The organism is Actinophytocola sp., from assembly GCF_035634895.1.
Taxonomy (GTDB): domain Bacteria; phylum Actinomycetota; class Actinomycetes; order Mycobacteriales; family Pseudonocardiaceae; genus Actinophytocola.
The window spans coordinates 1-57671 of record NZ_DASQCC010000247.1 but is presented as its reverse complement, the minus strand read 5'-3'; the positions used below and the strand labels follow the sequence as shown (position 1 = coordinate 57671).

The following is a 57671-nucleotide window of genomic DNA, read 5'->3' as shown; positions in this document are numbered from 1 at the left end:
TGGCGCGCCTACCCACCAGCTCGACCACGCGCTCACGCATCTCGGCGGCGGCCTTGTTGGTGAACGTGATGGCCATGATCTGGCCGGGGTGCACGTCCCGCTCGGCCAGCAGGTACGCGATTCGCCTGGTCAGCACCCGCGTCTTGCCCGAGCCGGCGCCTGCGACGACGAGCAGCGGCGAGCCGGCGTGCTGGACCGCGCGGCTCTGCTGGTCGTTGAGGCCGTCGAGCAGCAGCGCCCCGGCCTTGCGGCGGGGCGCAGGGGACGTCTGGGCTGGCAATTCGAACAGAGTGCTCATTGTAGGTCCACGTTACCGGGAGGGTCCGACAGCGAGTGGGAGGACAGGCCGGGTGGACAGGCTCCGCCACGCAATGCCAGAATCGATGGCGTGCGCGACCGCCACTTCGAGTTTTTCTACGGGATCCGGACTCCGGCTCCCGTTGTCGCGTAGCGCGCGAACGTCCAACGAAGCCCCGGAGTCTGACGACCCGGGGCTTTTCGCACGGGGCCGAAGAACTCCACAGACCTCAGACCGAGGAGACGTCATGCCCCCCACCGCCAAGGACGAGAAGACCGCCGACACGGAGATCGACGAGCTGCGCAAGGAGATCGACTGGCTCGACGCCGAGATAGTGCGGCTGGTGAAACGCCGCGCGGAGGTGTCGCAGACGATCGGCGCGGCCCGGATGGCCGCCGGCGGACCCCGGATCGTGGTCAACCGCGAGATGGACGTGCTGGCCCGCTACCGGGACCTCGGCGCGGAGGGTCGCAAGATCGCCATGGCGCTGCTGGAGCTGGGTCGCGGCAAGCTCGGGAGGTAACCGTTCGGGGTTCTCAGGGTTCTCACCGATCCCCGGCAGACAGAAAGGCAGGCACACTGGAGTCATGGTCCTCAACCTGATCGCCGTCCTTGCCGCCGTCGTCGCGCTGCTGGCGGCACTCGGGCACGCCGGCTACCTCGCGATGCTCAACTCGGCCGCCAACAAGCGCGCGGGCGGCGCGCCGATCGCCCAGTACGTGCGCAGCCGGTGGGTGATCGCCGGCGTCACGACCGCGGGCGGCCTGCTCGCGCTGCTGCTGACCAACGGTTCGGGGTTCGCCGACTTCCTGGCGATCCTCGTCGCCGCCGGCTCCGGCGGCACCGCGGTGAAGGCGCTGGAGTCGACGCAGAAGCGCTACCGCACCGGTGAGTAGACAGCGGAGTGTGTGCACGTGTCACACCATGAGGTGACATGTGCACTCGCCCGGTCGAACGGTGGGCAACCAAAACGGTGGGCAACCAAATACGCTGCCTGAGTGAGTTCCGTTCGGTCAGCTCTGGTGGTCACGGCCCACCCCGACGACGTCGACTTCGGCGCCGCGGGCACGGTCGCGGTGTGGACGGCGGCCGGGATCGAGGTGTCCTACTGCGTCTGCACGTCCGGCGAGGCCAGTGGTGACGGCTCGCCGGGCATGGGCGCGGTGCGCGAGGCCGAGCAGCGGGCGGCCGCCGCTCACGTCGGCGTCCAGGACGTCACCTTTCTGGGATACCCGGACGGGGCGGTCACGCCGTCCCTGGAGCTACGCCGGGACATCACCCGGGTGATCCGCCGCGTGCGCCCCGATCGGGTGCTCACCTGGTCACCGGAGATCAACTGGGACTTCGTGCCCACCACCCACCCGGACCACCGCGCGGTCGGCGAGGCCACGTTCGCCGCGGTGTACCCGGACTCCCGCAACCCCCATGCGCACCGGTCGCTGCTCGCCGAGGAGGGGCTCGAGCCGTGGACCGTGCGTGAGCTGTGGCTGGCCGACGGGCCGGCGGGGCTGCGCAACCACGCCGTGGACGTGACGGACGCGTTCGACAGGAAGATGGCCGCGCTGCGGTCGCACGCCTCGCAGGCCGGCGCGAGCTCGGCGGAGATCGAAGGGTTGCTGCGGCAGGGGCTGGCGGGCACCGCCACCCGGTTCGGGCTGGGTGAGGGGCGGCTCGCGGAGAGCTTCCAGGTCGTCGACACAAGCCGTTAGATCCCGCAACCGGTCCGTCGCGTGGCGACATCGACCGGAGGGTGGGAGTCTCAGAGCGATGACAATCGGGGGCTGGTACCAGCAACGTAACGGACGGCATCGGCATGGTGCGACCGGTGCGGCGTGGACGCCGACGGTGCGCCCCACGGATACCGAGCCGGCCCACGCAGGGTGGGAGGCGGCGGTGCCGGTGCGACGGCCCCGAGACAGCCCGCCGCCGGTCAGTGAGGTGTTGACGCGGCGGCCCGGGTGGCCGGACGAGGACCTGGTCCCGGCGGCCAGGCGGGCGGCGGACATCGACTGGGCCTGGCCCGGTCGGCAGCAGTGGACCGAGCAGGCGCCTTCCGACACCGCGCGGGCCGGCCGGCGAGAACACGACCAGGACGCGCCGCGACGGGTACGCGGCGGACCGGTGTGGCCGGGCGGCACGAGTGCCGGGCCGACGCGGTCCGGTCACGACAGGCATGGTTCGGCATGCCCGCGCCGGACGGGGTCACGGTCGACGGACCCCGGGGCGGACGAGCCCGTCTGGCCCACGGAAGAGCCCCCAGCGTCCGAGGAGGAACACCGAGTCGCCCTGCCGCGGGCCCGGCAGGCCATCCCGCCCCCACGGAAGTCGATCTCCACCGACATGGGCGGCGCCGCCCCCACGGGGCGGGCCAGGAACGACGCCGTACTCCACGCCCTCCCCGACACGCAGGCCACCGGGCTGCGGAAGTTCGACCTGGGCAACGTCCCCGCCTCCGTCACACCGCCCCGCAGCTGGCGTCGCGCCGCGTGGTTCGCCGTCGGCACCTCCGCCGCCGTCGTCCTCGGGCTCGCCTTCGCCGCCGCCGAGCTCATCGGGCGCCCCGTCAGCGACAACACGGTCATCGACGCCCTCCCCGAGTACCCGACGGGCCCGATCACCCTCGAGAAGCTGCCCGACAACAAACCCGTCACCGAGGCCCCCCTCAGCGGCAAGCCCGCCCCGTCCAGCCACGGCCGCTCACCCGCCGCCGGCCCCGGACCCGCCAGCCAGCGGGTCCCGCCGCCGCAGGACGTCGTCCCCGTCGACACCACCGCGGGCGCGGCTCCGGACGTCCACACCGACGCCGGTCCACCCAGCAACACCACGCTGAGCGGGCCCACCCGCACCACCGTCGGCCCGGCGCCGATCACACCGACCGACCCGCAGGCCATGGGCGACCGCACCGAGGCGTACTTCCGGCTGGTCACCGACAACCCCGAGGCGGCGCACGCCATGACCGCCGGCGGCATGGCCGCCGAGGGCGTCGAGGGCATCAGGGCCCGTTACGGGAACGTCAGGCGGATCGAGGTCCAGGACATCGTCATCGACCGGAACCTGGCGATCACGACGTCGACCGTCAGGATCGTCCGCGCGGACGGCTCGGAAACGGTCGAGCACCGCCGCCTGACCTACACCTGGGGCGGCAATCCCAAGATCACGGATGACTCCGTCGCACAGTGATCCACGTCATACTCCATTCGAGTGAAGATGCCTGAACGAGATTTGCCCGTTCGGGTGATCCACTCGGATTGACTACCGCCTCCGGAACAACGGGAGTATGAGTGGCTAACTAACGCTACGCACGGAGGCCATCACACAGTGGACCGTCTCGCGACCGGGCGGCGCCATACGCGCGCCGGCTCGGTCACCGTCACGGAGCTGCTCACCAGACAGACGTCACCAACGCGCTGTACCGAGAGCACTCCCACGGAGGACGCGCCGGGCGACCAGGTCACGGACATCATTCCGGCGATCGTCCAGGCCGCGCACCGCCGTGCGCCCACCAGGGGCGCCCAGCTGGCCAAGCTGGCGACCCTCGGCGTGGCCGGCGCGGTGCTGTGCGGCGCGGTGACGATCGCCTCGGTGATCGCCCAGCAGCGGCGCGACCCCGGGCAGGGGCTGAGACCGTCGCTGCAGATCACCGGCGAGCAGGCCCTGCTGCCCGACAGGCTGGACACCTCCCTGCCGCGGTTCCCGGCCCCCGCGCCGAGCACGCCCACGGCGGTCGAGGAAACCCCGGTGCCCAGTACGCCGCCGGCCACGCCGGGTGCCGACACCGGCACGACGGCCAGCGGCAGTGCGATGACGGTCGGCCCGGCGAACGACATGGAGCTGGTTCGCGAGTTCTACGAGAACCTGCCCGAGTCCCCGGCCTCGGCGTTCGAGCTGCTCTCGCCGGACCTGCTGAACGCGGACCTCACCGAGTTCCTCTCGTCCTGGTCGACCGTCGCCGCGATCGACTCCGTGGACGTCGCCCAGCAGGCCGACGGGGTGCTCGCCACCGTGCGTATGCGGCTCGACGACGGCGGCACCCTGCGCGTCCAGCAACTGCTCACCGTGGCTCGCAGCCCCCGGCGGATCGTCGGGGTACAGCTGCTGTCAGCGCAACGCAACTGAGCCGGTAACCTGCGGTACCCCCTGTTTTCGTCGTCAGCATTACCAAGCCGGCCGCCACGCGCACGGTATGGTCCCCGTCCGTGTGCGCAGCGTGAACGCCTAGCCTGGTGCCAGTTGGCAACGTTGGGGCCAGTCAGCCGTTCCCAAATTGACCCCTGGAGTCGGGATGATCACCGCTCACCTGCAGGTAGAGGGGGACTCGGCGCGATGACCGATGGAGGTCGCCTGGTCGCCGGCCGGTACCGCCTTGTCCACCGCATCGGAACCGGTGCGATGGGTGTGGTCTGGACGGCGCACGACGAGCGACTGAATCGCACCGTTGCCGTCAAGCGCCTCCTGCTCCAGCCCGGCCTTCCGCCGGAGGAGCAGGCCGAGGCCGTGGCGAGATGTATGCGAGAAGGCCGCATCGCCGCCCGACTGCAGCACCCCAACGCGATCTCCGTGTTCGACGTGGTCGACGAGGACGGCGCGCCGTGCCTGATCATGGAGTACCTGCCGTCCAAGAGCCTGGCCATGGTCATGGCCGAGCAGGGATCGCTGCCGCCGCGTGAGGTGGCGCGGATCGGCGCCCAGTCGGCGGCGGCGCTGGCCGCCGCGCACGCGGCGGGCATCGTGCACCGGGACATCAAGCCGGGCAACATCCTGCTCGGCGACGACGGCACGGTGAAGATCACCGACTTCGGCATCTCGCGGGCGACCGACGACGTGACCGTCACCAAGACCGGCATGATCGCGGGCACCCCGGCCTACCTGGCCCCCGAGTCCGCGGTCGGCCAGGAGCCGACGCCCGCGTCGGACGTGTTCTCGCTCGGCTCGACCCTGTACGCGGCGGTCGAGGGCGAGCCGCCGTTCGGGCTGACGGAGAACACGCTGCAGCTGCTGCACGCGGTGGCGGCCGGACGGATCAACCCGCCGCAGATGTCCGGGCCACTCACCAACGTGCTGATCGCGATGCTGGCGGCCAACCCGGACCAGCGGCCGACGACCTCCCGCGCGCGGGACCTGCTGTACGCGGTCGCCGTGGGCGAGACGCCGGACGTCATGCTGCCGATGGCCGCCGGCACCCGCCGGACCGAGCTGATCGACGACTACGACGACTACGACGACGGCTACTACGACGACCAGGCCACGCAGATGGTCGGCGCGGACGACCGGACGCGGGCCGTGCGGCCGGCTCCCCGGCCGACGGCACCGCCGCCGCGCCGCAAGTCCAGGGCGCCGATCGTGGTGGGCGCCGGGCTCGCGCTGGTGGCCGTGCTCGCGACGGTGGCGTTCCTGCTGTCCACCCGGGACAGGAACAAGCCGGACGACAACAACAACCAGCCGGCCGAGAACTCGCCGACGAGCGAGGTCACGCTGACGACGACCCTTCCCCCGACGACGACGCCGTCGCAGACGTCGGAGGAAGAGACCACGACCACCACCACGACGACCACGACCACCACCACGACGACGACCACGAAGACGACCACCACGAAGACGACCACCACGACCACCGAGCCGCCGCCGTCCTCGGTCCCGCCGAGCAGTGCCTCCGACGGCGCCCGCCCCGGTGGTGACGTCCAGTAATGGGAGCCTCCGAGGACATGGCATGACGGCGGAGGGGGCGCTCGTCGCCGGGCGCTACCGGCTGGGCCGGCAGATCGGCAGCGGCGCGATGGGCATCGTGTGGCAGGCGCATGACGAGCGCCTGCACCGCACGGTGGCCGTCAAGCAGCTGCTGCTGCAGCCCGGCCTGTCCGCGGCGCAGGCGGAAGAGGCGCGGCGAAGATGCATGCGGGAAGGGCGGATCGCGGCTCGCCTGACGCATCCCAACGCCATCACGGTGTACGACGTCGCCGAACACGACGGCGACCCGTGGCTGATCATGGAGTACCTGCCGTCCAAGAGTCTCGCGGGACTGCTGAGCGAACAGGGCACCATCCCGCCCACCGAGGCGGCGCGGATCGGCGCCCAGGTGGCGTCCGCGCTGGTCGCGGCGCACGCGGCGGGCATCGTGCACCGGGACATCAAGCCGGCGAACGTGCTGCTCGGCGACGACGGCACGGTCAAGATCACCGACTTCGGCATCTCCCGCGCGACCGGCGACGTCACGGTCACCGCGACCGGCATGCTGGCCGGCACGCCCGCGTACCTGGCGCCGGAGGTCGCGAAGGGTGAGGACCCCAAGCCAGCGGCGGACGTCTTCTCGCTCGGGTCGACGCTGTACACGGCCGTCGAGGGGCACTCACCCTTCGGGTTGAGCGAGAACACCCTCGCACTGCTGTACGCCGTCGCGGCCGGCAAGATCACCCCGCCGCGGCAGGCGGGCCCGCTGACCGCGCTGCTGATGCAGCTGCTGCGGGTGGAGCCGTCCGAGCGCCCCTCGCTGGCCTCGACGCGGGACAACCTGCTGGCGGTGGCGGAGGGGCGGCAGCCCGCCGCGCCGGTGAACAGCGCGCTGAGCGCTGCGGCCGCGCCGACCGACCGGATCGCCGGCAACCAGCTGCCCCGGCAGAACACGCCGCCGCCGATGCAGTCGCCGCAGCAGCGGCCGTGGGGACCGCCGTCGCCACCGGGCGGTACGACCCGGTTGGACGTGCACCCCTTCGCCGAGCCGACCCCCAGTGGGCCGGTGCGTGAGCCAATGCCGGCCGCGCCGCCGGGCCGCACCCCCCGCAAGAACGACCGGGTGCGGTCGATCGTGCTGACCGTGCTGGCCATCGTGGCGGCCGCGCTCGTGGGGATCCTGGTCGCGAGCCTGCTGTCGAGCAGTGGCGACAACAACAGCCAGGGTGGTGGCGGCGCGACGACGACGTCGAAGACGACGACCGCCGCCGAGACGTCGACGACGCCGGAGACCACGCCGACGACCTCCACCACGGAGACGACGACCACCACGACCGAAACGCAGGCCGGCGCGTCGGCGGCGCAGTACGAGCAGGCCGTGCGGGACTACTACGGGCTGCTGCCCGGCAACCCGGACGCGGCCTGGGCGTACATGACGCCCAGCGCGCAGAGCCGATCCGGCAGCCAGGACAACTACCGGAACTTCTGGGCCACCATCGCGGCGGTGACGGTCACCTCGGCGACCGCGCAGAACGGTCAGGTGGCGACGTCCCTCCAGTTCCAGACCAAGTCCGGCGCCACCACGAACGAGAACTACGTGATCATGCTGGTCCCCCAGAACGGCCAGCTGCTGATCGACAACTTCCAGAAGGTCTAGACGTCCCGCTAGCGGACCGTTCAGTTCCGCTAACAGGTCCTTGTCGGACTATTTGATTGTGCTACCACGTCCACTGGGGCACCGTGGCGAACGTGATGCGCGGTGGTGGGGCGACGTTGGTTCGCATGGGGTTCCTGGCGTTGTTCTGGGGATCCAGTTTTCTCTGGATCAAGATCGGCCTGGCCAGCTTCGCGCCCGTCCAGATGACCTTCATCCGCCTCGTCCTCGGCGCGTCCGTGCTGGTCATCCTCTGTTACGCCGGCCGGAACCGGCTGCCGCGCGACCACAAGCTGTGGGGACACCTCGCCGTCGCCGCGTTCTTCGGGAACGCCGTGCCCTTCACCCTGTTCGCCCTCGGGGAGCGCAGTGTCGACTCCGGGGTGGCCGGTGTGCTCAACGCCACCACGCCCCTCTGGGTGCTCGTCATCGCGATCGTGCTGCGGACCGAGCGGGGCCTGCCCGCCACCAAGGTCGGCGGGCTCGTCCTCGGGTTCGCCGGCACGCTGCTGATCTTCTCGCCGTGGGAGGTCTCGTTCGCCAGCTGGGACGCGCTCGTCATCCTGCTCGCGGCCATCATGTACGCGGTCAGCTTCGCGTACATCGGACGGTTCATCGCGCCGCGGAGCTCCCGGCGCGGTGAGCGCGACGGCCGCGGGGTCGCACCCATCGCGCTCTCGGCGGCGCAGATCATCGCGGCCACCGGGCTCACCGCCGTGGCGGTGCCCGTCTACGGCCTCACGCCCATCCACCTGCACTGGGGCGCCGCGGTGGCCACGACCGTCCTCGGGGTCTTCGGCACCGGACTGGCCTTCGCGCTCAACTACCGGATCATCACCGACGAGGGTCCCACCAGCGCGGCGACCGTCGGTTACCTGCTGCCGGTCGTGTCCGTGCTGCTCGGGGCGCTGTTCCTGGACGAGACGCTCACCCCGCACGTCATCGCCGGCATGGTCGTCGTGCTCGGCGGGGTCGCGTTGACCAGGGTGCGCCGGCGGCCCATCGAGCCGCCGGCACTACCCGTCACCGCAGCGGTTCCTGCAGCTCGGTGACCCACTCCGACTTGTCCGGCGCCCACTTCAGGGTCACCTCGCGGTTGTAGCCCGCCGAGACCCGGCCGTTCTCCTCGATCCACCTGGCCAGCGTCTGGACGGTCGACAGCACGTTGTCCATGTCGCCGTGGTGCATGATCGTGGCCGCCTGCTCGATGCCCGGCAGGTCCACCACGTCGACGCCCTCGATCTCGGCCGCGTGCACCGGGAAGCACGCGTGCACCAGCACACCGCCCTCCGGCGCGTCCTCGTAGTAGGCGATGGCCGGGCCGGCCGGTGTCACGCCGGCCGCCTCCAGTCGCGGGCGCAGCTCGTCGAACAGCGGGCCGATCACCGGGGTGACCGACACCGGCTCGAAGCTCGCGGCGACTCCGCTCACCTCGGCGACCCGGATCGGGTCGATCTTCTTGACCTGCACGTCGTTGGTCGGCATGGCGCCCTCCACCTCGATCGAACGGAGCCTCGCCTCGATGGCCACCAGCCTGGCCCGGTCGGCTGCCAGCTGGTTCGCCAGCTCGGCCCGCCGCAGCCGCAGCATGCCGCGCAGCTCGTCGATCCCGACCTTCTCGTCGATGATCGACGCGACCTGCTCCAGCGTGAAGCCCAGGTCCTTCAGCGCGACGATCCTGTTCAGGCGGGACAGCTGCGCCACGTCGTACCCGCGGTACCCCGTGAAGGGGTCCACGCGGGCCGGCCGCAGCAGGCCGATGGCGTCGTAGTGCCTCAGCATCCGGACCGTCACGCGGCCGGTCCTGGCGAAGTCTCCGATGTTCATCATGACGACCCAGGTCTATGGCCTCACACCGTGTGAGAGTCAACGGACCGGCGCGCGGGCTCCGCGTCAGACCAGCCGGCGGTCCGACGCCCAGCGGGACAGCTCGTAGCGGTTCGACAGCTGTGTCTTGCGCAGGACACTCGACACGTGCGTCTCGACCGTCTTCACCGAGATGAACAGCTCCGCCGCGATCTCCTTGTACGCGTAACCCCGCGCGAGCAGCCGCAGGACGTCGCGCTCACGGGGCGTCAGCAGGTCCAGCTCGGGGTCGGAGATCGGCGCGGCGCCCGGCCGGTCCGCGAACGCGTCCAGCACGAACCCCGCCAGCCGCGGCGAGAACACCGCGTCGCCCTCGGACACCCGCACGACCGCGCGGACCAGCTCGTGGCTGGAGATCGTCTTGGTGACGTACCCGCGCGCGCCGGCGCGGATGACCGCGATGACATCCTCCGCCGCGTCGGAGACCGACAGCGCGAGGAACACCACCTCCGGGTTGTCCGGCCGGGCCCGGCGCAGCACCTCCGCGCCGCCGCCGTCGGGCATGTGCACGTCGAGCAGCACGACGTCCGGCTTCTTGTGGCCGATGCCGGCGACCGCCTCGCCGACCGTGCCGGCCTCACCCACCACCTCGACCTCGTCGGTGATGGAGTCCAGCTCCGCCCGCACCCCGGCCCGGAACAGGCCGTGGTCGTCCACCAGGAACACCTTCACGGGCTTCTCGGCCATCAGTTCCCCTTCTTCGACGTGACCGGCTCACGCGGCATGCGCAGGTGCACCTCGGTCCCCTCACCGAGTCCGGTACGCAGCCGCAGCTCGCCGCCGTTGCGCTCCATCCTGCCCCGGATGGAGTCCGCGAGGCCATGCCGGTCCTCCGGCACCGCCGCGGGGTCGAAGCCCTTCCCCCGGTCCCGCACGAAGATCTCCACCGAGTCGGGCTCGACCTCGGCGTACACGCTGACCTCGCCGACCCCGGCGTGCTTGGCCGCGTTCACGGTCGCCTCGCGGGCCGCGTAGACCAGCCCGGTGAGCCGCTCGTCGAGCGGGCAGTCGCCGACCACCACGTGCTGGACCTTGATCGCGAACTGGTCCTCGACCTCGCCGCATGCCCAGGCGATGGCCTCGGACACCGCGGTCGGCGCGTCGGCCTGCCCCTCGGGCTTGCCGCCGCCGTAGCCGGACGGCCCGTACAGCCAGCCACGCAGCTGCCGCTCCTGACCACGCGCGAGGCGCAGCACCTCGCGGGGCGCCTCGGCCTGCTTCTGGATGAGCGCGAGCGTCTGCAGCACGGAGTCGTGCAGGTGGGCGGCGATCTCGGCACGTTCCGCGGTGCGGATGAGCTCCTTGCGCTCCTCGCCGAGGTCGCGGACCAGCCGCAGCCAGAACGGGACGGTCAGCACGGCCACGCCACCCAGCGCCGCGATCACCGCGAGAAGCGCGAACTGCGCCTGGTCCAGGTTGACGCTGCGGGCCAGGAACACCGCGATGCCGGTCATGACCAGCACCGCGCCGGTCAGGATGCGGAACACCGCCGAGCGACCGCCCTGGCCGATGACCGCGCCGACGACGCCGGAGCCCTTCCAGCGGCGGCGCTGCTGCTCGTCCGCCTCCCGCCAGACCAACGCGGCGCCGACGAGGGTCACGGCGATGCCGCTCGCGACCCAGCCGTTGAGCAGCCCCGACAGCGAGCCGACCGCGATCGCGAGGCCGATGCCCAGCGCGAGCAGGCCGCGGGCCTGCTGCCTCTCCTTGCTGGAGACCTCCGGCTGCTTCCGCTCGACGCGGGACTGCGGGACGAACACCCAGAGCAGGCCGTACGCCATCACCCCGGCCCCGCCGAACGCCGCGAGCACCGCGAACGCCACCCGCACCCAGAGCACGGCAATGCCGAGGTGGTCCGCGAGTCCACCGGCGACCCCCGCGACGGCGCGACCGGACCGCCGGCGACGCATCCTGACCTCTTCGGCCTCGTCGACGGCTGTGTCCCGCACCCTGTCCAGGTCCGCTTCGACCACCGGCTCTCGCGTCTCGACGCTCACTGGTACATCGTCACATCTACCCGCTGAGTACTCATCAGGGAAATACCCGGAAGCATCGGCTCAGGGTGTTTCCCGGATGTGCGGTCCCCCGGTGCCGGCGCATGCTCTTCGACGTGAGTGGGACACAGTCTGGCGCGACGCGCATCGAGGACACGGTCAGGGACTTCTGGACAACCCGTCCGCGGCGCCCGCGGCGTGGTCGCAAGATCGCGGGTGTGGCGTCCGGCATCGCCAACCGGTACCGGATCGACCCGGTGCTGGTGCGGGTGGGGTTCGTGGTCGCCGCCATCTACGGCGGCGCCGGCGTCGTGGCGTACCTGCTGGGCTGGCTGTTCCTGCCCGAGCAGGACGACCAGGCCTCGCCCATCGAGTCGCTGTTCGGCAAGGGCCGCAGCTCGACCTCGTCCGGGTTCACCGTGCTGCTCTGTCTGATCATGGTGCCGGTGGGCGGGTGGTTCTTCAGCGGCGCGTTCACGGGGGAGTTCTCGAGCTGGGCAGGCCTGCTCGTGGTGGGCGGGCTGTTGTTCCTGCTGCACCAGAGAAGGGGGAATGTCGTGCCGGTGAACCCGTCGGAGCAGGCAGCGCCGGCCACGGCGCAGCCGACGATGCCGGTGTACCCGCCTGCGCCGCAGGCCGCGCCGCAGCCGACCATGCCGTTCACGCCGCCGTCCGGGCCGCCGGTCGACACGCCCGCGCCCTATCCGTGGGCGCACGTGCCGCAGGAGGAGCCGCGGACGACGCCGCCCGCGTGGGACCCGCTTGGCGCGGCCCCGTTCGCGTGGGACCTGCCCGAGCCGGCGACGCCGGAGCCGGAGGAACCGGAGCCACCGACGAAGCGGCGCAAGCCGAAGGTCGGCACGGCGACGCTGGGGATCGCGCTGGTGACCGTGGCCGGCCTGGCACTCGCGGCGAACGCGTCGTGGGCCCCGGGCGGGTGGATCACCCCGCAGCACGCCGTGGGCGTGGTGCTGGCGATCGTCGGGCTCGGCCTGGTGGCCGGGGCGATCGTGCGGTCCGGCCGGGGGCTGCTCGCGCTGGCGGTGCCGCTGTCGGTGGTGGGGATGGGCCTGACCACGATCAGCCCCGACGGGTACCACGGGGTCGGGGAGCTGAACGAGAGCCCGACGAGCCTCACGTCGGTGCTGCCGATGTACGAGCGGTCGGTGGGCAGCATCAACCTCGACCTGACCGGGCTGCCGGCGTCCGGCAGTGTCGTCACCAACGTCCGCGCGGACGTCGGGAGCGTGGAGGTGCGGGTGCCGAAGAATGCCGACGTGACCATCACGTGCTCGGCCGACGCGGGCACCGTCGACTGCCTGGGCCGGCAGCGCGACGGCGTCGACCCACAGGTCGACCAGTTCACCGACCTCGGCCCCGACGGAGTGGGCGGCGTGGAGATCGACCTGATCGTGTCGACGGATCTTGGTGATGTGGAGGTGCGTCGTGGCTGACCGCGACCAGAACGAGACGAAGCGGTACCCGGACATCCTGACCCTGATCGCCGGCATCGGCACCCTGCTGGTGTCCGCCTACGTCCTCACCGACGGCAAGTTCCGCATCCCCAACCCGACCTGGCTCCTGGCCGGCGGCGCACTCCTCGTGGGCGTCCTCCTACTGGCCTCGTCCCTACGCAAACGCTGACCCACCTCGCGAGTCCCGCGTTCACCCATACCGAGTCCCGCGTTCGCACACACCGAACTGCGGTTTCGTGCACACGCAACTGCACGAAACGCAACTCGGTATGTCTGAACGCGGGACTCGCGGTGTCTGAACGCGGGACTCGCGGTGTTTGAACGCGGGACTCGCGAGGGGGTTACTCCCACTCGATGGTGCCTGGGGGTTTGGAGGTCACGTCGAGGACGACGCGGTTCACGTCGGGTACCTCGTTGGTGATGCGGGTCGAGATGCGTTCGAGGACGTCGTAGGGCAGGCGGGTCCAGTCGGCGGTCATGGCGTCCTCCGAGGACACCGGGCGCAGTACGACGGGGTGGCCGTAGGTCCGGAGGTCGCCCTGGACGCCGACGCTGTGCACGTCCGCGAGCAGGACCACCGGGCACTGCCAGATGTCGCGGTCCAGCCCCGCCGCCGTCAGCTCCTCGCGGGCGATGGCGTCGGCCGAGCGCAGGGTCTCCAGCCGCTCGGCGGTGACCGCGCCGATGATGCGGATGCCCAGGCCCGGACCGGGGAACGGCTGCCGGTGCACGATCGTCTCCGGCAGGCCCAGCTCCAGGCCGACCCGCCGGACCTCGTCCTTGAACAGGTCGCGCAGCGGCTCGACCAGCTCGAACGCCAGGTCGTCCGGCAGTCCGCCGACGTTGTGGTGGCTCTTGATGTTCGCCGCGCCTGAGCCGCCGCCGGACTCGACGACGTCCGGGTACAGCGTGCCCTGCACCAGGTAGCGGTAGTCGCCCTGCGCCTTGAGGTCGCGCTCGGCCTGTTCGAACACCCGGATGAACTCGCGGCCGATGATCTTCCGCTTCTGCTCGGGGTCCGTCACGTCCTTCAGCGCCGACATGAACCGCTCGCGGGCGTCGATGGTCACCAGCTTGACGCCCGTCGCCGCGACGTAGTCGCGTTCCACCTGGCCGCGCTCACCGGACCGCAGCAGCCCGTGGTCGACGAACACACACGTCAGGCGGTCGCCGATGGCCCGCTGCACCAGTGCCGCCGCGACCGCCGAGTCGACACCACCGGACAGGCCGCAGATCGCCCGGCCCTCGCCGATCTGCGCGCGGATCCGCGCCACCTGGTCGTCCACGATCGACGCGATCGTCCAGCTCGGCCGCAGACCGGCGACGTCGTGCAGGAACCGCCGCAGGACCTCCTGTCCGTGCGGGGAGTGCGCGACCTCCGGGTGGTACTGCACACCCGCGAACCCGCGTTCGACGTCCTCGAACGCCGCGACCGGGGTGCCGGGCGTCGACCCGGTCACCGTGAACCCGGGCGGCGCCGCCGTGACCGAGTCGCCGTGGGACATCCACACCGGGTGCCGCGTCGGGAGGTCCGAGTGGAGCGCGCCGCCGTCGGCGGTCAGCTCGGTGCGACCGAACTCCCGTGACCCGGTGTGCTCGACCGTGCCGCCCAGCGCCTGCGCCATGCCCTGGAAGCCGTAGCAGATCCCGAACACCGGCACGTCCGCCTCGAACAGCTTCGGGTCGACGGCCGGCGCGCCCTCGGCGTACACACTGGACGGTCCACCCGACAGCACGATCGCCAGCGGGTTCCGTTCGAGCAGGTCCGCCACCGAGGCGGTGTGCGGCACGACCTCGGAGTACACCTGGGCCTCACGCACCCGGCGGGCGATGAGCTGCGCGTACTGCGCGCCGAAGTCGATCACGAGAACGGGCCGGTGAAGGTTGTCGGTCACGGTCAACAGCATCGCACGGCGTCGCGGGCCTACGGTTAAGGCATGAACGCGTCCGAGGAACACCTGCCGACACCGCGGCCGACCTGGATCGCGGGCCGTGCGGAGCAGAGTGACCAGACCCTCCCCGTCCACCATCCCTATGACGGCGACGAGATCGCGACCGTCTGCGTGCCCACCGCCGACCAGGTGGAACGTGCCGTCACGGCCGCGGTGGAAGTGACGCGGGAGTTACGGACCACACCGGCGCACGTGCGTGCCGCCGCACTCGACCACGTGTCCCGCGCGCTGGCCGCGCGTGCCGACGAGGTCGCCGAGACGATCACCGCGGAGAACGGCAAACCGCTCCGCTGGGCGACGATCGAGGTCAACCGGGCGGTGTCCACGTTCCGGTTCGCGGCCGAGGAGGCCCGGCGTTTCACCGGCGAGCTCCAGCGGCTCGACACCGATCCCACCGCGGTGGGCCGGCTCGCCGTGACCCGCCGGGTGCCGCGCGGGCCCGTGCTGGGCATCGCGCCGTTCAACTTCCCGCTGAACCTGGTGGCGCACAAGGTCGCGCCCGCCATCGCCGTCGGTGCGCCGATCGTCGTGAAGCCCGCGCCGCGCACGCCGCTGTCGGCGTTGCTGCTTGGCGAGATCCTGGCCGAGACGGACCTGCCCGCCGGCGCGTTCTCCGTGCTGGTGGTCGGCAACGAGGAGACCCAGGCGCTGGTCAGGGACCCCCGCCTGCCGGTCGTGTCGTTCACGGGGTCCGGACCGGTCGGCTGGTCGATCATGGATGCGGCGCCGCGCAAGCAGGTCGTGCTGGAGCTGGGCGGCAACGGCGCCGCGGTCGTGTGCGCGGACTGGCCGGACCTGGACTTCGCGGCCCAGCGCATCGCGACGTTCGGCAACTACCAGGCCGGGCAGTCGTGCATCGCCGTGCAGCGGGTGATCGTCGAGCGCGCGGTGGCGGACTCCTTCCTGCCGAAGCTGCTGGACAAGGTCGGCGCGCTCAGGACCGGCAACCCGCACGACCCGGACGTCGAGGTCGGCCCGCTGGTGGACGAGACGGCGGCCGAGCGGGTCGAGGCGTGGGTCGAGGAGGCGGTGGGCGCGGGCGCGAAGCTGCTCGCCGGCGGCAAGCGCGACGGCGCCTCGGTCGAGCCGACGGTCCTGTCCGAGGTGCCCTTCGACGCGAAGGTGTGGGCCGAGGAGGTCTTCGGCCCGGTGCTGGCGGTGTCGGTGGTCGACTCGGTCGACGAGGCGTTCGCTCAGGTCAACGACTCCCGGTACGGCCTGCAGGCGGGGGTGTTCACCCGCGACGTACAGCTGGCGTTCCGGGCCCGTGCCGAGCTGGACGTGGGCGGCGTGATCGTCGGCGACGTGCCGTCGTTCCGGGCCGATCAGATGCCCTACGGCGGCGTGAAGGGCTCGGGGGTCGGCCGCGAGGGCGTCCGCTCCGCGATGGCCGACCTCACCGAGGAGCGCGTCATGGTGCTGACCGGGCTGGAACTCTAGACCGCCTGGGCGAAGCCGAAGACCTTGTCCGGGTCGTACTTGGCGGCGACCTTACGCAGGCGCGGGAGGTTGTCGCCGTAGTAGGCGGTGGCCCAGTCGGGCATGGCCGGGTCGATGTAGTTGACGTACGCGAACTTGCTCGGCAGCCCGTCCCGGACCTCGGCGACGTCCTGCGCGCTCGTCGACGAGTAGATCTGCGCGCTGGCAATGGCTTTCCGGTGCGGAAAGGCGGTGTCCCCCGGCTTGACCCGGCCGACGGCGCCGCCGAGCGAGTCGAGCAGGACGTCCATGGCCGACCGCCCGTCGAGCAGGTTGACCAGTGTGGCGGGATCGACGGCGGAGTCGAGCACCTTCGACGAGGCCGTGAACGACTCGCGCGGCAGCTGACCGCCCTCGACCTGGGGGCGGCACTGGGCCGTGCTGCGCTGCGAGCAGCCACCGAAGTACCGCATGGCGTCGAGATAGCCCTTGCCCTGGATGAGGATCGACGACGCCCTCGGCAGCGTCTTCAGCAGCTGCTTCGCGAGGTTCTCGTCGCCGACGACGGCGCCGCCGATCCGGCAGCTGGGCGGGGAGCCCGCGGAGACGATGCAGTTCGACCACAGCTCGTCCGGCTGCTGGGTGACCCACTCCTGCCACGCGCCGAGCACGTCGGCGGTGGACCCCGCCGGGTACTTGAGCGAGAACACCGTGATGTCCGGCGCCGGCTCGGTGGCGAAGGTGAACGACGTGACGATCCCGAAGTTGCCGCCACCACCGCCCTTCAGCGCCCAGAGCAGGTCCCCGCCGTCGACCGTCCGCTGCTCGCCGTCCGCCGTGACGACCTGCGCGGCGGTCAGCCTGTCGCAGGTCAGGCCGAACTTGCGGGCGGTGACGCCGATGCCGCCGCCGAGGGTCAGCCCGCCGATCCCGACCGTCGGGCACGACCCGGCCGGCAGTGCCCGGCCCACGCCCGCGAGCGCGGCGTAGACCTCCATCAGCCGCGCGCCCCCGCCGATGACCGCCGCGTCCCCGTTGACCTGGATGCCGGCCATCCCCCGGAGATCGATGACGAGCCCGTTGTCCGGCACGCTGTAGCCGGCGTAGCTGTGGCCACCCGACCGCGCCGCGACGGGCATCCGCGCGTTCCGCGCGACCTCGACACACCGCTGCACGTCGGCGACGGACGTGCAGTGCGCGACGGCCGCGGGCCGGTGGTCGTCGAAGCGTGGGTTGTAGGACTGGCTGGCCAGCTCGTATCCGCCGTCCCCGGGGAGCACGAGGCCGCCGGGCAGCTGGGCACGGAGTGCGTTCCAGTCCGGTGGAACGGGCGCCCGGCTCGTCGCTGTCGCCGGCGGCGCGGCCGTCTCCGTCGAGCCCGCCGGCTTCGGCTTCGGCGAGCACGCCGTCGCCACCATCCCGAGCGCCGCGGCTCCGAGAAGCCGCCTCCTGTTGAGGGTCATCCCCCGACCACCTCCGCCAACAGAGACGTGTGGCCCGGTGATCAGGTTGTTCACCGTGCTCCTGGCGGACGACCGCGACCCGACAACAAAGTATGATTCAATCTACGTAAGACGTCATCTTACGTAGAGGGGAACTGCCTGGTGGTCGAGTTCCGGGGACGAACCAGCGACCTCGCTCTGCTGGACAACCAGCTGCGCCTGGTCCGCGACCAGCTCGCCAGCACTCCTGGCCAGGCGGTGATCGTCACCGGCCGCCGGCGGGTGGGCAAGTCGCGCCTGGTGCAGGAGTTCTGTGACCGCTCCGGCATGCCCTACGTGGTGTTCCAGGCCTCCCGCGGCCGCAACCCGGCCGCCGAGCGTGCCGATCTCGTCACGTCGCTGGCCCAGTCCACGCTGCCCGGCGCCGATCTCGTCGCCGGTGCGGCCGGGGCCGACTGGAACCAGGTCCTGCGTGCCGTGGCGGTCGCCGTGCCCGAGCGGACACCGAGCATCGTCGTCCTCGACGAGGTGCCGTGGCTCGTCGAGCAGGACCGCGAGTTCGAAGGCGCCCTCCAGACGGTCTGGGACCGGTACCTGTCGGCGAGACCGGTGTTGCTGCTGCTCGTCGGCAGCGACCTGTCGACGATGGAGTCCCTGCAGGAGTACGGCCGTCCCTTCCACGGCCGCGCGGCCCGCATGCTCGTCCGCCCGCTCGACCCCGCCGACGTGCGGCAGCTGACCGCGCTCGACCCCGCCGAGGCCATCGACGCGTTCCTGATCACCGGCGGCTTCCCGGAGATCGTCCAACGATGGCGGCCGGGCACCAGCCGCACCGCGTTCCTGCGTGACCAGCTCGCCGACCCGCTCTCCCCGCTGCTGATGGCGGGTGAGCTGACCCTGCTGGGCGAGGTCCCCGACCCCTCGCACAGCCGCTCGGCGCTGGAGGCGATCGGCGCCGGGGAGCGCACGTTCAGCACGATCGCCAACCGGATCGGTGTAGGCGACCCGCTTCCCTCGGGCACCCTCGCCCCCATCCTGAACACGCTCACGACCAAACGCATCGTCGCCGTCGACACCCCGCTGGCCACCCGCCCGGACACGAAGAACAAGCGCTACCGGATCGAGGACTCGTACCTGCGCTTCTGGCTCGCCTTCCTGCGCAGGGGCATCGCCGAGGTCGAACGTGGCCGTGGCGACCTGGTCCTCGCACGGATCGAGCGGTCCTGGTCCTCCTGGCGCGGCCGCGCGGTCGAACCCGTGATCCGGGCCGGCCTCGAACGCCTGCTGCCCGACGAGCGGCTACCCGGCGCGGAAGTCGTCGGCGGCTGGTGGAACCGGCAGAACAATCCGGAGATCGACCTGGTCGGCGCCGACCGCGACCAGCCGGCGGCGACCCGCCTGGCATTCACCGGCTCCATCAAGTGGCTGGCGAAAGAGCCCTTCGGCCGGCGTGAGCTGGACCGCCTGCTCGCCGGATCGATGTCGGTGCCAGGGCGCGACCACAGCACTCCGCTGATCGCCGTCTCCCGCGGCGGTGTCGAGGAAGGACTGCCGGTGGCCGCCTCCTTCGGCCCCGAGGAGCTCGTCGCGGCATGGGCGTCACCACCCGGTGGCGCGTCGTAGGGCGGCGGTGACGGCGGCGGCCAGCCCACCTGGCGGCTCGGTGAGGACCGCCGCGACGTGGCCGTCCGGGCGGACGAGAACCGCCTGGCGGGGCTTGAGGCCCAGGGCGTCGGCGAGCACCGTGTCACCCTCCCGCTCCAGCGGGAGCACCTCCCCGACGACCACGCGTTCCCAGGCGTCGGCCGGGCGCCAGTCGCACCAGTAGGTCAGGACGCGGAACGTCGCCAGCTCGCGCAGGCGCCCGCCGCGCATCAGCCGCGCGTCCGGGCACAGCGTGCCGGCCGAGGTGGTCAGTGGGGAGTCCGCGTAGGAGAACGGCGTCGCGAGGCGGCCGGAGTCGATCTCCGCCCGCGCCGACTCGTCGGTGATCGCGCGGGTCAGCACGTCGACCCGGTGTGCGCGCTCCTCTTCCGTGCGCGGCACCAGGAAACGCATCGTGTCGCCCGTCACCCGCAGGTTCTCCTCGGCCGCCGCGCCGCGTTCCGTGTCGTACGACGGCAACAGCGCCGGCCCGGCCAGCTCCTGCCGGTCCAACGTGATCTTCCACGCCAGGTTGTCGGCGTCGGCGATTCCCGAGTTCAGGCCGCGGGCGCCGAACGGGCTCATCACGTGTGCCGCGTCGCCGGCCAGCAGCACCCGGCCCACCCGCATTCGCGGGACCCGCCGCTGCTGGAACCGGTACACCGACAGCCACACGATCTCGTAGTCCGCCGCGCCGACGATCTTGCGGATCCGGTCGTCCAGGTTCTCGTTCGCCAGGTCGAAATCGGCCGGGACCTGCCAGTCGATGCGCCACACGCCGCCCGGCTGCGGGTGCACCAGCACCTGCCGGCCCGGGTTCCACGGCGGGTCGAAGTAGAACCGCCGCTCGGCGGTGAATCCCAGGTCAGCGCGGATGTCCGCGATCAGGAACCGGTCGTCGAACGACATGCCGTCGAACGGCAGGCCCAGCAGCGAGCGGACCGCCGAGTGGGCACCGTCCGCCGCCACGCAGTGCGAGCCGGCGACCGATCCGTCCACAGTGGACACCGTGACGCTCGCAGCATCCTGCGCCAAGCCGGTCACCCGCTGCCCGTACTGGAGGTCGACCAGCGGCTCCGCCGCCACTCGCTGCTCCAGCAGCAGCTCGACGACCGTCTGCGGCGTGTTCACGAACGGCGGGAACGCGGCCGACCCCGTCTCGGCGAAACGGATCTCGCCGACCTGGTGCTCCCGGTAGAACGTCCTGCCGTGTGTCCACGTGACGCCGACCTCCGCGACCTGCGCGCCGACGCCGGCCCGTTCGAGGATGTCCAGCACGTCCCGCTGCACGCAGATCGACCGGCTGCCCACCAGTTCGCGGCGAGGCTGGGCCTCGAGCACGGTCGTCGGCACGCCGTGCCTGGCGAGCAGGAGCGCGGTCGTCATCCCGACCGGCCCGCCACCGACGATCACCACCCGCATCGGATCGAGGGTAGTCAGTCCCAGCCGGCCGTGTTGGACGCCGTCTCACGGGAGATGCCCGAGCCGGTGTCCGGGAAGCCGCCGAAACGGCTGTCGTGCAGGTGCGCGAAGAAGTACCCCATGGGTTCGCACTCCGCGTCCACCACGGCCACCGACGGGTCGGCGACCACGGCGTCGTAGAACTCCCGGCCCATCGCGACGATGAAGCCGCGGCAGTACAGGAAGCCGTCGTCGCCGCCGTCCGTGACCTCCTGGATGTCGGCGCGGTCGAGGTCGTACAGCTTGCGCTCCAGCACGCGGTCGAGGTCGGTCAGCTCGGCGGCCGACAGGTCCGCGCTCAGGTCACGCAGGTGGCCGAGAAAGGCGTCGAGGTACGGGGCGAGCGCGTAGGCCTCGTCCTCGGTCTCCCGGTCGATCAGCGCCGCGCGCCGGGACTCCTCGGGGCCGACCCGCGCCCAGGCCGACTCGATCAGGCGCCAGAACCGGGACTCCTCGGCCTCGGTGGGGACTGTGCTCACGCGCCGGAAGCTACCAGGGCGGCCCAGACCTCCCGGTCGCGCTCGGCCGTCCAGATCCGCGGCCAGTCGACGCCGTCCAACTCGTCCCAGTACCGCCGCACGTTGAACGGCATGCAGTGCTCGAAGATCGGCCACCGGCCGTACTCCGGGGCGAGCGCGGCATGTGCTGACTCGAAGGCGTCCTTGACCGTGCCGCCCGCGGCGTGGACGTCGCCGACCGTGCGGCGCAGCGTGTCCAGGAAGTGGCGGCTCTGCCCGATCGCCGCGGCGACCGCCTCCTCGCCGACCGCCACGGCACCGCGGCCGCCGACGAGTGCCGTCGCGGGGAAGGCCGCCACACTGTCCAATGTGGACGTCGACCAGTCGTCGTGGAACGCGTCGCCCGTGTACAGGGCGGCCCGGGCCTCGACGAGGTCACCCGCGAACAGGATGCGCTCATGCGGCAGCCACGCCACGATGTCGCCGGCCGTGTGCCCACGCCCGCAGTGGGCGAGCACGAGCTCTCGTTGCCCGCCAAGGGGAATGACCATGCGGTCGGTGAAGGTCAGCGTCGGCCAGGTCAGGCCGGGGATCGACGACGGGTCCTCGAACAGCCGCGGCATCCGGCCGAGCTCGGAGTCCCAGTCCGCCCGGCCGCGCTCGGCGATGAGCCGGCGCGTCTCGGTGTGCGTGATGATCTCGGCCGCGCCGAACGCGCTCGCGCCGAGCACCCGCACGGCGTGGTAGTGGCTCAACACCAGGTACCGCACGGGTTTGTCGGTCCGCTCACGCAGCCGGTCCAGCCACCGCCGCGCCGCGACCGGCGTGGCGCGCGCCTCGAAGCACACGACGAAGTCCTCGGCCTCGATGGCGCCGACGTTCGGATCCCCCTCGGCGGTGAGGGCGTACACGCCGGTCGCCAGCTCGGTGAACGTCTCCTCCTTGGCGGTGAGGTCCCCGCTCGACGCGAACGTCATCGCAACGCCGCCGGGGCACCGGCGGGCACCGCGGGACTGCCCGGCGGCACCGGAGCGAGCCGCTCGTAGCCGTCAGCGGGCCGCGGGTCGGCGTCGCCCTTGTTGGGCCAGAAGGAGAACGCGCGCTCGGCCTGTGCGGTGATCGTCAGGGACGGGTTGACGCCGAGGTTCGCGGAGATGGCCGACCCGTCCACGACCGACAGTCCCGGGTAGCCGTGCACCCGGTGGTACGGGTCGATCACGCCCTCGTCCGCGGTCGCGCCAATAGGGCAGCCACCGATGAAGTGGGCCGTCAGCGGGATGTTGAAGATCTCCCCCCACGTGCCGCCGGCGAGGCCGTCGATGTGCTTGGCGGCCAGCTGGTTCGCCTCGTGGCCGGCCGGGATGAACGACGGGTTCGGCTCCCCGTGGCCCTGTTTCGAGGTCACCTTCCGGCGGCCGAACAGGCCCTTCCTCGTGTACGTGGTGATCGAGTTGTCGAGGCTCTGCATGACCAGCAGGATCACGGTCCGCTCGCTCCAGCGGTGCACCCGCAGCAACCGTGCGCTTTGTACGGGGTGGCGCCCCATGAACCGCACCGCCTGCAGCCAGCGGGGCACCGACGCGGCCCCGTCGGTCGCGATGGTCTGCAGCAGGCCCATCGCGTTGCTGCCCTTGCCGTACCGGACCGGCTCGATGTGCGTGGTCGCGTCCGGGTGGATCGACGACGTGATCGCGACGCCGCGGCTGAAGTCCCGGTCGGGGTCGACCGAGGGCCGCCCGGCGCCGATGATCGCCTCGGAGTTCGTGCGGGTCAGCTCGCCGAGCCGCGGCGACAGTGCCGGCAGGACACCCCGGTCCTTCATCCTGTGCAGCAGCTTCTGCGTGCCCCAGGTGCCCGCCGCGAGCACGACCTGGCCGGCGGTGATCGTCGCGCGGGCGCGCCGGCCGGTGCGGCGCGTGTCGACGGCGAAGCCCTCGTCGAGTGGCCGCACGGCGGTCACGGTCGTCAGCGGCAGGACCTTCGCGCCCTGGCGCTCCGCGAGGTACAGGTAGTTCTTGACCAGCGTGTTCTTCGCGCCGACCCGGCAGCCGGTCATGCAGGCGCCGCACTCGGTGCACCCGGTCCGCGCCGGCCCGGCGCCGCCGAAGAACGGGTCGGGCACCGTCTGTCCCGGCGTGCCGAAGTACACGCCGACCGGCGTCGGGTGGAACGAGTCGGCCACGCCCATGTCGGCGGCGACCTTCTGCATGACCTCGTCGGTCGGGGTGATCGTCGGGTTCTCGACCACGCCGAACATGCGGGCCGCCTGGTCGTAGTGCGGCGCCAGCTCCGCCTCCCAGTCGGTGATGTGCGCCCACTGGCGGTCGGCGTAGAACGGCTCCAGCGGCCGGTACAGCGTGTTCGCGTACACCAGCGACCCGCCGCCGACCCCGGCGCCGGCCAGGATCATGACGTCCTTGAGCAGGTGGATGCGCTGGATGCCGAAGCAGCCGAGGACCGGCGCCCACAGGTATCTGCGCAGGTTCCAGGACGTGTTCGCGAACTCGTCGTCGGCGAAGCGGCGCCCGGCCTCCACCACCGCGACCCGGTAGCCCTTCTCCGTGAGCCGTAGCGCGGCCACGCTGCCGCCGAAGCCGGAGCCGACGACCACGACGTCGTAGTCGAACCTACTCGCGAGTACAGCCATGTCCTGAGGCTAGTTGGCGAGGTCTCCCCTCACCAGCCCGTAGTGCACGAGGTCGCGCCGGACACCGCCCCTGAGCTGGGCGCCCCGCAGGACGCCCTCCCGCCGGAAGCCGGCCTTCTCCAGCGCTCGCCGCTCCGCGACGTTCTCGACGTCCGTGCTGGCCTCGATGCGGTCCAGCTCGGTGGTCGCGAACAGGTGGTCGACAAGCATGCGCTGCGCGAGCGTGCCGACGCCGCGACCGCGGGCCTCGGGCAGCAGGCCGATGCCGATGTTCCACGCCGACGACGAGACCGTGCCGCCGTAGTCGACCGCGTGCCAGCTGACGCCGCCGAGCAGCAGGCCCGTCCGCTCGTCGAGCACGCTGAGCAGGAAGCTGCGGGTCGGCCCGGTCACGCGCGGCCGGTCGTCGGGGTCGATGGCGAAGTCCCCGGCGCCGGCGATGTAGAACTTCTCGCGGTCGCCCGGCGCCGGCTCGGCGAGCGCGACCCCGTCCCGGGTGACCACGACCTCCCGCCGGCCCGGTTCGACGGCCTCCACGACGTCGGTGCGCAGCAGGCTGTAGGCCAGCATGTCCCGGCGCCGGCCGCCACGCAGCTGGGCGCCGCGGATGAGGCCCTCCGGCCGGAAGCCGGCCTTGGCGAGCGCACGTTGCGCGGGAACGTTCTCCCGGTCGGTGCCGGCCTCGACCCGGTCGATGTCCGTGGTGGCGAACAGGTACTCGGCGAGCAGGCGGGTCGCGATCGAGCCGGCGCCCCGGCCGCGGCTCTGCGGCAGCAGGCCGATGCCGATGTTCCAGGCCTCGCAGGCCGCGGTGCGGCCGTAGCCGACGGCGTGCCAGCTGACCGCGCCGAGCAGCTCGCCGGTGTGCTGGTCGAGTACGGCGAGCCGGTTGAGGTCGGGCAGGTGCCGCACCGGCCGGTCGTCGGGGTCGACGTCGAACGCCTCGTCGTCCTGGCCGCGCAGCAGCTCCCGCTCGCCGGGTAGCAGGTCGCCGAGCTGGATGCCCTCGCCGCTGGCGGCGATCTCCCGCTCCCGCTCCTGCTCCGGGTCCGGCAGGTCGCCGCGCAGGATGCCGTAGGCGATCATGTCCCGCCGCTCGCCGCCCCGGAGCTGAGCGCCGCGGATGACGCCCTCCCGGTGCAGCCCCGCCTTGGTCAGCGCCCGCTGTGCCGCGATGTTCTCGCGGTCGGTGCTCGCCTCGACCCGGTCCACCTCGGTGGTCGCGAACAGGTGCTCGACCAGGAGGCGGATGGCGATGGGCCCGACCCCGCGGCCGCGGGTCTCCGGCGCGAGGACGATCCCGAAGTTCCAGGCGGTGCAGGCGGCGGTGGGGCCGTAGCCGACGGGGTGCCAGCTCATCTGCCCGATGACCGCGCCGGTCCCGGCGTCCAGCAGGGAGGCCCGGTGGACCTGGAAGACGGCGTGCAGCACGGGCCGGGGGTCCGGGTCGGGGTCGAAGGCGTGGTCGGCCCTGGCGGAGAGCGCGCGGCGGTCCTCGGGCATGGAACTGGCGAGCGTGACGCCGTCGCGGCTGGCGAGGACGGTCCGCTCCTGGCCGAGGTCGCCGCGGAGCAGGCTGTAGCCGATCATGTCGCGCCGCTCGCCGCCGCGGAGCTGGGCGCCCCGGATGACGCCCTCACGCTGGAAGCCGGCCTTGCCGAGTGCCCGCTGGGCCGCCTGGTTGCCCCGGTCGGTGCTGGCCTCGACCCGGTCGATCGCCGTGGTCGCGAACAGGTGCTCGGCAAGCAGGCGCAGCACGATGGAGCCGGCGCCGCGCCCGCGGCTCTGCGGCAGCAGGCCGATGCCGATGTTCCACGCCGAGCAGCCCGCGGTGCGCCCGTAGCCGACGACGTGCCAGTTGACCTGGCCGATGAGGTCGTGCGTCCCGGCGTCGACCACCGCGGCGCGGAACACCTCGAAGCCCTGTGGGGGCACCGGCCGGTCGTCCGGGTCGACGTCGTAGGCGTGGTCGTCGCGCTCGGCGAGCCACTGGCGGTCCTGCTCGGTCAGCTCGGTGAACGCCACGCCGTCCCGCGAGGCGATGATCTCTCGGTCCATGTCAGTGTCGATTTCGCTCCGCGGCCTCCGCTCAGCCGCGGACCGACAGACCGACCTTCTGGAACTCCTTCAGGTCCGAGTAACCCGTCTTCGCCATGGCCCGGCGCAGCGCGCCGAACAGGTTGATCAGGCCGTCCGGGTCGGACGACGGACCGAACAGCAGCGTCCGGAGGTCGACGATCGTCTCCTCGTCCGCGACCGGGATCACGCGGCTGCGGGGCACCGACGGGTGCGCGGCCGCGGCCGTCCAGTACAGGCCCTTGCCCGGTGCCTCCTGGGCGGTGGCCAGCGGGGCGCCGAGCATGACCGCGTCGGCGCCGCAGGCGATGGACCTCGCGATGTCGCCGCTCACCTCGATCTCGCCGTCGGCGATCACGTGCACGTACCGGCCGCCGGTCTCGTCGAGGTAGTCCCGGCGGGCGGCGGCAGCGTCGACGATGGCCGTCGCCATGGGGACGCCGATGCCCAGGACGCTGTCGGTGGTGGTCGCGACGCTGGAGCCGTAGCCGACGAGCACGCCGGCCGCGCCGGTGCGCATGAGGTGCATGGCCGTGCGGTAGTCGTGCACGCCGCCGGCGATCACCGGGACGTCCAGGTCCGCGATGAACGACTTGAGGTTCAGCGGCTCGCCGTCGCGCGACACGTGCTCCGCGGACACGATCGTGCCCTGTACCACCAGGATCTCCACGCCGGCGGCCAGCAGGAACGGGGTTATCTCGGCGGCCCGCTGCGGGCTCACCCGCGCGGCCACGGTCACCCCACCCGCGGCCACCTGCTTGACGGCCTCGGTGATCAGGTCCGGGTTGATCGGCGCCGCGTGCAGCTCCTGCAGCAGCCGGGTCAGCGCGGTGAAGTCCTGGTCGGCGAGCGTCTCGGTGACCCGGGCCAGAACCTCCTCGACCTGCGCGTGCCGGGCCCACAGCCCCTCCGCGTTGAGCACGCCGAGGCCGCCGAGCCTGCCGACCTCGACGGCCACTCCGGGAGACACCACCGCGTCGGTCGGGTGGGTCAGGAGCGGGATGTCGAAGCGGTACGCGTCGATCTGCCACGCGGTCGACACGTCCTGCGACGACCTGGTCCGGCGGGACGGGACGATCTCCACCTCGTGCAGCGCGTAGCCGCGGCGAGCCGTCCGGCCCATGCCGATCTCGACAAGATCCGGCACCGGGATCTCCTTAGCGACTGGTGTAGTTGGGGGCCTCGACGGTCATCGTGATGTCGTGCGGGTGGCTCTCCTTGAGTCCCGCGCCGGTGATCCGGACCAGCTGGGCGTTCTGCAGCTCGGCGATCGTGCGTGAGCCGGTGTAGCCCATGCCGGAGCGCAGTCCGCCGACGAGCTGGTGCACGACCTGGGACAGCGGGCCGCGGAAGGGGATCCGGCCCTCGATGCCCTCCGGCACCAGCTTGTCCTCGCTCAGCACGTCGTCCTGGAAGTAGCGGTCCTTCGAGTACGACTTGGCCTCGCCGCGCGACTGCATGGCGGCGAGCGAGCCCATGCCCCGGTAGGTCTTGAACTGCTTGCCGTTGACCAGGATCACGTCACCGGGGGACTCGGCGGTGCCGGCGAGCAGGCTGCCGATCATGACCGCGGAGGCGCCGGACGCGATGGCCTTGGCGATGTCGCCGGAGTACTGGATGCCGCCGTCGCCGATGACCGGCACGCCGGCGGGCCGGCACGCCAGGTCCGCGTTGTAGATGGCGGTGATCTGCGGGACGCCGACGCCCGCGACGACCCGCGTGGTGCAGATCGAGCCGGGGCCGACGCCGACCTTCACGCCGTCCACCCCCGCGTCGACCAGTGCCTGCGCCCCGGCCTGGGTCGCGACGTTGCCGCCGACCACGTCGACCGTGTCGCCGAGCTCCTGCTTGAGCTTGTGGACCATCTCGATCACGCCGCGGGAGTGGCCGTGGGCGGTGTCGACCATGAGGACGTCCACGCCGGCCTCGGCCAGGGTCATGGCCCGCTTGTACGAGTCGTCGCCGACGCCGACCGCGGCGCCGCACACGAGCCGGCCGTCGGGGTCCTTGGTGGCGTTGGGGTACTGCTCGGTCTTGACGAAGTCCTTGACGGTGATCAGGCCGCGGAGCATGCCGGCGCCGTCGATGATCGGCAGCTTCTCGACCTTGTGCCGGCGCAGCAGCCCGAGCGCGGCGTCGGCGGAGACGCCGACCTGCGCGGTGACGAGCGGGCCCTTGGTCATGACCTCGCTGACCGGCTTCGTGTGGTCGACCTCGAACCGCATGTCGCGGTTGGTGATGATGCCGACGAGCGTGCCCTCGGCGTCGGTGACCGGGACGCCGGAGATGCGGTAGCGGGCGCAGAGTGCGTCGACCTCGGCCAGGGTCGTGGTGGGCAGGCAGGTGATCGGGTCGGTGACCATCCCGGCCTCGGAACGCTTGACCGTCTCGGCCTGCCGCGCGTGCTCCTCGATCGAGAGGTTGCGCTGCAGGATCCCGATCCCGCCCTGCCGGGCCATGGCGATGGCCATGCGTGCCTCGGTGACGGTGTCCATCGCGGCGGACACGAGTGGGATGCGCAATGAGACGTTGCGGGTCAGACGGGTACTGGTGTCCACCTCGCTGGGCACGACGTCGGACTCCGACGGCAGCAGCAGGACATCGTCGAAGGTGAGGCCGAGTGTGGCGAACTTTGCCGGAAGCGCCTCAGCGGTGGTCATCATGGCCCTTCTTTGTCACGGGGTTTCCGCAGTTGACCCATGGTATCTGGACCATACGACGGTCCCGGCGGGTACGGTGCGGGGCGTGAGGGACGACGCACTGCCACCTGACCCATTCGCGGGTGACCCCAACGACCCCGTCTGGGCGCTCGACGCCAACGACTCGGACGCCTCGGAACCGGTCTCGGCCCAGGAGCGGGACGAACTGCTCGCCGACCTGCGTGACCTGGCCGTTTACCAGGCGTTGCTGGAGCATCGGTCGGTGCGTGGGGTAGTGGTGGACTGCGCGGAGTGCCAGGAGCCGCACTACCACGACTGGGCGCTGCTGCGTGCCTCGCTGGAGCAGCTGCTGTCGGACGGCCGCATGCGCCCCCACGAGCCCGCGTACGACCCGAACCCGGCGGCGTACGTCAGCTGGGAGTACTGCCGCGGATACACCGACGGCATCACGGCGGCGGCCCGCAAGACCGCGGAGACGTCGAAGAAGTAGCCGTAGAAGCAGCTACTTGCGGTCGAGGGTTGGCGCGAACACATGCCAACCCTCGTCACTGGGACAGCGTGCGGCCGTGAGCCGGCCGAGCGACTCGTCGACGAGTGCCTGTGCGGCTTCCTTCGCCAGCAGCGCACGCCCCTCGCACTGCTGGCAGCGGGGTGCCTGGCTGTACACGTGGGCCGCCGTCATGATCGTTGAGATTACCGGGCTCAGCTGCCCGCGCCGACGAGTGCGTTGCCGGCCGGGTCGCTGGCGGTCTTGTTGCCCTCTTCGTTGGTGCCCGCGGGCTCGCCGCTGGTTCCCGTGCCGCCGTCGCTGCGGGACGTCTCGCTCGGCGGCGGGGTCGTCGTCGAGGTGCCGGGGTCGGGCGGGCTACTCGGGGCGGACGTGTCGGTCGCCGGGTTGGGGGCCGAGGTGTCCGTCGGGCTGTTGTCACTGGAGCCGGGGTCCGACCCGGGCTGCGTCGACGGCGTCGGCGTCGGCGGTGAGCCGGCCGAGTCGGACGGGTTGCCGGGCAGCTGCGCCATCAGCGAGTTGTGCTGGGCGAGGAGGTCCTTCTGGCCGTCGTCGGGGAGGACGGTCGGCAGGGTGGCGTGGGCGTCCTGGAGCTTGGACTTGGCCACCTCGATGTTGCCCTCGGTGAGCGCGGCCTTGGCCTCGCGCAGGTCGTCCTTGACCGCCTGGGCGGCCTCGACGGAGCGGGCGTGGTCGGCGTAGAGAACCTTGGTGAGGGCCCAGAGGGTGTCGCCGGGCCGGGCGTCCCGGGCGGCGAGGCCGACTCCGGCGAACGCGATGGCCAGCACGGCCGCTGCGGCGGCGACGGGCACGAGCAGCCGCGGGCGGTGCTTGCGCTGCACACGGGCCGCGTTGACGGTGACGGACGCGAGCTTGGTGTCGACGAGATCGTCGATGGGCTCGGCGTCGACGTCGCGCCGCCAGGACATCAGAAGCTGGGTGAGATGGTCGTCGTCGAACGACGCTCCGATGCGGTCGTCCTCGAGTCTGGCCCCGCTGAGCATGTCGAGGTATTCGTCGTCGGCATGCACGAGCGCGAGGTCGATGGCTTCGTCATCGAGGTCGGAGTACTCCGGCTTGTCTCTTCGATCACTCACTCAGACCACCTCCTCCGCTGACAGAGTCTTCCGCAACCGGGCCAGTGCCCGGTGTTGGGCCACCCGTACCGCGCCAGGAGTGGAGCCGATGGCCTCCGCGGTCTCCTCCGCGGACAGGCCGACCACCACCCGCAGCAGGACGATGTCACGCTGCTTGTCGGGCAGCACGTCGAGCAGGTCCTTCATCCGGCGACTCAGGTCCTGTTGCATGGCGCGCTGTTCCGGCCCGGCGTCGGTCTCGGGCTCGTCCGGCACGTCGGCGACGGGTTCGGACCGGTTACGCCCGGCGGCACGGTGGGCGTCGGCCACCTTGTGCGCGGCGATGCCGTACACGAAGGCCAGGAAGGGGCGCCCCTGGTCGCGGTAGCTGGGCAAGGCCGTTAGCACCGCGAGACACACCTCCTGTGCGACGTCGTCCGCCGAGGCGAAGGATCGCTCCTGCCTCCCTACCCGCGCGCGGCAGTACCGCACGACTAGGGGTCGGATAGACGCAAGCACCCGGTCGATGGCGCGCGGGTCACCGTCGACGGCAGCGCCTACAGAAGCGTCCAGTCCGTCCCCCAATGTGGTCATCGCAGCGAGCAGCCTCAACGTTACGTGCAGGTACGGTCAGTTGTAAGTGACACTCCGACGGGCACGGTGCGCTCCCTTACGGATGTGTAACCCACCGTACCGCGCAACACAAACGCACCTGTCTTGACCGGAACGTGACACGTCACAGTTCCCCCGCCTGGTCTAACCACCACACACCGTCCTCATTGATGAGGGTGAGTTCCATCCGGCTGCGCTCCGTTCGGGGCTCCGGCGTCCTCGTGTTGGTGACCGTCTGGTCAACGAACACGGCCACCACGGCCTTGCCGGCATCCGAACGGACCACTCCAGCCGAGCGAACTGTGGCCTTCGCCACAGCGCGGCTCTGCTGCAACGAGGGCCCGACCTCCTCGGCCAGTTGCCGCAACTGCCCGGCGAAGTGCGGCGTGGAGGCAGCCCTGACCCGGCGAAAGTTCCCCCCGAGGTCCCGGTAGTCATAGGAGGCAAGATCCTGCGCGAAAACGATGGCGGCCTGCCGAGCCTGCTCGGCCGCAACCGTTTGCGCCGACAGAGTGTCGACCTGTTCCTGCAGGTCAGAGATACGCACCCAAGCGGTAACCGCCCCGGAAAGGACAAACAAGACAACGACAAAGACGACGAGCGTAGAGGTCCGAGCCCAGAAGGGCCGAACCCCATACTCGCCGTCGAGGCCGTCAATCTCATCGAACTCGCCCGAGTCATCGACTTCATCGAGACCCACAAGATCGTCATCTGAAGACTCAGGGAAGGCGGAAGGCGAAGAACCGGACCTACCCGACCCAGCCCCGCCGCCAACTCCCTCCCCACGCACCCGGACCCCGCCGGACCCAGGCACGCCTACACCGCCGGACTCACCGGCCCCGACTGGACTGGCAGACCCATCCCTGTCGCCAGACCTGTCTGACTCGGCACCGTTCACACGGCAGAGCCTAGGAGACGAGCCCTCTCCGGAACCCGTGCGCCACGGCCTGAGCACGATCCCGAACGCCCAACTTCCGGAACAACCGGCGAGCGTGCGTCTTGACCGTGTCCTCCGACAGGTAGAGCTCGCGCCCGATCTGCCCGTTGCTCTTGCCCATCGCCATCCCGCGAAGCACCTGCAGTTCGCGGTCGGTGAGCTGGACACCGGGGTCGGACGGCTGGCGGGGCGCCGGCACCGAGGTCGAGGCCAGCGTGTGCGCGAGCGCGGCCACCAGCTCCGGGCGGGACGCGTCCCACCGGAGGTAGCCACGAGCACCGCCCGCGATGGCCGCCGCGATGCTGCTCGCGTCGTCCGGGGCGCCGAACACGATGACGTTGGCCGCCGGGTTCGCCGACACCAGGCGTCGAGTTGCCTCGACGCCCGTGGGAACCGCACGCTGTGTGCCGACCAGAACCACATCGACGGGAGCGCGGGAGAATCGGGCGAGCAGCTCGTCACCGTGCGCTACGCAGTCGATGCGACTGACACCTGGGACCGCGGACATGACCCGAGTCAGTCCTTCCCGCACGCCGCGGCGGTCGTCGCAAATCAAGACCGTCGTCACGGGGACTCCTTCCTGCAGCCGAGTGACGTACTACTCCCTATCGGACGCTTAGGGGCGAACCTTGACACGATCTGGTGGTAAATCTGCTGACCAGTTCGCCCAGATGTCCGAGTGACCGTCTTCACCCGGTTGGGCCAGTCACTGAGGGCACCCATGGGGAGCGTTCCGCAAGCTCGCGCCCGCGGGGGTCTGCTCTCCGTAACACACTGTGTAAGGCCATCGCGGCACACCGGCGATGTGTTAGTGCCTCGTCCGGGTCTAGTTGTGCAAGCAACATTGACGCCGGCCAGACCAGGGACGACAGGCACAGATCCGTAGCGTCGTCCCGCGCCCGAGTGACCAGCTTTAGGGCCATGGCCGGATCGGACTCGACCAGCGTCGCACCGAGCACGATCTCCGACTTGACGCGATGCCTGGTCGCCGAGCCGACCGACTCGAGTGCCCGTTCGGCGTAGGGCCGGGCCCGGTCGGCTCGACCGGCGCTCAGCTCGATCTCGGCCGAGACCCAGCCCGCGCGCACCCGCGCGCGCCAGGTGGTCTGGGGAGCCCGGTCACGCAGCCGCATGGCCTCCCCGAGACGGCCGGCCCCGATGGCGTCGGCGGCGAGGCCGAGGAGCGCGTCGGCCCGGGCGTCGTCACTGGTGGCGCGCACGAGTGCCCTGGCATCGAGCGGGCGGGCGGCCGCGTGGGCACCGAGCTGGCGGCGGTGGGAGGCGAGCGTGGCGGCCGCGAGCGCGCCGACATCGCCGGGGTCGGTCATCAGGTCGTCGAGGATGGTCGCCGCCCGCGCGTACCGCCCCTGCCCGCCGAGCACGACGGCGGCCAGCCACCTCGCGCGCGGCTCCCCGGGCACGGCGGTGACCGGAAGGTCGGGCCGCTGCCCGAAGGCGGCTTGTTCCAGTGTGGCGGTCACAGCACCCCCGATGCTGGTGGGGACGGCCTTCGGCCCCGGTTCCCAGCCTACCGGCGACCACCGACACTTTCGGCGTTACGGTTCCACGCCATGCGACCCCGACACATGTTCCCCACCGTGGCGCTCGCGGCCGTCCTGCCAGTCGTCGCCGGATGCACCTCCTCCGCGGCGACCACCCAGGAGCGCATCGTCTATCTGAGACAGGTCGCCGCGCAGGGCGCCGAGACCGGCGACCTGCTGCGCGACCAGGAGGCGCCGGACATCGACAAGGCACGGTGCGCCAGGGCGTTCGAGGGCCTGACCCGGCCCGAGGACTACCCCGCCGACCAGGACAACGGCAGCGCATCCAAGGAATGGGCGGCCCAGATCCGCGAGTTCTTCATCGACTCGTGCGTGTCCGGCAAACCCAAGTCCGCCCCCGGCGATACCGACACCACCACGACGTCCACAACCACCACGACCCCGGACACGACGACGGCCATCACCACGACGAACGCCCCGACCTCGGACACGGCAACGACAACGACAACCACGACCACCACCACGCCGTGACCCCGGCACACCCGGGCAGGCTTTGACTCCGGCCCACCCATGCAAGGCGTGACTCCCGCGCACCCCGGGCAAGGCGTGACACCCGCGCAAAGGCGGCAGTCCGGGCGAAGGCGGTCACCAGGCGAAGGCGGTCACCAGGCGAAGGCGTCCACCAGCACCTGGCCGACAACGCCGGTCCACCGCCCGGGATCACCGCGGAACGACCCACCGCCTCGGCCATCGCCGAGCCGCCCCACAGACCCCAAACAGCCGATGCGAAAGCAAACACGGCAGGCCACACGTATCAGTCGCCGACAGGGGGACCCCTGCTTTCAGCCTAGTGGCGGGGGCCGACAGTGCGGAAACGTCGGCGGAGCATCTGTGGACAACCCGTCGGGTTGTGGACAACTGGCCAGTAGTCGATCTTGAACGCGCCAAGGTGTCGGTGCCCTGCCGTAGCGTTGAACCGGGGGCCGGAGGCCAGGCCGCCCGTACTCAACGCGACACGCCCGCCGGCGCACAGCGCGACACGCCCGCCGGCGTTCAGCGCGGCGTGCCCACCAGGCCTTCTATCCGGTGCAGCGCGTCGGACAGGCCGTCCAGCAGGTCCACGCGGTCCGGCAGCTCGGTCGTGAACCAGCCCGGGCCGCACGCGAACAGGCGGACCCGTTGCCGCGTGCGGGGCACCTCCGCGAACACCTCCGCCCGAGCGTGCCGTGGCAGCTGCGCCCACACCGCCACCGCCGCCGGTCCCGTTCGCCGGACCGCGGCGGCCAGGGCGACCGTCGGCAGCGCGGCGCCGAGCATCTGCGTGCCGATGCCCTTCCTGGCCAGCGCCGCACGCAGTACGTACAGGGGCAGCGAGTGCTGCTCGTCGGGCGCACAGCACAACAGCACCGGACGCGGGTTCCTCGGCGCTGCCACCAGCGGCGTCGCACCGACCATCGCGGCCAGTGCGCACTCGTGCAGCATGTGCCCAACCTCGATGCACTCACCCGACTGCTCCCACCGGCTCGCGAGCGCGGCCAGCACGGGTCGCAGCACGTCGTCCCAGACGGTCGCCACGCCGAGGGTGTCAATACTGTCCGCGATCAGCTGCTGGGTGGCGACCGCGTCCATGGCCATCGCGGCGCGGGACACGCCGAGCACCGACGCCGACCGGGTGCTGAACTCACGCAGCAACGACGACGCGCCGTCACGCGGCACCACGATCTCCGGCGCGGGCGGCGACGACGAGCGCAGCGCGTAGTCCGCCGCCTCCGCGGGGGCCGCGCCGCGCAGCAGCGCCTGCTGCATCAGCTCGAGCCGTGCGATGTCGGCCTGCGTGTACCGGCGGTGCCGGCCGGTCGTGTGGGCACGCGGGCCGATCCCGTAGCGGCGGTCCCACGTTCGCAGCGTCGCCGGCGCCACCCCCAGCCTGCGGGCAACCGCAGCGACGGGGAGGGTCTCCTCCTCGGTCACGCTCCCGTCCACCAACCGGACGTGATCGCCCACGGGCGTCTCCTTCGTCACCACCCTCCCATCGTCGGGTGATCTCGGGGGTCCGGCAACTGGATCGCCGAACACGCAGCGTGGAGGCTTTTCACCGATCGGTTGAATCCCCTGACCAATAAGTCGATCACTATTGAACAAGCTTTGGCGCGGTTCTAGCGTTGACCCCGCTGCACCGAATGGAGTAGCCGGCCCGTGCGAATGGCCGGCGAGGGAGGCGGTCACCATGGCAGACACTCGAAGGCTCCCCGGGCCCAACGCGGACGTGTGGGACTGGCAGCTCGACGGGTCCTGCCGCGGCATGGACAGTGCGTTCTTCTTCCACCCGGACGGTGAACGCGGCCCGGCGAGGACCCGGCGTGAGGCCAGAGCCAAGGCGATCTGCCAGGCATGTCCCGTGCTGGAGATGTGCCGGCAGCACGCGCTCGCGGTGCACGAGCCGTACGGGATCTGGGGTGGCCTCTCCGAGGGAGAGCGGGAGGCCATCATCAAGGTCGAGAAGCGCACGCTGGCCGTGGCCAGGTAGCTGTACACGAACGCCGCGTCCGGCTCAACCGGACGCGGCGTTCGCGTTCTCTGGATCAGAGTTTCTGGCTCAGAACCCGGGTCCATGGCCGTGGCCATGCCCGTGGCCGTGACCAGCGCCCTCCGGCTCCTCTTCCTTCTTCTCCACGACCGAGGCCTCGGTTGTGAGCACCATGCGGGCAATGGACGCCGCGTTGGTGACCGCCGAACGAGTGACCTTGACCGGGTCGACCACACCGTCGGCGAGCAGGTCGCCGTAGGTCAGCTTCGCCGCGTTGAGGCCGTGGCCCCACTCCATCTCGCGAACCTTCGACACGACGACCGGGCCCTCGAGACCGGCGTTGAACGCGATCCACGACGTCGGCGCGGCAAGCGCCTCGCGCACCAGCCGGATACCGGTGGCCACGTCACCGGACTCGGCGTCGGCCAGCGCGGTCAGCTCGTTGGCCACGTGCACCAGCGACGAGCCGCCGCCGGGCACGATGCCCTCCTCGACCGCGGCCTTGGTCGCGGCGACGGCATCCTCGATGCGGTGCTTGCGCTCGGACAGCTCGGTCTCGGTGGCGGCGCCGACCTTGATGACCGCGACGCCGCCGGCCAGCTTGGCCAGCCGCTCCTGCAGCTTCTCGCGGTCCCAGTCGGAGTCGGTCGCCTCGATCTCGCGGCGGATCTGGTCCACGCGAGCCGACCGGGCCTCCTTGGTGCCACCGCCCTCGACCAGGGTGGTCTCGTCCTTGGTGACGACCACACGCCGGGCGGTGCCCAGCACGTCGAGGTCGACCTCGGAGAGCTTCATGCCGACGTCGGAGGAGATGACTGTGGCGCCGGTGACGGTCGCCAGGTCCTCCAGGAACGCCTTGCGGCGGTCACCGAAGTACGGGGCCTTGACGGCGACCGCGCGGATCGTCTTGCGCATCGCGTTGACGACGAGGGTGGACAGCGCCTCACCGTCGACGTCCTCGGCGATGATCACCACTGGCTTGCTGGCCTGGGCGATCTTCTCGAGGATCGGCAGCAGGTCGTTGAGGGAGGAGATCTTCTCCCGGTACAGGAGGATGTAGGTGTCCTCCAGGACCGCCTGCTGGGCCTCCGGGTCGGTCACGAAGTACGCCGAGACGAAGCCCTTGTCGAACTGGACGCCCTCGGTGATGACGAGCTCGGTGGCCATCGTGGAGGACTCCTCCACGGTGATCACGCCGTCCTCGCCGACCTTCTCGATGGCCTCGCCGAGCAGCGCGCCGATCGAGGCGTCACGCGAGGCGACGGTGCCGACCTGGGCGATGTTGTCCCGGCCCTTGACCGGCGTGGCCTTGGCCTTCAGCGCTTCGACGACCGCGTCGGCACCGAGCTGGATGCCCTGGCCGAGCGCCATCGGGTTGGCACCCGCGGCGACGTTGCGCATGCCGACCTTCACCATCGCCTGAGCCAGGACGGTGGCGGTCGTCGTGCCGTCACCGGCGATGTCGTTGGTCTTGGTGGCGACGTTCTTCGCGAACTGGGCCCCGAGGTTCTCGAACGGGTCGTCCAGCTCGATCTCCCGAGCGATGGTCACACCGTCGTTGGTGACGGTCGGGCCGCCGAACTTCTTGGCGAGCACGACGTGCCGGCCGCGCGGGCCAAGGGAGACCTTGACCGCGTCGGCGAGCTTGTTCACCCCACGCTCGAGCGCCCGACGAGCGTCCTCGTCGTAGCTGATCTGCTTGGGCATGTTCTACCTTTCTTGCACAGCCGCCCCGGCCGCCCCGTTTGTTGGGGTGCCGGGGCGCTGTGGGTTTTGCTGAGGACGCGTCAGTTGACGACAGCCAGCACGTCACGGGCGGAGAGGATCAAGTAGTCCTCGCCGTTGTACTTGACCTCGGTGCCGCCGTACTTGGAGTAGATGACGACGTCACCCACGCTCACGTCCAGCGGAACGCGGTTGCCGTTGTCGTCGACGCGGCCCGGCCCAACGGCCAGAACCTTACCCTCCTGCGGCTTCTCCTTGGCGGTGTCCGGGATAACGAGACCCGAGGCAGTCGTCGCCTCGGCCTCGCTCGCCTGGACGACGATCTTGTCCTCAAGCGGCTTGATGTTCACGCTCACCGCGATGACCTCCACGGGTCGACTCGATTGCGTTGGCAGTTACCTGTGTTGCTTGCGGCTCCTGCCACCCCGCCGTCGCGGGTGCCGGGGCGGTGTCGGCGCCGTACGGTTGGCACTCTACCCACGGGACTGCTAACGGTGCAACGAGGGTGGCCAATGGCTATACGACCCCTGGCTCGGTGACCGTTCGGCCACCCCTCAGTCGCAGCGGAACCTGTGCCGCACGAATCTCCTCGGCCGCCTTTCGCACCCCGATGGCCACCTGCAGCCACGCGTCGTCCGTCTCCCGCCAGGCGCTGATCGGCCGCAGGTCGGTCGGGAGACCCTGGAACCTGCCGATGGGGAGGTTGGCGAGGTCCACGGACTTGACGAGCACCGGGAGGATGCGAAGCCCTTCCTCGGCATGGCGCCGCATCGCTTCCGGCAACTCTCGCTCGAAGCAGTGCTCGGAGGCCACGAAGTTCGGCGTGACGAGCAGGATCACGATGTCGGCGGTGGCCAGCTCGCGCTGGATGTCCCGTTCCCAGTCCGCTCCCGCGGCTATCGTCCGGTCGCTCCAGACGTCGACCAGGCCGGACCGCACGAGCGGCGTGCACGTTCAACCGCTTCCGGTAGCGCTCGTCGACCCGCGCACAGGAGACGAACACCCGGCAGCGCCGTCCCGCGCCATTCGCGGAGTCGCCGTCAATTCCCGAACCATATCTTTTCCCATTGCCGCCAATTGACTGCATCGCTCCACCCTCCCGACCGCGTTCCCGGAGCGTTGTCATGTATCTGTCCTTAATTTTCCGGCCAATTGCCTCCCGAGCGCTCATCTCCGCCAAATATATGGAGATCACGACCTCAACCGCCGGCAGACAGACCATCGGAACCTCACTCCGGGAAGGTTCAACTTCGCTGTACAGACCATATTAAGGGAGATAGCATCGAAGTCCAGCGACTCCGTCTGACTCCACTTAACCGACGTTGAGCCTGACTTAATCCGAAAGAAGTGGACCCAGGCGGAAACCGCCGCACGATCGGAGTGGTTCAAGTGATCAAGAAGGAAGTCAAGCTGGAGACAATGCTCGACAGCCTGATCGAACGCGGCGGATATAGTCGAAATCGTCAGCCCATTCTCGATTCCATCAACGTAACGGCGGCCGCGCTGTCCCAGTACGTCCGAGGCCGCACCCGCCCAAGCTTCGACAAGCTCGTGGCGCTGGCGGACTTCTTCGGCGTCAGTCTCGACTACCTCGCCTACGGCGAGCCCACGAGCACCGCGATCGACCACGACCCCGTCGCCAGGTACGTCGAGCAGGCTCTCATGAACGTGCGCGGCCGCACCGAGCGGCATTCCGATCTCGTCGCGCGCATCGGCAGGCTTCTCATGGAACGCATCGACGACGTGGCGGACGAGGTACTCGAGTCGCGGTCGGCGGGCGTCGAAGGACTGATCGAGGCCGAGGAGATCCTCCGCGTGGAGCGCCACTGCCTCCAAGCCGACATAATGACTACCGATCTCGAGCCCAACATCAACCTCGAAGGCGACCAGGCGATACCGGGGCAGTTCTTCCCAGTGGTGATCGACAATCTCATGCGGGGAGTCACATATCGATTCCTCCTGACGGGGACGCTCACCACCCGGTCACCTGCCGTGACGCGACTTCGCGAACTGATCTCAGATGCGGTCGGGGGTGACCGCCTGCACGAATACTGCTCCTTCCGGACGTCTTCGTGGCCGGTGGCCGGCGCGGCCGTTCTGTATCGTTTGGACAGATCCACCTTCGCGAACAAAGAGCCAGCTATTTTCACCCAGGTCCGGAACCACCTCCACGAGGACACCTGGTTGGGCTACCTGAATCATCCAAGTAAAGAGTCCAACGCGGACATGCTCATGGATCCGATTAATGTGGACCGAACACTGAGGGCATTCGATACTCTGTGGAATGTCGCAACCAAGTAGCGGTCCATTCGATGACGACGGTACCCACAGACTTCGTGACCCGAGTATGATTTTCGGCAACCTCGGCCGGTGATCATAAGCCTTGCCCTAGCCGTCGTGGGCGAGGTCCGTCGTGTTCGACCTCATCCACAGGGGGACTTCATCTGGTTGGCCGAGGTGTGCCTGGGGAACTGTGCCGACCAGCTTCAGATCGTCTTCGGTGGCGACAGGCAGCTGTCCGGCGATGAACTGGTCCCCGTCGCCCCCTCCCGGCTCTCTCGCCCGCGACGAGTCACAACGCTGGCGAAGATGCGAGCACGCAACTATCGCGGCCAGCGTTCCCAGGGGATGTTGTGCAGTCTCGAGGGACTTGGCTGGCTTCGTCACGGTCCGAACGAGGTCGCGGTTCTCTGCAAGCTGGAGCCCGGTTATCGCCTTGATGACCTCGATGCGGTGCGGCGGGCCCGAAGTCGTGCCGGACTGGGAGGACGCCGTGACAGCGGCCAAGCTGAGCCAGGAGCGGGCTCCGGTCGACGTCGAAGGCCGCGAGGCGTCGAAGGCGGATAGTCACCCGGTGTGATCACGGTTGGTTGTTCATTTTCCTGTCGGCATGGGTTCATCAGGTACTGGTGGTAGTTGGCGTCGCTGGACTGTGTGGTTTGAGGGTCACCCGATCAGGGAGGTTCTCTTGCCGTCGTCCGTCTCTCGTCGCTCTGTGCTGCTTGGTGGGGCCACCTCGCTCGCGGTGGGTGGGGTGGCCGCTTCATCGCTTCCCGCTTGGGCCGCCGGCTCCGGGGGCGGCCACCCGCCTCTTTCCAGCAATCCCTTCACGCTCGGGGTTGCTTCTGGGGATCCCTGGAGTGACTCCGTTGTGTTGTGGACTCGGTTGGCACTCGACCCGTTGGCTGACACTGGACTGGGTGGGATGCCTGACCGGCGCTTCCCCGTGCAGTGGCAGGTCGCCAAGGACGAGGGCTTTCGGCGGCTCGTGCGGACGGGCACGACGACCGCGGAACCCGCCGCCGCGCACTCCGTGCACGTCGAGGTCGGGGGGTTGCGGCCGGGGCACGAGTACTACTACCGGTTCCGGGTCCACGGCCACGTGTCGCCCACCGGGCGCACCCTGACCACGCCCGCCCGGGGCACCTCCCAGGACCTCACCATCTGCTTCGCCTCCTGTGCCCACTTCGGCGAGGGGTACTTCACCGCCTACCGCCGCATGGCCGAGGATCGGCCCGACCTCATGCTGCACCTCGGGGACTACCAGTACGAGTACGCCGCCAAGGCCTCGGACGTCCGTGTCGTCGCGGGGCCCGAGACGCGCACGCTCGCCAACTACCGCCAGCGGCACGCCCAGTACAAGTCCGACCCGGACCTCCAGCTCGCCCACGCCACCTCGCCCTGGGCGGTCGTCTGGGACGATCATGAGACAGAGAACAACTGGGCCGACGAGGTCCCCGAAGCCCCCGACCCCGGCTTCCTCGACCGCCGGGCCGCTGCCTTCCGGGCCTACTACGAGAACATGCCGCTCCGGCGATCCGCCCGGCCCCGCGGGATCGACATGCGGCTCTACCGCCGCTTCCGTTGGGGTGACCTCGCCACCTTCCACATGCTCGACACCCGTCAGTACCGCGACGACCAGGCCTGCGGCGACGGCACCCGGATCGACTGCGCCGAGCGGCTCGACCCTGCCCGCACCATCATGGGCGCCGAACAGGAACGCTGGCTCGTGGACGGGTTCAGGCGCTCGCACTCACGATGGGACGTCCTCGGCCAGCAGGTCTTCTTCGCCCAGCGGGACCTCACGGCCGGGCCGCAGCAGGGGTTTTCCATGGACGCCTGGGACGGGTACCGCGCCAACCGCGACCGGATCGCGGCCGCGCTCAAGCAGACCCGCAACGGGGTCGTGCTCACCGGGGACGTCCACCGGCACTGGGCCGCCGAGATCAAGGAGAACGCCGACCAGCCCGACTCGCGCAGCGTCGGTGTCGAGCTCGTGGCCACGTCCGTCACCAGTACGGGCGACGGGGACGAAAGCACCAACTCCGGCCAGCTCGCCGAGAACCCGCACCTCAGGTTCTTCAAGAACCGCAGGGGCTACGTCCGGTCCCGCTTCACCGCCGACGACCTCACCACGGACTTCCGGATCCTTCCTTATGTCCGAACCCCGGACGCGCCGGTGTCCACCGCCGCCTCGTTCGTCACCGAAGACCGGGTTGCGGCACTGCATCCGGCCTAGGGCAATTTGTCACCAACTAGTCCATTTGGTTGGCATTGACTCACATGGCGAGCGGCCCCAGACTGCTTGAGTCGCCCTGCCCTGGAGGCCACACATGCCCAGATCCCGACCCATGCTGCTCGCCACCGTCGTCGCCACCGCCGCGGCCGCGTTCTCGCCGGCGGTGGCGAACGCCGCACCCCCCACCCGCCAGGACGCCTTCGCCGCGGCAGCGGCCGAGTTCGGGGTGCCCGACAGCGTCCTGCTCGGCGTGTCCTACCTGGAGTCCCAGTGGAACACCAACGCCGGCACCCCCAGCACCAGCGCCGGCTTCGGGCCCATGCACCTCACCGATGTCGTGGCCGCCAACGCCGGCGCGGGCACCCACCACGACGAGGGCACCGAGGACCCGCGCGGTGACGACGCCCGGCCTGCCCGCCTGCCCAGCGCCACCGTGAACGACGACCTCTCCGCCCCCGCGCTGCACACCGTCGACACCGCCGCGCGGCTGACCGGCGTCGACACCGCCACCCTGCGGCAGGACCCGGTCCAGAACATCCGCGGCGGCGCCGCCCTCCTCGCCGACTACCAGCACGACCTTGGCGTCGCCAGCGACAAGCCCGCCGACTGGTACGGCGCCGTCGCCAGGTACAGCGGGGCCACCGACACGGGGTCGGCCAGCGCCTTCGCCGACGAGGTGTTCTCGACGATCAACTCCGGCGCCCAGCGGGTCACCGACGACGGGCAGCAGGTCAGGCTGGCGCCCACCCACGTCGCGCCGAACGCCGCGCAGCTCACCCGGTTGGGGCTGCGGGTTACTCGAACGGGTGAAGCCGAGTGTCCGGCCGGCCTCGGCTGCGAGTGGCTTCCCGCGCCCTACGAGCAGTACGGTCCCGGCTCCGGCGACTACGGCAACCACGACCTCGGCAACCGCCCGGCCGCACAGAAGATCGACTACATCGTCATCCACGACACCGAGGGCAGCTACGCGACCACGCTGAACCTCATCCAGGACCCGACGTACGTGAGCTGGAACTACACGCTCCGCTCCAGCGACGGCCACGTCGCCCAGCACGTCAAGGCCAAGGACGTCGCCTGGCACGCCGGCAACTGGTACATCAACGCCAAGGCCATCGGCCTCGAGCACGAGGGCTTCGCGGCGAAGGGCACCTGGTTCACCGAGGCGATGTACCGCTCGTCCGCCAAGCTCGTCGGTTACCTGGCCGCCAAGTACCGGATCCCGCTGGACCGCCAGCACATCCTCGGCCACGACAACGTGCCGGGCACCACCCCGGCCACCGTCGCCGGGATGCACTGGGACCCGGGCCCCTACTGGGACTGGGCGCACTACTTCGACCTGCTGCACGCGCCGTTCCGGTCGACCGGCACCTCGCTGACCGGGCTCGTGACCGTCCGGCCGAACTACGCCAAGAACACGCTCCCGTTCACCGGATGTGACGTGGCCGGCCAGCCGTGCCCCGTGCGTGGGTCCACCTCGGTGGTGCTGCGGACCGAGCCGCGTGACGACGCTCCCCAACTCGTCGACATCGGGCTGCACTCGAACGGCGTCCCCGGCACGATGCACATCTCCGACCACTCCTCGCGTGCCGAGACCGGTCAGACCTTCGCGATCGCCGAGAAACGCGGCGGTTGGGTGGCCGTGTGGTACCTGGGCCAGAAGGGCTGGTTCCACACGTCCGACGCGATCTGGTCGGCCGGTTTCGTGATCACGCCGAAGAAGGGCCGGGCCAGCATCCCCGTCTACGGCCGGGCGTACCCGGAGGTGTCGGCGTACCCCGCCGACATCCCCGCGCAGGCGGTGGTCCCGCTGCAGTACTCGCTGCTGGCCGGCCAGAAGTACGCCGTCGGCCTGATCACGCCGTCCGAGTACTACCGCGCGGTGACCTTCGACCAGAACGACCACCACGTGGTGGTGCGTGGGCAGACGAAGTACCTGCAGATCCAGTTCGGCCACCGCATCGCGTTCGTCAACCTCGACGACGTGGACGTGCGGCCGTCGTTCCTCTGAGGACAGCGCGGGCTCAGCTGCCCGCCGGGAGATCTGCCAGCGAGACCGGCACGTCGAACGGCGGGCGGCTCGTGCCGCTGATGCGGTAGCGGCCCCAGGTGTCCGCATCGGACAGGGCGCCCACGGCCTCGCCGTGCGGCGTCCTCAGCACCGCGGCGAGTCTGTTGCGGCCGACCGGGAGCGACGGATGCGGCTGAATCCGGCCGTACCAGTGGTACCGGCCGTCGACCGGCTCGAAGTTGCCGCGGAGCGTGACCTCGACGGTCAGGGCCTCGCCGTCCACGGTGAGGGTCGCGGGGCCGGTGTAGCCGTCCTCGTCATCGCTCATGCCGGATCATGTTACCGGAAGTAACAGGTTTTGTAGAGCGGCTCGCAGCTCGGGGAACTCGAAGTGGAAACCGCTGCTCAGCAGGCGTGTCGGCACCACACGCGTGCTGGCCAGCAGCACCTCGTCCGCGAGGCCCGCGCCGAACACCCGGCGCAGCAGCGGCGGCGAGAGCGTCAACCACCTGGGCCGGCGGAGCACCGACGCGAGCGTGTCCGCGTACTCCCGGTTGGTCACCGGGTTGGGGGCCACCACGTTCACCGGACCGCTCAACGTCGACCGCAGCACGTGGCTGACGGCTCGCGTCGCGTCCGACAGGGTCACCCAGCTCACCCACTGGTTCCCGCGGCCCGCCTGGAGACCGAGCCCGGCGCGGAACTTCGGCAGCAGGACGGGCAGCGCACCGCCCTCCGCGGCGTGCAGGATCCCGAACCGCAGCCGCACCACCCGCGTTCCGGCCGCCTCCACCGGTACCGTCGCCGCCTCCATGTCCTGGTACACCGAGGCCAGAAAGCCCTGTCCCGGCTGGCTTTCCTCGGTCAGGTCCACACCGGGTCGCGAGCCGTAGAAGCTGGTCGCCGACGCGCACAGGAACACCCGCGGTCCGCCGCCGGACATGTTGGCCAGCGCGGACGCCAGCAACCGGGTGCCGACCACACGCGACTCGCGGATCGCCTCGCGCTGGTGGGAGGTCCACCTGCCGACGAGCGTCTCCCCCACCAGGTGAATCACCGCGTCCACCTCGCGCAGCCGCTCGGTGTCCACCTCGGGGTACCACAGGATCTCGTCGTGGGACTCGGGCCGCCGGCGCACCAGCCGCAGGACGTGGTGCCCTTCCTCCCCCAGCCGGCGCACCAGGGCGTCGCCCAGCAGACCGCTGGTTCCCGAGATGGCGACCTTCACCCGAACGAGGGTACGGGTCAAACGGAAACGATGCTGACGGGCAGGCCAGGACTCGCCGACAGGTCCAGGGCCGACGGCCGCACGCCGGCCGCCACCAGATGCGCGCCCAGCGCGGCGATCATCGCGCCGTTGTCCGTGCACAGCCGGGGACGCGGCACCCTCAGGTCGATGCCCGCGTCGGCACACCTTTCCCTTGCCAGGGCGGACAACCGGGAGTTGGCCGCGACCCCGCCGGAGACGACCATCGTGCCGATGCCCAGCTCGGTCGCCGCCCGCACGGCCTTCGCGGTCAGCACGTCCGCCACCGCCTCCTGGAAGGACGCGGCGACGTCGTCCACGTCGAGCTCGTCGTGCGTCTCCACCCACCGGGCCACCGCGGTCTTCAGGCCGGAGAAGGAGAAGTCGTACGGCGCGTCCCGCGGACCGGTCAGACCACGGGGAAAACGAATGGCATCCGGATCGCCGCGGCGCGCGGCCGCGTCGATCGGCGGGCCACCCGGGTACGGCAGGTCGAGGATCCGCGCGACCTTGTCGTACGCCTCGCCGGCCGCGTCGTCGATGGTCGAGCCGATCTCGGTGATCTTGGTGGCCAGGTCGTCCACCCGGAGGAGCTGCGTGTGTCCACCCGAGACCAGCAACGCGAGGCACGGCGACGGCAGCGGACCGTGCTCCAGGGTGTCCGCGGCGACGTGGCCGGGCAGGTGGTTGGCGCCGTACAGCGGCACATCGAGCGCCGCCGCGTACGCCTTCGCGGCGGAAACCCCTACCAGCAAGGCACCCGCGAGCCCCGGTCCACACGTGACGGCGATGGCGTCCACGTCGGACAGTTCCAACCCGGCGGTCGCGAAGGCACGCGTCACCGACGGGACCAGCGCCTCCAGGTGCGCCCGGGACGCGACCTCCGGCACGACGCCGCCGAAGCGGGCGTGTTGGTCCACGCTGGACGCGACCTCGTCCGCCAGCAGGGTGAGCGAGCCGTCCGAAGCCAGGCGGACGATGCCGATGCCGGTCTCGTCGCAGGAGCTCTCGATGCCAAGAATGATCGTCATGTGGCCTCCTCGGCGACGTGCGCTGGGCGCGCCATGGTGTAGGCGTCGGCGCCGGACGGCCAGTAGTACCGGCGTCGCATGCCGATCCGGGTGAAGCCGTGTGCCTCGTACAGGCCGATCGCGGCCGCGTTGTCCGTGCGGACCTCGAGGTACACGGGTGCGTCGAACTCGTCGGCGCGTGCTAGCAGGGCCCGCAGCAGCGCGCGACCGATGCCCTGACCCTGCCACCGGGGGTCGACCCCGATCGTGTGCACGTTGGCCTCCGCGCCGCCGCGCGGCCCGCGGACTGACAGCCCTGCGTAGCCGACGAGTCCGCCATCCGTGTATGCCCCTACGTAGTGGTGTCCGGCCGCGAGCTCGGCCCGGAAGGCCGACTCGCGCCACGGATCGTCGCCAGGGAACAAAACTGTCTCGAGCTCGGCGCAACGGGCCAGGTCTGTTCGGCCCAAAGGTGCCAGCCGAAAGCTCATGGTGCGGTCACCCGTTTGCGCGCGCCGGGCACCTCAGCGTCCGGGCGGCGAAGGTACAGCGGCGTGAACGGGCCGGGTTCGTCCCCCGCCAGCACGGCGTCCCGGGCCACCCGAGCCAGCCCCGACGGCGTCGGGAAATCCCGGCCGGTGTGGGTCAGACCGAGGTCGTACAGCTTCGCGCCGTTGCCCGCCACCCGCGAGACCGCCAGCTCCGGGAGCCGCTCGACGACCGCGGCCGGCTTGTCCACCCACGGTCCGACGACCCGCGCGCCCGTGGCGTCGTAGGACGCCCAGTAGATCTCCTTGCGCCGCGCGTCCGAGGCGACCAGCAGCGGGCCCTCCTCGACGGCCGCGATGGCGTCGAGCGTGCAGACCGGGTACACGGGCTTCGCGAGTGCGTGCCCGAACGCCGCGGCCGTGGCCATCCCCGCCCGCAGCCCGGTGAACGGGCCGGGCCCGACCCCGCACACGATGGCGTCGACGTCGGACAACGTGGCGCCGGCGTCGGACAGGGCGGTCAGGATGTGCGGCGTCAGCAGCTCGCCATGGGCCTTCGCGTCGACCGTGACGCACTCGGCCAGGACGACCAGTTCCGAAATGTTCACGACCCCGGCGGTGACCGCGGGCGTCGCGGTGTCCACCGCAAGTACCAGCACGACCGTCAAGCGTACTTACGCCAGCTCTCCACCACCGCGGGGAGGTCGGTGAGACGCTGGATGACCGCGTCCGGCTCGACGTCGACCGGCACCCGCTGGTAGGCGGGGATGTCGCTGTGCGGCACGAGGACCGCCCGCATGCCGACCGACTTGGCGCCCGAGATGTCGTCGTAGAGCCGGTCGCCGACGTACACGCAGTCGGCCGGGTCGTCGACGCCGACCGCCGTCATGGCGGCCAGGAACGCCTCGGCGTGCGGCTTCGTGTACTCCAGGTCCGAGCTCCACACCGCCGCGTCGAACAGGTGCAGCACGCCGTCGCGGTCCAGCACCTCCTCGTGCCACTGGCGCGGCCACGGCGTCGAGGACAGCACCCCCAGCCGCATGCCCTGTGCCTTCAGCGCCGCCACGGTCGGCGCGACGTCGGGATCGGTGTGGGTGCACGGGTCCCAGAAGAGGCGGTAGGCGGCCATGCCGTCGTCGTGCATGGGTGCGTTGGCGGCCGCGAGGACCTGGGCGATGGTGAAGGCCTTGTGGTGGTCCCGCGCGACGGTCCAGTGCGCCTCCTCCGCGTCCACGATGGCCCGCGCCACCGCCGCCGCCTGGGTGGGATCGTTGGGGAACAGGTGGTCGGCGTAGCTCCGCCATGCGGCCAGGTGGTCGATGGGAAACCAGGGGGTGAGGGTGCCACCCCAGTCGAAGATCACCGCACGCATGCACTCCAGCGTACGGTCAAACCCCCGGCCAGCGGTTTTCCCATTTTCCCTTTGGCCTTACCTCGGCCAAACGGGTGTCATCGTCACTGCGAGTAATCTTGATGAGGAGATGATCCGCCGAAAGGCGCTCCGCGGATTCACCCCATTCGACTACTACCGCCGCTTCGGTCAGAGCGCTGTCAAGATCGAGATCGTCGAGCTGCGCGAGGTCGTCGCCGAGCCGGTAGGCGTCCACGTGGACCAGTGGGATGCCCCTGCCTCCCGGCGCCGGCCGGTGCTCGCGGGCGATGATGAACGTGGGCGAGCTGACCCGCCCCTCCACGCCCAGCCCCTCCGCGATGCCCTTCGCGAGCACCGTCTTGCCCGCGCCGAGCGGGCCGGCGAGCAGCACGAGGTCACCCGGTTCGAGCAGGGCCCCGATCGTGCGGCCGAACCGCCTCGTGTCGTGCTCGGTCGCCAGTTCCACGTTCCTCAGTCCCACGCTCGTCGGTCCCACGCTCGTCGGTCCCACGGTCATCGACGCCACCACCATCTGCGGCCGTTCTCCCGGCCGTACGCGCTCTGCTGCAACAGCATCACGAGATGGTCGTTGACCAGCTGAGGCTGCTCCAGCATCACCATGTGTCCCGCCCCGTGCACCCGCACCAGCTCGGCGTCCGGCAGCTCGAAGGCGATCCGCTCCGCGTGCGAGAACTGCGTCATCCGGTCCGTGTCGCCGCTCAGCACGAGCACGTGCGTGTGCTTGAGGCCGGCGAGGGCGGCGTACCGGTTGTGGGTGCCCAGGGTGTCGATGAAGTCCGCCAGCACGCGGACCGGGTTCGCGTCGAGCATCTCCATCGTGAGATCGACGACCTCCGGCGCGACGTCCTTCGCGCCGAAGGCGAGCGAGCGGACGGCCCGGCGGGTGAGCTGGCCGCCGGCCCCGCGGACGAACTCGACCAGCCCGGGCTGCCAGTCCGCGAGCCTGCCGAGGTTGCGGGTCACCGGGTTGTAGCGGGACAGCAGCGGCCGCGGAAGGCCGCGCTTGCCGACCTCGCCCGCGGAGGTGCCGATGAACGCGACGGCCCAGATCCGGTCCTCGAACAGCTCCGGCCACCGCTCGGCGAGCGCCATGATCGTCATGCCGCCCATGGAGTGGCCGACGAGCACGACCGGGCCGTCGATCCTGGCGAGCACCTCGCCAAGATCGCTGCCGAGCTGGTCGATGGTGCTGGACGCCTCGTTGGCCCGGCCGGAGCGGCCGTGGCTGCGCTGGTCGTAGAGGACCTGGCGGACGCGCGGCTCGGTCAGGCGGGCGAGGGCCGTGCGCTGGAAGTGCCAGCAGCGACGGTCGAGGGCGAAGCCGTGCACGAAGACCACGGTGAGCACGGGCTTGCCGCCGTCGGCCGGGTCGACCTCCTCGACGGACAGCTCGATCCCGTCCTCGGTGACGACCGTGTACTCGCGGCTCGGCTCGGCGGCGTCCAGCCGGCCCCTGGCCGGCTCGTCCTGCTTCCTGCGGGCCACGCCGACCGCGATGGCCGTGCCGGCGATGCCGACGCCGATGGCCGTGCCGACCAGCGCGCCGACCTTCTTGGACACGGTCACGGCGCCCCCTCGCGGGCCTGGTGCGGACGTTCGCCGGCGTGGCGCCCGCTCACCGGTAGCTCCGCACCACGCGTGGCCGGTACATGCCGGTGACGACCTCGTAGTCGATGGTGTCGAGGGTGTTCGCCCACTCGGTGGCGGTGGGCTCACCCCTGGCGCCGTCGCCGAAGAGGACGACCTCCTGGCCCTCCTCGACCACGTCGTCGCCGCAGTCGACGATGATCTGGTCCATGCAGACCCGGCCGACGACCGGGCGCCGCTTGCCCGCCAGGAGTACGTCCATGCGGTTGGACAGCGCGCGGGAGACGCCGTCCGCGTAGCCGACCGGAACGAGGGCGAGGTTGGTGTCCTCTGTGGCCGTCCAGGTGTGTCCGTAGGAGACGGACTCTCCCTTGGGGATGCGCTTGGTGAGGGCGACGCTCGACCGGAACGTCATGGCGGGCCGCAGGTTCTCCTGGTACGGCATGGGGTTCAGGCCGTACATCGCGATGCCGACGCGGACCATGTCGAAGTGGAGGTCCGGGCGGTCGAGGGTGGCGGCGGAGTTCGCGATGTGCCGCATGGGGTTCAGGCCGGCGTCGATCGCGATGCCGTACGCGGTGTCGAAACGCTCGGCCTGCCGGTCGGTCGCGGGGTGGCCGGGCTCGTCCGCGCAGGCGAGGTGCGACCAGATGGCGACGACCTCGACGTGGCCGCCCGCCTGGGTCTTGGCCGCGGCGTCGACGAGGTCGGGCCAGTCGTGCGGCTGGCAGCCGTTGCGGGACAGGCCGGTGTCGATCTTGAGGTGGACGCGGGCCGGCTTGCCGGTCTTCTGTGCGCCGTCGGCGATGGCGGTCAGCTCCCGCACGCTCGACGCGGACAGGTCGATGCCGGCCTCGATGCCCGGCGCGAGGTCGGTCTCGGGAACGTCGAGCCAGCTCATGACGCGGGCGGTGACGCCGCCGTCGCGGAGGTCCAGCGCCTCGCCGAGCGAGCAGGAGCCGAGCCAGGTGGCCCCTGCCTCTAGCGCGGCCCTGGCGACGGGCAGGGCACCGTGCCCGTACCCGTCGGCCTTGACGACGGCCATGGTGGCCGCGCCGGACGCCCGAGCGGCAAGAAGGGCGACGTTGTGCCTGATGGCGTCGAGATCGACGACCACCTCGGCGCGAGGACGCAACTGATCAGCCATAACACCCCAATGCTCCCACGTTCGCACTAGCAACCACGCGAGTCCCGCGTCCAAACACCGCGAGTCCCGCGTTGAGACATAGCGAGTCCCGCGTTCGCCCATACCGAGTTGCGGTTTCGTGCAGTTCGCCGGCAGTCGGTCGAGGTTCGGGGGTTCGGGGTTCGGGGTGAACGCGTCCACGCGTCCACCGACAGGTCGGGATGTGCACGAAACCGCAACTCGGGGTGTTTGAACGCGGGACTCGCTATGTCTGGACGCGGGACTCGCGGGTGTTCAGGGCGGAGCGGATGGCCTCGGGGATGGCTGTCAGGATTTGGGAGGCTGGGACTGGGACCCCGGTGTCCGTGCCGGCTTTCGCGGCCAGTTCGGCGGCGCGGACGTGGGTCCAGGCTGCGCAGCCTGCGGCCAGCCACGGGTCCAGGCCGGTGGCCAGGAGGGCGCCGATCAGGCCGGTCAGGACGTCGCCGGAGCCGGCCGTGGCCAGCCAGGACGACGTGGCCGGGTTGACCAGGGTGCGGCCGTCCGCGGCGGCCACTACCGTCGCGTTGCCCTTGAGCAGGACCACGCTGTCGAGGCGTTTCGCCAGTGCGCGGGCGGCCGCCACGCGGTCGGTGCCCAGCTCGATGCCGAGCGGGTCCGCGATGCGGGCGAACTCGCGGTCGTGTGGGGTCAGTACCACGGGAGCGTCCGGGTCGCGGGCGTCCCACAGCGATGGGTTGGCCGCCAGCAGCGTGATGCCGTCGGCGTCGACGCAGGTCGGGACGGCGTCGTCCAGGACGGCCGTCAGGATGTGCCTCCCGGCCTGACCGGTCCCCAGGCCCGGGCCGACCACCCACGCCTGCACACGGCCCGCGTCCTCGACCGTGCCCGTCGCCACCAGCTCCGGCCAGCGGCCGCGGACCACGTCGGCCGCGTAACCCGCGTACCGCACCATGCCGGACGTCGCCAGCACCGCCGCGCCGCAGGACAGCACCGCCGCCCCCGGGTACGTCGCCGAGCCGGCGGCCACGCCGGTCACGCCCTGGGTGTACTTGTCGTCGTGCGGGCCGGGCACGCGCCACGCGTAGCCGACGTCGTCGGGCTCCAGCGTGATGAGGTCCGGGTCGGGCAGTTCCGGGCCGAGGCCGATGTCGACCAGGCGAACCTCGCCGCAGTGTGCGGTGTTGAGCACGTGCACGGGCTTGCGGGCGCCGAACGTCACGGTCACGTCGGCCCGCACCGCCGGACCGTCGACCGCCCCGGTGTCCGGGTCGACGCCGCTCGGCAGGTCGACGGCCACGATCGGGGCACGCACCGACGAGACCAGCTCGGCGGCAGCCGGGCGCAGTGGGCCATGGGCCCGCAGGCCCACGATGCCGTCGATGACCAGGTCCGGGTCGCTCGGCGGATCGACGTTCGGCTCGACGCCGATGATCACCTTGCCGCCTGCCTCGCGCAGTGCCGCGAGACCAGCCGCGTGTGCGCGGTCCGGGTTCAGCAGCACCGCCGTCACCGCCACCGAACGCCTGCGCAGGAAGGCGCCGGCCCACAGCGCGTCGCCGCCGTTGTTGCCGGCGCCGACCAGGAGTGTCACGCGCCGGCCTGCCGTGCCGCCGGTCAGCTCCCGCAGCATCTCCGCCGCCACGGTCGCGAGCCCGAACGCGGCCTTCCGCATCAGCGCGCCCTCCGGGGTGCGCGCCAGCAGCCGGTCCTCGGCGGCCCTGACCTGCTCGGTGGTCCACACCCCCAGCACGGCGCTACTCCACCGTGACGGACTTGGCGAGGTTGCGGGGCTTGTCCACGTCGTAGCCGCGGGCCCGGGCGATCTCGGCGGACAGCACCTGCAGCGGCACGGTCGCGACCAGCGGCTGGAGCAGCGTCGGCACGGCGGGGATCTCGACCAGCTCGTCCGCGAACGGCCGGACCGTCTCGTCGCCCTCCTCGGCCAGCACGATCGTGCGGGCGCCGCGGGCCTGGATCTCCGAGATGTTCGACACCATCTTCGCGTGCAGCACGGCCCGGCCCTTGGGCGACGGCATCACGATGACGACCGGCAGGCCTTCCTCGATGAGCGCGATCGGCCCGTGCTTCAGCTCGCCGGCGGCGAAGCCCTCGGCGTGCATGTACGCCAGCTCCTTGAGCTTCAGCGCGCCTTCCAGGGCCACCGGGTAGCCGACGTGGCGGCCGAGGAACAGCACCGCCTTGGCGTCGGCCAGGTCCCGGCCGAGCCGGCGCACGTGGTCGGTCGTACCGAGCACCTTGCGGACGGCGTCCGGCATACCGGCCAGCTCGTTGAACTCACGCGCGATCTCGTCGGCGTACTTGGTGCCGCGGGCCTGGGCGAGCGCGAGGCCGACCATGAGGTTGGCGGCGATCTGCGCGAGGAACGTCTTGGTCGACGCGACACCGACCTCCGGGCCGGCGTGCGTGTACAGCACGGCGTCGGACTCACGCGGGATCTGCGCGCCGTTGGTGTTGCACACGGCCAGGACGCGGGCCTTCTGCTCCCGCGCGTGCCGTACCGCCTCGAGCGTGTCGGCGGTCTCGCCGGACTGGGACACCGCGACGACCAGCGTGTCCCGGTCCAGCACGGGGTCGCGGTAGCGGAACTCGGACGCCAGCTCGACCTCGACCGGCAGGCGGGTCCAGTGCTCGATGGCGTACTTCGCGACCAGGCCCGAGTGGTACGCGGTGCCGCAGGCGACGACGAAGACCTTGTCGACGTTGCGCAGCTCCTGGTCGGTCATGCGCTGCTCGTCGAGGATGACGCGGCCGTCGACGAAGTGGCCGCGCAGCGTGTCGGCCAGCGCGGCGGGCTGCTCCTCGATCTCCTTGAGCATGAAGTACTCGTGGCCGCCCTTCTCGGCGGCGGAGAGGTCCCAGTCGACGTGGAACGGGTGGGTCTGGACGTCGCCGCCGTCGAAGTCGGTCACGTGGTAGCCGTCGCGGCTGATCGTGACGACCTGGTCCTGGCCCAGCTCGACGGCGTCGCGGGTGTGCTCGATGAACGCGGCGACGTCGGAGGCGAGGAACGTCTCGCCCTCGCCGACCCCCACGACGAGCGGGGAGTTCCTGCGCGCGGCCACGATCAGGTCCGGCTCGTCGACGTGCGTGACGACCAGCGTGAACGCGCCGGTCAGCCGGTGGCAGACGGCCCGCATGCTGGCGGGGAGGTCGTGGCGGGCGGCGTACTCCTTGGCGATCAGGTGCGCCACGGTCTCGGTGTCGGTGTCGCTGGTCAGCTCGACGCCGTCGGCCTCCAGCTCGGCGCGCAGTGCGGCGAAGTTCTCGATGATCCCGTTGTGCACGACGGCGACGCGGTTGGCGGCGTCGCGGTGCGGGTGGGCGTTGCGGTCCACGGGCGGCCCGTGGGTGGCCCAGCGGGTGTGTCCCATGCCGGCGGTGCCGGCGAAGGAGTCACGCCCGACCTCGTCGAGCCGGGCCTCCAGGTTCGCGAGCCGGCCCGCCTTGCGCTCGACCGCGAGCTGTCCCGGCCCGGTCACGACGGCGACGCCGGCCGAGTCGTACCCGCGGTACTCGAGGCGTCGCAACCCGGCGACCACGACGTCCAGAGCCTGGCGGTGCCCCACGTATCCGACGATTCCGCACATGCCCGAGAGGGTAACGAGTTGCCCGGGCGCCGTCCGCCGCTAGGGTTCCTGCCATGGCCGTCAAGCCCAAGCACCTGTACGACGAACTGACACGTCGCGGCCCCCATCAGGTGCTGCGGGGTGACCTCGCACTCATCGGGCTGCCCGGGCTGGTGTTCACACCCCGGTCGGGCCTGGGGCTGCCGGCGGTCGCGTTCGGTCACGGCTGGCTACAGCCCGTCGACCGGTACCTGAACCTCTTCCGGCACCTGGCGTCGTGGGGCCTGGTCGTGGCCGCGCCCGCCACGCAGCGCGGGCCGCTGGCGTCCTCGCGACTGTTCGCGGCGGACCTGGTGTCCGCGCTGGACGTGTGCGCGGGCGTGCGGTTGGGCTCCGGGGACATCAGCGTGTCACCCGAGAAGCTGGGGCTGGCCGGCCACTCGACCGGTGGCGGCGCGGCCGTACTGGCCGCGGCGGACGACGCACGCGTGCGTGCGGTGGCGACACTGGCGGCGTCCCAGACCAAGCCGTTCGCGACCGACGCGGCCGCGCGGTGCGCGATGCCGTCGCTGCACCTGGCGGGGGCGGCCGACGTGGTCGCGCCGTCCGTGGGGCACTCGCGGCTGATCGCGGCGAACTGGGGCGGCCCGGCGCAGTTCCGCGTGCTGCCGAAGGTGGACCACATGGGGTTCGCGGAGGGGCGGCACTGGAGTGGGCTGCTGATCCCGGGCTCGTCCCATCACGGGGCGCTGCGGATCGCCCGGGTCCTGCTGACGGCGTTCTTCCTGGTCCACCTCGCCGGCGAGGACCGCTTCCGCCCACTGCTGGAGGCGGACGTCAAGGGCGCCCCGATCGAGGACACGTCCGCACTGGTCGCCTGACTTCCGCGGGTGATGTGGGGAGGGCGGCGCCCTCCCCACGGTCCGCTAGCGCTTCGGGGTGGTTTTCGGCTTCTCCGCCGGGTCGCGGCCCACGATGCCGCTGAAGTTGGCCGCCGGGTCCTGGTCGTTGTCGAACAGGGAGCCCGTCGTGCGCCACTTGCTCTGGCGGGTCTGGTCGCCGCCCTGCCCGCCCTGGCCCATGCCGCCCATCGGCATGCCGCCCATCGGGGCGCCGCCCTGAGCACCGGCGGCACCGCCTGCCGCGCCCGCGCCGGCCGACGCCGCCGCGGCGCCGCTCGCCGCTCGCTCGCCGCTGGTGTCGGGGGCCTGGGCGCCCACCATCGTGCCCGGGCCGGGCGTGGTCGACTGCCCAGGCGTGCCGGCACCGCCGAAGTCGCCGCCACCACCGACGCCGCCACCGACGCCACCGACGCCCGTACCGCCCGCGCCGTCGGAACCGCCTAGGCCGGACGGGGTCGACGCGTCGGGCAGGCCCGGTGACGGCACGTCCGTGCCCGCGTCGAAGTCGAAGTCGTACGAGGTCGGGGTGCCGTCGTCGACGGTCATCTTCATCTGGGAGCTCTGGCCGGGGACCTGTTCCAGCGAGATGGCCGCGTCGCCGTCCTGGATCACGGCCTTGCCGTCGGGGCCGGCCTTGATCACGCCGTCCTCGTACGTCTCGCCCGGCTCGTCCGGGGTGAAGTCCACCTCGTACTCACGCGGCTCGCCCTTGCCGTCGTCGACCGTCACCTTGCTGCGGCCGCGTGCGTCCGGCTGGCCGACGGTGATCGTGCGGTCGCCGTCCTTGATCGTGGCCGTCTTCGGGACACCGCCGTCCGCCGTCAGGCCGCTGCCGGGGATCGGCAGGCCCGTCGCCGGGTCGATCGCGGTGCCGCCCGCGCCCGGGATGCTGCTGCCCGGCGTGCCGATCGAGCCGGGCAACCCCGAGCCGGCCGGGGTCGTCGCGCCCGACGGGTCCGTCGACGAGCCGGGTGTGAGGCCCGACGGCAGCCCGCCCGGGTTGTGCGACGACGGCAGTGGCGTGTCGACCGGCGGCGGGGTGTACGAACCGGGCGTCGTCGAGGAACCGGGCGTCGAGGACGACCCGGGGGTCGAGGAGGAGCCGGGGGTGGACGACGACGGCGGGGTGTACGAGCCCGGCGGCGTCTGCGAGCCGGGCGGGGTCTGCGAACCCGGCTGCTGCGCCTGCATCGTGCCGAACTTGTTCTCGTACTCCTTGAGGTAGTTGTTCAACGTCTCGTAGTGCGAGTTCACCGTCTCGAACGCGTCGTCGCAGGCCTGCTTGAACGTGACGTACATCGACTCGTGCAGGTCGGCGTTGAAGGAGTCACGGATCCACTTCTTGCACTCACGGATCGTGTACTCCTTGTTCTCGTCGTTCAGCCCGCAGTCGTCCGCACGCAACGTCGACTCGAGATTGCTGCCGGTCTTCGCGTCCACCCACGCCGCGACCTCCAGCACCTCGTCCTGCGAGTCGAAGTCGCCGCTCGCCAGCTTCACGACCTTCGCCGCGATGTCCGGGGTCGCGCTGCCGACCGTGCCGCGGCAGTTCTGGTACAGGGCGATGATGTCGTTCGCCTTGTCCTTGCAGGCCGTGAAGATGTTGGTGACCGCCGTGTCGAGCATGTCGGGCGCGGACTGCAGGTACTCCAGCAGGTCGGAGATGTTCGGCGCCATCTTCTCGGACCAGTGCTGGTAGGACGCGTTGGCCGCCGGCCCCGTCCAGTCCTTGTACACCTTGTTCAGCTCGGACTCGGTGTCGCCGTTGAGCGTGTTCAGCTTCGTGTAGGCGTCCCGGAGCCGCTTCGCGTCGTCGAGGAAGTTCCGGAAGGAGATGCCGACCTGCTCGTCGTACCGCTTCTTGATGTCGTTCTCGAGGTTGATCTTCCCGTAACGACCCAGCGAGTCACCCGGCACCTTGTCGTTGACAGGAAGGAAGTCCTCCCACAGCTTCAACGCCGGCCTGGCCTGGTCGAAGATCTCGTTGGACTTCTGCACCCCGGTCGTCGAGCCCTCGGTCGGCACGCGCATCCCCTCGATGCCCTTGCGGCCGGTCTCGACGTTCTCGTCGTTCAGCTTGTTGCTGTACCCGTGTTCAGCCGACTCGGCCTGCGCGTCGCCGTAGATCTTGTCGACGTCACCCTGCTGGTAGTCACCGGGATCCAGCTTGTACTTCTTGTAGTAGTCGCGAACCTCGGGCGGCAG

Annotated in this window: 55 protein-coding genes (1 of these 55 running past the window's edge); 20 read left to right on the top strand and 35 right to left on the bottom strand. The window is 70.9% G+C overall.

The window, feature by feature from the left end:
• Positions 1–298 carry the 5' portion of a DNA helicase PcrA gene (gene pcrA / locus VET29_RS38500; protein WP_324930425.1) on the bottom strand. The gene continues 2051 nt to the left of window position 1, outside the view, so the window shows 298 of its 2349 coding nt (coding positions 1–298); it begins with the start codon at positions 296–298; its stop codon lies off the left edge, out of view.
• 73 nt (positions 299–371) lie between these two features.
• On the opposite strand from pcrA, the gene VET29_RS38495 reads away from it, so the two are divergent.
• The 8 genes from VET29_RS38495 to VET29_RS38460 all read left to right on the top strand — a co-directional run bounded on the left by VET29_RS38495 (position 372) and on the right by VET29_RS38460 (position 8668).
• On the top strand, positions 372–821 hold the full coding sequence (locus VET29_RS38495; RefSeq protein ID WP_324930422.1) for a chorismate mutase: 450 nt from the start codon (positions 372–374) through the stop codon (positions 819–821).
• Between the two features lie 64 nt (positions 822–885).
• Complete coding sequence (locus VET29_RS38490) at positions 886–1194, top strand: hypothetical protein (RefSeq protein WP_324930419.1); 309 nt, start codon at positions 886–888, stop codon at positions 1192–1194.
• Positions 1195–1296: 102 nt separating this feature from the next.
• On the top strand, positions 1297–2007 hold the full coding sequence (locus tag VET29_RS38485; RefSeq protein WP_324930416.1) for a PIG-L deacetylase family protein: 711 nt from the start codon (positions 1297–1299) through the stop codon (positions 2005–2007).
• 184 nt (positions 2008–2191) lie between these two features.
• Positions 2192–3478: a hypothetical protein gene (locus VET29_RS38480; protein ID WP_324930413.1), complete on the top strand. Its 1287-nt coding sequence runs from the start codon at positions 2192–2194 to the stop codon at positions 3476–3478.
• 138 nt (positions 3479–3616) lie between these two features.
• A complete protein-coding gene (locus VET29_RS38475; RefSeq protein WP_324930410.1) occupies positions 3617–4414 on the top strand; it encodes a hypothetical protein in 798 nt (265 codons plus the stop codon).
• Between the two features lie 207 nt (positions 4415–4621).
• The gene (locus tag VET29_RS38470; RefSeq protein ID WP_324930407.1) at positions 4622–5983 is read left to right on the top strand and encodes a serine/threonine-protein kinase; all 1362 of its coding nucleotides are present in this window, start codon (positions 4622–4624) and stop codon (positions 5981–5983) included.
• A gap of 22 nt (positions 5984–6005) precedes the next feature.
• A complete protein-coding gene (locus tag VET29_RS38465) occupies positions 6006–7619 on the top strand; it encodes a serine/threonine-protein kinase (protein ID WP_324930404.1) in 1614 nt (537 codons plus the stop codon).
• 125 nt (positions 7620–7744) lie between these two features.
• The gene (locus tag VET29_RS38460; protein WP_324930401.1) at positions 7745–8668 is read left to right on the top strand and encodes a DMT family transporter; all 924 of its coding nucleotides are present in this window, start codon (positions 7745–7747) and stop codon (positions 8666–8668) included.
• On the opposite strand, the gene VET29_RS38455 is transcribed toward VET29_RS38460, so the two are convergent.
• The 3 genes from VET29_RS38455 to VET29_RS38445 all read right to left on the bottom strand — a co-directional run bounded on the left by VET29_RS38455 (position 8640) and on the right by VET29_RS38445 (position 11455).
• A complete protein-coding gene (locus VET29_RS38455; protein ID WP_324930398.1) occupies positions 8640–9446 on the bottom strand; it encodes a MerR family transcriptional regulator in 807 nt (268 codons plus the stop codon). The two genes, VET29_RS38460 and VET29_RS38455, sit on opposite strands and share 29 nt — an antisense overlap.
• 63 nt (positions 9447–9509) lie before the next feature.
• A complete protein-coding gene (locus VET29_RS38450) occupies positions 9510–10169 on the bottom strand; it encodes a response regulator transcription factor (RefSeq protein WP_324930396.1) in 660 nt (219 codons plus the stop codon).
• A complete protein-coding gene (locus VET29_RS38445) occupies positions 10169–11455 on the bottom strand; it encodes a PspC domain-containing protein (protein ID WP_324930444.1) in 1287 nt (428 codons plus the stop codon). Before VET29_RS38445 ends, VET29_RS38450 begins: the two co-directional genes overlap by 1 nt.
• Positions 11456–11592: 137 nt before the next feature.
• On the opposite strand from VET29_RS38445, the gene VET29_RS38440 reads away from it, so the two are divergent.
• Entirely contained in the window at positions 11593–12930 is a 1338-nt protein-coding gene (locus tag VET29_RS38440) for a PspC domain-containing protein (protein WP_324930393.1), read from the top strand.
• On the top strand, positions 12908–13120 hold the full coding sequence (locus tag VET29_RS38435; protein ID WP_324930389.1) for a hypothetical protein: 213 nt from the start codon (positions 12908–12910) through the stop codon (positions 13118–13120). Before VET29_RS38440 ends, VET29_RS38435 begins: the two co-directional genes overlap by 23 nt.
• A 172-nt stretch (positions 13121–13292) precedes the next feature.
• Here the strand turns inward: VET29_RS38435 and guaA are convergent, their stop codons facing one another.
• Complete coding sequence (gene guaA, locus VET29_RS38430) at positions 13293–14858, bottom strand: glutamine-hydrolyzing GMP synthase (protein ID WP_324930386.1); 1566 nt, start codon at positions 14856–14858, stop codon at positions 13293–13295.
• Between the two features lie 30 nt (positions 14859–14888).
• On the opposite strand from guaA, the gene VET29_RS38425 reads away from it, so the two are divergent.
• A complete protein-coding gene (locus tag VET29_RS38425; protein ID WP_324930382.1) occupies positions 14889–16343 on the top strand; it encodes an aldehyde dehydrogenase family protein in 1455 nt (484 codons plus the stop codon).
• Here the strand turns inward: VET29_RS38425 and VET29_RS38420 are convergent.
• Positions 16340–17785 carry an FAD-dependent oxidoreductase gene (locus VET29_RS38420; protein ID WP_324930379.1) on the bottom strand — a complete coding sequence of 482 codons (1446 nt, stop codon included), beginning with the start codon at positions 17783–17785 and terminating at the stop codon, positions 16340–16342. The two genes, VET29_RS38425 and VET29_RS38420, sit on opposite strands and share 4 nt — an antisense overlap.
• A gap of 141 nt (positions 17786–17926) precedes the next feature.
• On the opposite strand from VET29_RS38420, the gene VET29_RS38415 reads away from it, so the two are divergent.
• Positions 17927–19387 carry an ATP-binding protein gene (locus VET29_RS38415; protein WP_324930376.1) on the top strand — a complete coding sequence of 487 codons (1461 nt, stop codon included), beginning with the start codon at positions 17927–17929 and terminating at the stop codon, positions 19385–19387.
• Here the strand turns inward: VET29_RS38415 and VET29_RS38410 are convergent.
• Genes VET29_RS38410 through guaB form a run of 7 tightly spaced genes read right to left on the bottom strand, consistent with a single transcriptional unit; the run spans position 19364 to position 28713 of the window.
• The gene (locus tag VET29_RS38410) at positions 19364–20830 is read right to left on the bottom strand and encodes an FAD-dependent monooxygenase (protein WP_324930374.1); all 1467 of its coding nucleotides are present in this window, start codon (positions 20828–20830) and stop codon (positions 19364–19366) included. The genes VET29_RS38415 and VET29_RS38410 overlap by 24 nt on opposite strands.
• A gap of 14 nt (positions 20831–20844) precedes the next feature.
• Complete coding sequence (locus tag VET29_RS38405; protein ID WP_324930371.1) at positions 20845–21348, bottom strand: DUF4240 domain-containing protein; 504 nt, start codon at positions 21346–21348, stop codon at positions 20845–20847.
• Entirely contained in the window at positions 21345–22304 is a 960-nt protein-coding gene (locus VET29_RS38400) for an MBL fold metallo-hydrolase (RefSeq protein WP_324930368.1), read from the bottom strand. Before VET29_RS38400 ends, VET29_RS38405 begins: the two co-directional genes overlap by 4 nt.
• Positions 22301–23974, bottom strand: coding sequence for a GMC family oxidoreductase (locus VET29_RS38395; protein ID WP_324930365.1), 1674 nt, complete (start codon positions 23972–23974; stop codon positions 22301–22303). The genes VET29_RS38400 and VET29_RS38395 overlap by 4 nt, the downstream gene beginning before the upstream one ends.
• Positions 23975–23983: 9 nt before the next feature.
• On the bottom strand, positions 23984–26032 hold the full coding sequence (locus VET29_RS38390; protein WP_324930362.1) for a GNAT family N-acetyltransferase: 2049 nt from the start codon (positions 26030–26032) through the stop codon (positions 23984–23986).
• A 31-nt stretch (positions 26033–26063) separates the two neighbouring features.
• Entirely contained in the window at positions 26064–27197 is a 1134-nt protein-coding gene (locus VET29_RS38385; protein WP_324930359.1) for a GuaB3 family IMP dehydrogenase-related protein, read from the bottom strand.
• Positions 27198–27207: 10 nt separating this feature from the next.
• Positions 27208–28713 carry an IMP dehydrogenase gene (guaB, locus tag VET29_RS38380; RefSeq protein WP_414636718.1) on the bottom strand — a complete coding sequence of 502 codons (1506 nt, stop codon included), beginning with the start codon at positions 28711–28713 and terminating at the stop codon, positions 27208–27210.
• Positions 28714–28795: 82 nt separating this feature from the next.
• Here guaB and VET29_RS38375 point away from each other — a divergent pair, with 82 nt between their 5' ends.
• Entirely contained in the window at positions 28796–29200 is a 405-nt protein-coding gene (locus tag VET29_RS38375; RefSeq protein WP_414636717.1) for a DUF5319 domain-containing protein, read from the top strand.
• A gap of 12 nt (positions 29201–29212) precedes the next feature.
• Here VET29_RS38375 and VET29_RS38370 read toward each other — a convergent pair whose 3' ends face one another.
• From VET29_RS38370 to VET29_RS38345, 6 genes are all read right to left on the bottom strand, one after another.
• Positions 29213–29392, bottom strand: coding sequence for a hypothetical protein (locus tag VET29_RS38370; protein WP_324930353.1), 180 nt, complete (start codon positions 29390–29392; stop codon positions 29213–29215).
• A gap of 20 nt (positions 29393–29412) precedes the next feature.
• Entirely contained in the window at positions 29413–30315 is a 903-nt protein-coding gene (locus tag VET29_RS38365; RefSeq protein WP_324930349.1) for a hypothetical protein, read from the bottom strand.
• A complete protein-coding gene (locus VET29_RS38360; RefSeq protein WP_324930346.1) occupies positions 30316–30888 on the bottom strand; it encodes a sigma-70 family RNA polymerase sigma factor in 573 nt (190 codons plus the stop codon). It lies immediately after the preceding gene.
• Positions 30889–31030: 142 nt separating this feature from the next.
• A complete protein-coding gene (locus tag VET29_RS38355; RefSeq protein WP_324930343.1) occupies positions 31031–31606 on the bottom strand; it encodes a VirB8/TrbF family protein in 576 nt (191 codons plus the stop codon).
• A gap of 208 nt (positions 31607–31814) precedes the next feature.
• On the bottom strand, positions 31815–32411 hold the full coding sequence (locus tag VET29_RS38350) for a response regulator transcription factor (RefSeq protein ID WP_324930340.1): 597 nt from the start codon (positions 32409–32411) through the stop codon (positions 31815–31817).
• A 121-nt stretch (positions 32412–32532) separates the two neighbouring features.
• Entirely contained in the window at positions 32533–33324 is a 792-nt protein-coding gene (locus tag VET29_RS38345; RefSeq protein ID WP_324930337.1) for a tetratricopeptide repeat protein, read from the bottom strand.
• Between the two features lie 90 nt (positions 33325–33414).
• Between VET29_RS38345 and VET29_RS38340 the strand changes: the two genes are divergently transcribed.
• Positions 33415–33876 carry a hypothetical protein gene (locus VET29_RS38340; RefSeq protein ID WP_324930333.1) on the top strand — a complete coding sequence of 154 codons (462 nt, stop codon included), beginning with the start codon at positions 33415–33417 and terminating at the stop codon, positions 33874–33876.
• Between the two features lie 522 nt (positions 33877–34398).
• On the opposite strand, the gene VET29_RS38335 is transcribed toward VET29_RS38340, so the two are convergent.
• The gene (locus VET29_RS38335) at positions 34399–35349 is read right to left on the bottom strand and encodes a MerR family transcriptional regulator (protein ID WP_324930330.1); all 951 of its coding nucleotides are present in this window, start codon (positions 35347–35349) and stop codon (positions 34399–34401) included.
• Between the two features lie 223 nt (positions 35350–35572).
• Here VET29_RS38335 and VET29_RS38330 point away from each other — a divergent pair, with 223 nt between their 5' ends.
• Positions 35573–35872 (top strand): WhiB family transcriptional regulator, encoded by a 300-nt coding sequence (locus VET29_RS38330; RefSeq protein ID WP_324930327.1) that lies wholly within the window; start codon positions 35573–35575, stop codon positions 35870–35872.
• A gap of 69 nt (positions 35873–35941) precedes the next feature.
• Here the strand turns inward: VET29_RS38330 and groL are convergent, their stop codons facing one another.
• The 3 genes from groL to VET29_RS38315 all read right to left on the bottom strand — a co-directional run bounded on the left by groL (position 35942) and on the right by VET29_RS38315 (position 38536).
• The gene (groL, locus tag VET29_RS38325) at positions 35942–37579 is read right to left on the bottom strand and encodes a chaperonin GroEL (RefSeq protein WP_324930324.1); all 1638 of its coding nucleotides are present in this window, start codon (positions 37577–37579) and stop codon (positions 35942–35944) included.
• 80 nt (positions 37580–37659) lie between these two features.
• Positions 37660–37953, bottom strand: coding sequence for a co-chaperone GroES (gene groES, locus VET29_RS38320; protein WP_133907709.1), 294 nt, complete (start codon positions 37951–37953; stop codon positions 37660–37662).
• 160 nt (positions 37954–38113) lie between these two features.
• Positions 38114–38536, bottom strand: a complete 423-nt coding sequence (locus VET29_RS38315; protein ID WP_324930320.1) for a toll/interleukin-1 receptor domain-containing protein — start codon at positions 38534–38536, stop codon at positions 38114–38116.
• A 450-nt stretch (positions 38537–38986) separates the two neighbouring features.
• Between VET29_RS38315 and VET29_RS38310 the strand changes: the two genes are divergently transcribed.
• From VET29_RS38310 to VET29_RS38300, 4 genes are all read left to right on the top strand, one after another.
• Positions 38987–39898, top strand: coding sequence for a helix-turn-helix transcriptional regulator (locus tag VET29_RS38310; RefSeq protein ID WP_324930317.1), 912 nt, complete (start codon positions 38987–38989; stop codon positions 39896–39898).
• Positions 39899–39967: 69 nt separating this feature from the next.
• Positions 39968–40444, top strand: coding sequence for a hypothetical protein (locus VET29_RS44245; RefSeq protein WP_414636716.1), 477 nt, complete (start codon positions 39968–39970; stop codon positions 40442–40444).
• A gap of 121 nt (positions 40445–40565) precedes the next feature.
• Positions 40566–42116 (top strand): alkaline phosphatase D family protein, encoded by a 1551-nt coding sequence (locus tag VET29_RS38305; RefSeq protein WP_414636715.1) that lies wholly within the window; start codon positions 40566–40568, stop codon positions 42114–42116.
• A gap of 94 nt (positions 42117–42210) precedes the next feature.
• On the top strand, positions 42211–44124 hold the full coding sequence (locus tag VET29_RS38300; RefSeq protein ID WP_324930312.1) for a peptidoglycan recognition family protein: 1914 nt from the start codon (positions 42211–42213) through the stop codon (positions 44122–44124).
• A gap of 13 nt (positions 44125–44137) precedes the next feature.
• On the opposite strand, the gene VET29_RS38295 is transcribed toward VET29_RS38300, so the two are convergent.
• From VET29_RS38295 to glmS, 11 genes are all read right to left on the bottom strand, one after another.
• Entirely contained in the window at positions 44138–44452 is a 315-nt protein-coding gene (locus VET29_RS38295) for a DUF4873 domain-containing protein (RefSeq protein WP_324930308.1), read from the bottom strand.
• A gap of 6 nt (positions 44453–44458) precedes the next feature.
• Positions 44459–45352, bottom strand: coding sequence for a TIGR01777 family oxidoreductase (locus tag VET29_RS38290; protein ID WP_324930306.1), 894 nt, complete (start codon positions 45350–45352; stop codon positions 44459–44461).
• Between the two features lie 17 nt (positions 45353–45369).
• Positions 45370–46401 (bottom strand): tRNA (adenosine(37)-N6)-threonylcarbamoyltransferase complex transferase subunit TsaD, encoded by a 1032-nt coding sequence (gene tsaD / locus VET29_RS38285; RefSeq protein WP_324930304.1) that lies wholly within the window; start codon positions 46399–46401, stop codon positions 45370–45372.
• A complete protein-coding gene (rimI, locus tag VET29_RS38280) occupies positions 46398–46871 on the bottom strand; it encodes a ribosomal protein S18-alanine N-acetyltransferase (RefSeq protein WP_324930301.1) in 474 nt (157 codons plus the stop codon). The genes tsaD and rimI overlap by 4 nt, the downstream gene beginning before the upstream one ends.
• Entirely contained in the window at positions 46868–47527 is a 660-nt protein-coding gene (gene tsaB, locus VET29_RS38275; RefSeq protein ID WP_324930298.1) for a tRNA (adenosine(37)-N6)-threonylcarbamoyltransferase complex dimerization subunit type 1 TsaB, read from the bottom strand. Before tsaB ends, rimI begins: the two co-directional genes overlap by 4 nt.
• Positions 47528–47532: 5 nt before the next feature.
• Positions 47533–48240, bottom strand: coding sequence for an HAD-IA family hydrolase (locus VET29_RS38270; protein ID WP_324930296.1), 708 nt, complete (start codon positions 48238–48240; stop codon positions 47533–47535).
• A gap of 16 nt (positions 48241–48256) precedes the next feature.
• The gene (gene tsaE, locus VET29_RS38265) at positions 48257–48757 is read right to left on the bottom strand and encodes a tRNA (adenosine(37)-N6)-threonylcarbamoyltransferase complex ATPase subunit type 1 TsaE (protein ID WP_324930293.1); all 501 of its coding nucleotides are present in this window, start codon (positions 48755–48757) and stop codon (positions 48257–48259) included.
• Complete coding sequence (locus tag VET29_RS38260; RefSeq protein WP_324930290.1) at positions 48754–49827, bottom strand: alpha/beta hydrolase; 1074 nt, start codon at positions 49825–49827, stop codon at positions 48754–48756. The genes tsaE and VET29_RS38260 overlap by 4 nt, the downstream gene beginning before the upstream one ends.
• A 49-nt stretch (positions 49828–49876) precedes the next feature.
• Positions 49877–50995 carry an alanine racemase gene (gene alr, locus VET29_RS38255; protein WP_324930288.1) on the bottom strand — a complete coding sequence of 373 codons (1119 nt, stop codon included), beginning with the start codon at positions 50993–50995 and terminating at the stop codon, positions 49877–49879.
• A 244-nt stretch (positions 50996–51239) separates the two neighbouring features.
• Positions 51240–52727, bottom strand: coding sequence for an NAD(P)H-hydrate dehydratase (locus tag VET29_RS38250; RefSeq protein ID WP_324930285.1), 1488 nt, complete (start codon positions 52725–52727; stop codon positions 51240–51242).
• A gap of 4 nt (positions 52728–52731) precedes the next feature.
• Entirely contained in the window at positions 52732–54585 is a 1854-nt protein-coding gene (gene glmS / locus VET29_RS38245; RefSeq protein WP_324930282.1) for a glutamine--fructose-6-phosphate transaminase (isomerizing), read from the bottom strand.
• A 53-nt stretch (positions 54586–54638) separates the two neighbouring features.
• Between glmS and VET29_RS38240 the strand changes: the two genes are divergently transcribed.
• A complete protein-coding gene (locus tag VET29_RS38240) occupies positions 54639–55445 on the top strand; it encodes a dienelactone hydrolase family protein (RefSeq protein WP_324930278.1) in 807 nt (268 codons plus the stop codon).
• A 45-nt stretch (positions 55446–55490) separates the two neighbouring features.
• On the opposite strand, the gene VET29_RS38235 is transcribed toward VET29_RS38240, so the two are convergent.
• Positions 55491–57671 (bottom strand): hypothetical protein (locus VET29_RS38235; protein WP_324930275.1); only part of this gene is annotated, 2181 nt, incomplete at its 5' end.

Coding starts and splice junctions, on each gene's coding strand:
- VET29_RS38495 (WP_324930422.1), top strand. CDS start 372: ATGCCAGAATCGATGGCGTGCGCGACCGCCACTTCGAGTTTTTCTACG.
- VET29_RS38490 (WP_324930419.1), top strand. CDS start 886: ATGGTCCTCAACCTGATCGCCGTCCTTGCCGCCGTCGTCGCGCTGCTG.
- VET29_RS38470 (WP_324930407.1), top strand. CDS start 4,622: ATGACCGATGGAGGTCGCCTGGTCGCCGGCCGGTACCGCCTTGTCCAC.
- VET29_RS38465 (WP_324930404.1), top strand. CDS start 6,006: ATGACGGCGGAGGGGGCGCTCGTCGCCGGGCGCTACCGGCTGGGCCGG.
- VET29_RS38460 (WP_324930401.1), top strand. CDS start 7,745: ATGGGGTTCCTGGCGTTGTTCTGGGGATCCAGTTTTCTCTGGATCAAG.
- VET29_RS38455 (WP_324930398.1), bottom strand. CDS start 9,446: ATGATGAACATCGGAGACTTCGCCAGGACCGGCCGCGTGACGGTCCGG.
- VET29_RS38450 (WP_324930396.1), bottom strand. CDS start 10,169: ATGGCCGAGAAGCCCGTGAAGGTGTTCCTGGTGGACGACCACGGCCTG.
- VET29_RS38435 (WP_324930389.1), top strand. CDS start 12,908: ATGTGGAGGTGCGTCGTGGCTGACCGCGACCAGAACGAGACGAAGCGG.
- guaA (WP_324930386.1), bottom strand. CDS start 14,858: ATGCTGTTGACCGTGACCGACAACCTTCACCGGCCCGTTCTCGTGATC.
- VET29_RS38425 (WP_324930382.1), top strand. CDS start 14,889: ATGAACGCGTCCGAGGAACACCTGCCGACACCGCGGCCGACCTGGATC.
- VET29_RS38420 (WP_324930379.1), bottom strand. CDS start 17,785: ATGACCCTCAACAGGAGGCGGCTTCTCGGAGCCGCGGCGCTCGGGATG.
- VET29_RS38410 (WP_324930374.1), bottom strand. CDS start 20,830: ATGCGGGTGGTGATCGTCGGTGGCGGGCCGGTCGGGATGACGACCGCG.
- VET29_RS38400 (WP_324930368.1), bottom strand. CDS start 22,304: ATGACGTTCGCGTCGAGCGGGGACCTCACCGCCAAGGAGGAGACGTTC.
- VET29_RS38395 (WP_324930365.1), bottom strand. CDS start 23,974: ATGGCTGTACTCGCGAGTAGGTTCGACTACGACGTCGTGGTCGTCGGC.
- VET29_RS38390 (WP_324930362.1), bottom strand. CDS start 26,032: ATGGACCGAGAGATCATCGCCTCGCGGGACGGCGTGGCGTTCACCGAG.
- guaB (WP_414636718.1), bottom strand. CDS start 28,713: ATGATGACCACCGCTGAGGCGCTTCCGGCAAAGTTCGCCACACTCGGC.
- VET29_RS38370 (WP_324930353.1), bottom strand. CDS start 29,392: ATGACGGCGGCCCACGTGTACAGCCAGGCACCCCGCTGCCAGCAGTGC.
- VET29_RS38360 (WP_324930346.1), bottom strand. CDS start 30,888: ATGACCACATTGGGGGACGGACTGGACGCTTCTGTAGGCGCTGCCGTC.
- VET29_RS38340 (WP_324930333.1), top strand. CDS start 33,415: ATGCGACCCCGACACATGTTCCCCACCGTGGCGCTCGCGGCCGTCCTG.
- VET29_RS38330 (WP_324930327.1), top strand. CDS start 35,573: ATGGCAGACACTCGAAGGCTCCCCGGGCCCAACGCGGACGTGTGGGAC.
- groL (WP_324930324.1), bottom strand. CDS start 37,579: ATGCCCAAGCAGATCAGCTACGACGAGGACGCTCGTCGGGCGCTCGAG.
- VET29_RS38300 (WP_324930312.1), top strand. CDS start 42,211: ATGCCCAGATCCCGACCCATGCTGCTCGCCACCGTCGTCGCCACCGCC.
- VET29_RS38295 (WP_324930308.1), bottom strand. CDS start 44,452: ATGAGCGATGACGAGGACGGCTACACCGGCCCCGCGACCCTCACCGTG.
- tsaD (WP_324930304.1), bottom strand. CDS start 46,401: ATGACGATCATTCTTGGCATCGAGAGCTCCTGCGACGAGACCGGCATC.
- rimI (WP_324930301.1), bottom strand. CDS start 46,871: ATGAGCTTTCGGCTGGCACCTTTGGGCCGAACAGACCTGGCCCGTTGC.
- VET29_RS38270 (WP_324930296.1), bottom strand. CDS start 48,240: ATGCGTGCGGTGATCTTCGACTGGGGTGGCACCCTCACCCCCTGGTTT.
- tsaE (WP_324930293.1), bottom strand. CDS start 48,757: ATGACCGTGGGACCGACGAGCGTGGGACCGACGAGCGTGGGACTGAGG.
- alr (WP_324930288.1), bottom strand. CDS start 50,995: ATGGCTGATCAGTTGCGTCCTCGCGCCGAGGTGGTCGTCGATCTCGAC.
- glmS (WP_324930282.1), bottom strand. CDS start 54,585: ATGTGCGGAATCGTCGGATACGTGGGGCACCGCCAGGCTCTGGACGTC.
- VET29_RS38240 (WP_324930278.1), top strand. CDS start 54,639: ATGGCCGTCAAGCCCAAGCACCTGTACGACGAACTGACACGTCGCGGC.